The organism is Epilithonimonas caeni DSM 17710 (assembly GCF_000426465.1).
In the GTDB taxonomy this organism is placed as follows: Bacteria; Bacteroidota; Bacteroidia; order Flavobacteriales; family Weeksellaceae; genus Epilithonimonas; species Epilithonimonas caeni.
The window spans coordinates 561,878-606,684 of sequence record NZ_KE384527.1 but is presented as its reverse complement, the minus strand read 5'-3'; the positions used below and the strand labels follow the sequence as shown (position 1 = coordinate 606,684).

Annotated in this window: 39 protein-coding genes and 1 pseudogene; 27 read left to right on the top strand and 13 right to left on the bottom strand. The window is 39.3% G+C overall.

The window, feature by feature from the left end; translation table 11 throughout:
* Nucleotides 1-322 precede the first annotated feature (322 nt).
* From K319_RS20740 to lpdA, 5 genes and pseudogenes are all read left to right on the top strand, one after another.
* Nucleotides 323-3,871 (top strand): annotated as a pseudogene (locus tag K319_RS20740) (CusA/CzcA family heavy metal efflux RND transporter); the annotation flags it as partial.
* 1 nt (nucleotide 3,872) lies between these two features.
* A complete protein-coding gene (locus K319_RS0117785) occupies nucleotides 3,873-5,183 on the top strand; it encodes an efflux RND transporter periplasmic adaptor subunit (RefSeq protein WP_027384837.1) in 1,311 nt (436 codons plus the stop codon).
* Nucleotides 5,184-5,360: 177 nt separating this feature from the next.
* Nucleotides 5,361-7,607, top strand: a complete 2,247-nt coding sequence (locus K319_RS0117780) for a heavy metal translocating P-type ATPase (RefSeq protein ID WP_051230782.1) — start codon at nucleotides 5,361-5,363, stop codon at nucleotides 7,605-7,607.
* Between the two features lie 65 nt (nucleotides 7,608-7,672).
* Entirely contained in the window at nucleotides 7,673-9,571 is a 1,899-nt protein-coding gene (locus K319_RS0117775; RefSeq protein WP_027384835.1) for an Nramp family divalent metal transporter, read from the top strand.
* A 21-nt stretch (nucleotides 9,572-9,592) separates the two neighbouring features.
* The gene (gene lpdA / locus K319_RS0117770; RefSeq protein ID WP_034672041.1) at nucleotides 9,593-11,005 is read left to right on the top strand and encodes a dihydrolipoyl dehydrogenase; all 1,413 of its coding nucleotides are present in this window, start codon (nucleotides 9,593-9,595) and stop codon (nucleotides 11,003-11,005) included.
* 113 nt (nucleotides 11,006-11,118) lie between these two features.
* Here the strand turns inward: lpdA and K319_RS0117765 are convergent, their stop codons facing one another.
* The 3 genes from K319_RS0117765 to hppD all read right to left on the bottom strand — a co-directional run bounded on the left by K319_RS0117765 (nucleotide 11,119) and on the right by hppD (nucleotide 13,696).
* Entirely contained in the window at nucleotides 11,119-11,532 is a 414-nt protein-coding gene (locus K319_RS0117765) for an OsmC family peroxiredoxin (protein ID WP_027384833.1), read from the bottom strand.
* Nucleotides 11,533-11,606: 74 nt separating this feature from the next.
* Nucleotides 11,607-12,464: a helix-turn-helix domain-containing protein gene (locus K319_RS0117760; RefSeq protein ID WP_051230781.1), complete on the bottom strand. Its 858-nt coding sequence runs from the start codon at nucleotides 12,462-12,464 to the stop codon at nucleotides 11,607-11,609.
* 71 nt (nucleotides 12,465-12,535) lie between these two features.
* Nucleotides 12,536-13,696, bottom strand: a complete 1,161-nt coding sequence (gene hppD, locus K319_RS0117755) for a 4-hydroxyphenylpyruvate dioxygenase (RefSeq protein WP_027384831.1) — start codon at nucleotides 13,694-13,696, stop codon at nucleotides 12,536-12,538.
* 369 nt (nucleotides 13,697-14,065) lie between these two features.
* Between hppD and K319_RS0117750 the strand changes: the two genes are divergently transcribed.
* From K319_RS0117750 to K319_RS0117650, 21 genes are all read left to right on the top strand, one after another.
* Nucleotides 14,066-14,287 (top strand): heavy-metal-associated domain-containing protein, encoded by a 222-nt coding sequence (locus K319_RS0117750; RefSeq protein ID WP_027384830.1) that lies wholly within the window; start codon nucleotides 14,066-14,068, stop codon nucleotides 14,285-14,287.
* A 38-nt stretch (nucleotides 14,288-14,325) separates the two neighbouring features.
* Complete coding sequence (locus K319_RS0117745) at nucleotides 14,326-14,769, top strand: DUF3347 domain-containing protein (protein ID WP_034672040.1); 444 nt, start codon at nucleotides 14,326-14,328, stop codon at nucleotides 14,767-14,769.
* 328 nt (nucleotides 14,770-15,097) lie between these two features.
* Nucleotides 15,098-15,286: a hypothetical protein gene (locus K319_RS0117740; protein WP_027384828.1), complete on the top strand. Its 189-nt coding sequence runs from the start codon at nucleotides 15,098-15,100 to the stop codon at nucleotides 15,284-15,286.
* A gap of 260 nt (nucleotides 15,287-15,546) precedes the next feature.
* On the top strand, nucleotides 15,547-16,425 hold the full coding sequence (locus K319_RS0117735) for a DUF3347 domain-containing protein (RefSeq protein WP_027384827.1): 879 nt from the start codon (nucleotides 15,547-15,549) through the stop codon (nucleotides 16,423-16,425).
* Nucleotides 16,426-16,480: 55 nt separating this feature from the next.
* Nucleotides 16,481-17,140: a DUF3347 domain-containing protein gene (locus K319_RS0117730; RefSeq protein WP_027384826.1), complete on the top strand. Its 660-nt coding sequence runs from the start codon at nucleotides 16,481-16,483 to the stop codon at nucleotides 17,138-17,140.
* A 5-nt stretch (nucleotides 17,141-17,145) separates the two neighbouring features.
* Nucleotides 17,146-17,658, top strand: coding sequence for a DUF305 domain-containing protein (locus K319_RS0117725; RefSeq protein ID WP_027384825.1), 513 nt, complete (start codon nucleotides 17,146-17,148; stop codon nucleotides 17,656-17,658).
* A gap of 35 nt (nucleotides 17,659-17,693) precedes the next feature.
* Nucleotides 17,694-18,149 carry a heme-binding domain-containing protein gene (locus K319_RS0117720; RefSeq protein WP_027384824.1) on the top strand — a complete coding sequence of 152 codons (456 nt, stop codon included), beginning with the start codon at nucleotides 17,694-17,696 and terminating at the stop codon, nucleotides 18,147-18,149.
* Between the two features lie 13 nt (nucleotides 18,150-18,162).
* Nucleotides 18,163-20,436, top strand: a complete 2,274-nt coding sequence (locus K319_RS0117715) for a multicopper oxidase family protein (RefSeq protein WP_027384823.1) — start codon at nucleotides 18,163-18,165, stop codon at nucleotides 20,434-20,436.
* 71 nt (nucleotides 20,437-20,507) lie between these two features.
* Nucleotides 20,508-20,987: a hypothetical protein gene (locus K319_RS0117710; protein ID WP_235696129.1), complete on the top strand. Its 480-nt coding sequence runs from the start codon at nucleotides 20,508-20,510 to the stop codon at nucleotides 20,985-20,987.
* 85 nt (nucleotides 20,988-21,072) lie between these two features.
* Nucleotides 21,073-21,306: a hypothetical protein gene (locus tag K319_RS0117705; protein ID WP_027384821.1), complete on the top strand. Its 234-nt coding sequence runs from the start codon at nucleotides 21,073-21,075 to the stop codon at nucleotides 21,304-21,306.
* Between the two features lie 119 nt (nucleotides 21,307-21,425).
* Nucleotides 21,426-22,109 (top strand): HupE/UreJ family protein, encoded by a 684-nt coding sequence (locus tag K319_RS0117700; protein WP_027384820.1) that lies wholly within the window; start codon nucleotides 21,426-21,428, stop codon nucleotides 22,107-22,109.
* An 11-nt stretch (nucleotides 22,110-22,120) separates the two neighbouring features.
* Nucleotides 22,121-22,726, top strand: a complete 606-nt coding sequence (locus tag K319_RS0117695) for a hypothetical protein (protein ID WP_027384819.1) — start codon at nucleotides 22,121-22,123, stop codon at nucleotides 22,724-22,726.
* A 20-nt stretch (nucleotides 22,727-22,746) separates the two neighbouring features.
* Complete coding sequence (locus K319_RS0117690; protein WP_027384818.1) at nucleotides 22,747-27,138, top strand: CusA/CzcA family heavy metal efflux RND transporter; 4,392 nt, start codon at nucleotides 22,747-22,749, stop codon at nucleotides 27,136-27,138.
* A gap of 17 nt (nucleotides 27,139-27,155) precedes the next feature.
* Complete coding sequence (locus K319_RS0117685) at nucleotides 27,156-28,352, top strand: efflux RND transporter periplasmic adaptor subunit (RefSeq protein WP_172795458.1); 1,197 nt, start codon at nucleotides 27,156-27,158, stop codon at nucleotides 28,350-28,352.
* 243 nt (nucleotides 28,353-28,595) lie between these two features.
* Complete coding sequence (locus tag K319_RS0117680; RefSeq protein ID WP_034672039.1) at nucleotides 28,596-29,822, top strand: MFS transporter; 1,227 nt, start codon at nucleotides 28,596-28,598, stop codon at nucleotides 29,820-29,822.
* Nucleotides 29,823-30,136: 314 nt separating this feature from the next.
* Nucleotides 30,137-31,159 (top strand): MFS transporter, encoded by a 1,023-nt coding sequence (locus K319_RS0117675; RefSeq protein WP_394330696.1) that lies wholly within the window; start codon nucleotides 30,137-30,139, stop codon nucleotides 31,157-31,159.
* An 82-nt stretch (nucleotides 31,160-31,241) separates the two neighbouring features.
* Nucleotides 31,242-32,195, top strand: a complete 954-nt coding sequence (locus tag K319_RS0117670; RefSeq protein WP_219729298.1) for a heavy metal-binding domain-containing protein — start codon at nucleotides 31,242-31,244, stop codon at nucleotides 32,193-32,195.
* Between the two features lie 122 nt (nucleotides 32,196-32,317).
* Entirely contained in the window at nucleotides 32,318-32,539 is a 222-nt protein-coding gene (locus tag K319_RS0117665) for a heavy-metal-associated domain-containing protein (RefSeq protein ID WP_027384813.1), read from the top strand.
* Between the two features lie 176 nt (nucleotides 32,540-32,715).
* Nucleotides 32,716-33,522: an RteC domain-containing protein gene (locus tag K319_RS0117660; protein WP_449401662.1), complete on the top strand. Its 807-nt coding sequence runs from the start codon at nucleotides 32,716-32,718 to the stop codon at nucleotides 33,520-33,522.
* 185 nt (nucleotides 33,523-33,707) lie between these two features.
* Complete coding sequence (locus tag K319_RS0117655; protein WP_034672037.1) at nucleotides 33,708-34,547, top strand: alpha/beta hydrolase; 840 nt, start codon at nucleotides 33,708-33,710, stop codon at nucleotides 34,545-34,547.
* Nucleotides 34,544-34,936 carry a DUF1398 domain-containing protein gene (locus K319_RS0117650; protein ID WP_316930948.1) on the top strand — a complete coding sequence of 131 codons (393 nt, stop codon included), beginning with the start codon at nucleotides 34,544-34,546 and terminating at the stop codon, nucleotides 34,934-34,936. Before K319_RS0117655 ends, K319_RS0117650 begins: the two co-directional genes overlap by 4 nt.
* A gap of 62 nt (nucleotides 34,937-34,998) precedes the next feature.
* Here the strand turns inward: K319_RS0117650 and K319_RS0117645 are convergent, their stop codons facing one another.
* Nucleotides 34,999-35,547 (bottom strand): YqgE/AlgH family protein, encoded by a 549-nt coding sequence (locus tag K319_RS0117645; RefSeq protein WP_027384809.1) that lies wholly within the window; start codon nucleotides 35,545-35,547, stop codon nucleotides 34,999-35,001.
* Nucleotides 35,548-35,780: 233 nt separating this feature from the next.
* Between K319_RS0117645 and pdxH the strand changes: the two genes are divergently transcribed.
* A complete protein-coding gene (gene pdxH / locus K319_RS0117640; RefSeq protein WP_027384808.1) occupies nucleotides 35,781-36,431 on the top strand; it encodes a pyridoxamine 5'-phosphate oxidase in 651 nt (216 codons plus the stop codon).
* A gap of 22 nt (nucleotides 36,432-36,453) precedes the next feature.
* Here pdxH and hisIE read toward each other — a convergent pair whose 3' ends face one another.
* The 9 genes from hisIE to K319_RS0117595 all read right to left on the bottom strand — a co-directional run bounded on the left by hisIE (nucleotide 36,454) and on the right by K319_RS0117595 (nucleotide 44,789).
* Nucleotides 36,454-37,041 carry a bifunctional phosphoribosyl-AMP cyclohydrolase/phosphoribosyl-ATP diphosphatase HisIE gene (hisIE, locus tag K319_RS0117635; RefSeq protein ID WP_027384807.1) on the bottom strand — a complete coding sequence of 196 codons (588 nt, stop codon included), beginning with the start codon at nucleotides 37,039-37,041 and terminating at the stop codon, nucleotides 36,454-36,456.
* Nucleotides 37,038-37,790, bottom strand: a complete 753-nt coding sequence (gene hisF / locus K319_RS0117630) for an imidazole glycerol phosphate synthase subunit HisF (protein ID WP_027384806.1) — start codon at nucleotides 37,788-37,790, stop codon at nucleotides 37,038-37,040. The genes hisIE and hisF overlap by 4 nt, the downstream gene beginning before the upstream one ends.
* Complete coding sequence (gene hisA, locus K319_RS0117625; RefSeq protein WP_027384805.1) at nucleotides 37,790-38,506, bottom strand: 1-(5-phosphoribosyl)-5-[(5-phosphoribosylamino)methylideneamino]imidazole-4-carboxamide isomerase; 717 nt, start codon at nucleotides 38,504-38,506, stop codon at nucleotides 37,790-37,792. The genes hisF and hisA overlap by 1 nt, the downstream gene beginning before the upstream one ends.
* A 131-nt stretch (nucleotides 38,507-38,637) precedes the next feature.
* Nucleotides 38,638-39,219, bottom strand: a complete 582-nt coding sequence (gene hisH, locus K319_RS0117620; protein ID WP_027384804.1) for an imidazole glycerol phosphate synthase subunit HisH — start codon at nucleotides 39,217-39,219, stop codon at nucleotides 38,638-38,640.
* Nucleotides 39,220-39,296: 77 nt separating this feature from the next.
* Nucleotides 39,297-40,433 carry a bifunctional histidinol-phosphatase/imidazoleglycerol-phosphate dehydratase HisB gene (gene hisB / locus K319_RS0117615; protein WP_027384803.1) on the bottom strand — a complete coding sequence of 379 codons (1,137 nt, stop codon included), beginning with the start codon at nucleotides 40,431-40,433 and terminating at the stop codon, nucleotides 39,297-39,299.
* Between the two features lie 139 nt (nucleotides 40,434-40,572).
* Nucleotides 40,573-41,607, bottom strand: a complete 1,035-nt coding sequence (gene hisC / locus K319_RS0117610) for a histidinol-phosphate transaminase (protein WP_027384802.1) — start codon at nucleotides 41,605-41,607, stop codon at nucleotides 40,573-40,575.
* Nucleotides 41,597-42,889, bottom strand: a complete 1,293-nt coding sequence (gene hisD / locus K319_RS0117605) for a histidinol dehydrogenase (protein WP_027384801.1) — start codon at nucleotides 42,887-42,889, stop codon at nucleotides 41,597-41,599. The genes hisC and hisD overlap by 11 nt, the downstream gene beginning before the upstream one ends.
* Complete coding sequence (gene hisG, locus K319_RS0117600; protein ID WP_027384800.1) at nucleotides 42,889-43,746, bottom strand: ATP phosphoribosyltransferase; 858 nt, start codon at nucleotides 43,744-43,746, stop codon at nucleotides 42,889-42,891. Before hisG ends, hisD begins: the two co-directional genes overlap by 1 nt.
* A 230-nt stretch (nucleotides 43,747-43,976) precedes the next feature.
* Complete coding sequence (locus K319_RS0117595) at nucleotides 43,977-44,789, bottom strand: aminotransferase class IV (protein ID WP_027384799.1); 813 nt, start codon at nucleotides 44,787-44,789, stop codon at nucleotides 43,977-43,979.
* Nucleotides 44,790-44,807 lie beyond the last annotated feature (18 nt).

The window sequence follows — 44,807 nt, the reverse complement described above, 5'->3', positions numbered from 1 at the left end:
TGGCTCAATCTATCGTTGTCAAAGACGCAGAATAAAAGCAGATAGAACATTTTCCTCCCATGGAGCACTTTACTATAGTGGTCAACATTGGTGGTCGCTGATAGATGGCTTAAAAGCGCCTCGGGAATGAAATCCAGAACCTGACTAAGGGAAACTTTGTGGTCATTGAATACTGACATAAATGTTTGATTATCAGTATAAATATACAAAATTTAAACGACAAAAACAAGTTAATTATTTGATTATCAGGTAATTGTAAAATTATTTTTTGCGCATATAAAAACAAAAAAGTCGGAAGAAAATCTTCCGACCATGACTAGGCCATACCCCTATTTTTATTAAAGACGTAGCAGATGTGCGCTACGGTAGTGCGGTGCGTTATGGCGCACTGACCTACAACGGCGAAGTAGATGCCGTGGGTGGTGTGGTTATGATGCTAAAAGGCGAAAACAGTAACGAGGTCGTAAAACGGATAAAAGAGAAATTACCGACCATTCAGAAATCTTTACCGGAAGATGTAACCATCGAGCCGTATTTAGACCGTACTGAATTAGTAGGCAGGGCAATGGGCACAGTGGAAAAGAACTTGATTGAGGGGGCTTTGATTGTAATTTTTGTGCTTGTTCTGTTCTTGGGCAACCTAAGAGCCGGACTAATCGTAGCATCTGCCATTCCATTAGCGATGCTGTTCGCATTGGGAATGATGAACGTATTTGGCGTTAGTGCCAACCTGATGAGCTTGGGAGCTATTGACTTCGGTTTGATTGTGGACGGAGCCGTTATTGTGGTGGAAGCAACCCTGCACCATTTGGGCTTGCGGAAATCCACCAATAAACTGACCCAAAGCGAAATGGACGAAGAAGTATTTTTGTCCGCTTCCAAAATCAGGACAAGTGCCGCATTCGGCGAAATCATTATCCTTATAGTATATATTCCAATCCTGACTTTAGTAGGTGTTGAGGGCAAAATGTTCACACCGATGGCGCAAACCGTAGGCTTTGCCATTTTCGGCGCATTGATTTTATCCCTGACCTATATCCCGATGATGTGTGCATTATTCCTGCCGAAAAAAGGACACGACAAGCCCAATTTCAGCGACAAGTTTATGGCAAAGCTGCAAGGCTTCTACCAACCTTTGTTGCAGAAAGCAATCAGGGTAAAATATTGGTTGGTGGGCATTACCACTGCTGTATTTGTAGTTACCGTTATCCTGTTCAGCAGAATGGGCGGCGAGTTCATCCCGCAGTTGCAGGAGGGAGATTTTGCCTTTCACTGTATTTTACCGCAGGGAAGTTCGCTCAACCAAAGTATAGAAACGTCGATGCAAGCATCCCGTATCCTTAAAGAATTTGACGAGGTTAAAATGGTGGTCGGAAAGACTGGAGCCGCCGAAGTACCTACCGACCCGATGCCGCCTGAAGCTACGGATATGATGATTATTCTTAAACCACAGGACGAATGGAAAAACAAGAAAAGCTACAACGAGTTAGGCGATGAAATGATGGAAAAGCTGTCCGTTATTCCGGGCGTTTTCTTCGAGAAGAACCAACCGATACAGATGCGTTTCAACGAGCTGATGACAGGTATTCGTCAGGATGTCGCCGTAAAGATTTTCGGGGAAAATATGGATACGTTGAGCGTGTACGCCAATAAGGTTAGCGAAGTGGTACAGCAGGTACAAGGCGCCACACCGCCACAGGTGGAAAAAGTAAATGGTCTGCCACAGATCAACATCGACTACGACCGTACCCGAATGGCTAATTACGGGTTGACGATACAACAGGTAAACGATATTGTAAGCACTGCATTTGCAGGTAAAGCCGCAGGTGTTATTTATGAGAACGAAAGACAGTTTGACCTGGTCGTTCGTTTAGATAGTGTACACCGAAGTAGCATCGAAGACGTAAGGAATTTGATGATACCAACTAATACAGGCTATCAAATACCATTATCACAGGTTGCTGAGATCAACTACAAATTAGATGCTGCGCAAATCAGCCGGGAAGCTGGGAAACGACGCATTGTTATTGGATTTAACGTAGCCGGACGTGATGTACAAAGTGTCGTTTCTGACATTCAGCAGCAACTTTCCGAAAAAGTGAAATTACCCACAGGTTACTATTTTACCTACGGTGGTCAGTTTGAAAACCTAAAAAAAGCCAGTAACCGCCTTATGATTGCCGTACCTGTATCACTGTTATTGATTTTCGCATTGCTTTATTTCACATTCCGTTCATTTAAGCAGGCAAGTCTGATTTTTACTGCTATCCCGATGAGTGCCATCGGTGGCGTCTTTGCTTTAATGCTTCGGGGAATGCCTTTCAGTATCAGTGCAGGTATCGGCTTTATCGCTTTGTTCGGCGTAGCCGTATTGAACGGTATCGTATTGATAGGCACATTCAACCAACTGAAAAAAGACGGTTGGGATGATGTCATTAAACGAACAATCGAGGGTACGAAAATCAGGTTACGTCCAGTATTGATGACGGCAACAGTGGCATCACTGGGGTTCCTACCTATGGCAATCAGCACCAGCGCTGGGGCAGAGGTACAAAAACCATTGGCTACGGTAGTAATTGGAGGATTAGTAACCGCTACATTCCTTACACTATTTGTACTGCCATTGCTCTATATCATATTCAATTCTAAATTTAATTTAAAAAGTAGTAAAAGTGTGAAAACAACCGTAATCGTTCTCTTACTGGGCATCGGTGGTATGACCACTGCAAATGCTCAGGAAAGGATAAACATAGATAATGCTATCAATACCGCATTGCAAAGCAATGGACAGGTTAACGTCAATAAGTCGGAGATTGATGCGGCTAAATACAATGTAAAGACCGCTAACGATATACCAATGACACAGGTATTTGTAGAAAATGAAGATTTAAGACCATCGGACAAAACGGGTATATGGAAAATCGGACTTACGCAAAGTATTGCGTGGCCCGGCTTATATGCTGCCCGCAAGGACTATTTAAAAGCACAGCTTAAATATTCCGAATTGAATACAGAGGTTATGAATGCAAATATTAGGAAAGACGTTAGAACGGCTTATTACCAGTTGTGGTTTTTGCAGGATAAAAACCTATTGCTGAAAAGCCTTGACAGCATTTATACAAACCTCTTCAATACAACGCAGGTTCGGGTTAGAACGGGCGACGTGGCAAAGCTCGACCAGATTGCTGCAGATGCCCAACTCAAACAGCTAAAAGCCTACGTGGAGCAGAACAATAAGGAAATCGTAATACAGCAGCAACAGTTAATGGTATTACTCAACCGTAATGAATGGATGCTCCCGGTAGATGAGCCGTTGCAGAAATTGGAAACAGGCTTGTATGATGAAAATAATGTGCACCCAATATTGCAGTTGCAGCAACAAAATGTAAGCGTTGCAGCGGCAAATATCAAAGTACAGAAGAACAGCAACCTGCCCGAATTTTCAGCAAGGGTATTCAGCCAGAGATTGTACGGCGTTTCAGATCCTTTTACGGGCTTTTCGGTTTCAATAGGTTTCCCGTTATTTGGCGCAGGGGCATATAAAAACAAAGTGAATGTAGCCAACAAGGAAAAGGAAGTACAGGAAAACCTATTGTCTTACCAAACGCAGGTAATGGCAACGGACAAGAAATCTGCCATCGCCGAAATGGAAAAGAATATGGCTTTGTTGAGCTTCTATGAAACATCGGGACTGCAACAGGCAAGGGATATTACCGAAGCGGCATCACAAAGCTACCGTTCGGGAGAAATCAGCTTTGCGGAGCTAAGCCAGTTCTTAACGCAGGCAATCAATATCCGCCAGAATTATCTGGACGTTCTGAACAGCTACAATCAATCATCAATTCAATACAATTACCTTAATAACAAATAAGATGAAAAATATATCGAAAATGTTTTTGGCAGCACTCTTTGCAGTTTCCCTGACCGCCTGCGGAGATAGTCAGAAAAAGGAAAGCGAAGACGGTCATAACCACGATCCCAAAACGGAAGAAAAAGCCGATACAGGGCACGGGGACGAGCACGGAGCCGAAGAGGGTTCCGCAACCGTTGCGGCACTTACGCCCGAGCAGATTGAAGCCGTAGGCATCAAATACGGTGTCGTGGAAATGAAAGAACTAACCGCCACCATTAAGGCGAATGGTATTTTAAGTTTACCCAACAGTAGCAAGGCAAACGCTACCTCTTTATACGGTGGCGTAATAAAGTCTATTAATGTGCAGATTGGGGATTATGTGCGCAAAGGACAGGTTATTGCCACCATTGCCAACCCGCAGTTTATCCAGTTGCAGGAAGAATACCTGACCATCAACAGCAAAATAACTTTTGCCGAACAGGAAATGCAAAGACAAAAGGAATTGAACACGGGCAATGCCGGAGCATTGAAAAACCTGCAAAACGCCACCGCCGAACTCAATGCGTTGAGAACACGGAAATCCTCTTTGCATCAGCAGATACAGCTAATGGGCATCAATCCAAATTCGGTCAGCAACAGCTCCCTTAAATCCTCGTTGGTGGTTACAAGCCCCATTAGCGGAGCTATCAGCAATGTGTACGGCAAAATCGGTAGCTATGTAGATGTTTCTTCGCCCGTGGCTGAAATAGTAGATAATAGTTCCCTGCATTTGCATTTGAACGTATTTGAAAAAGATTTGCCTATGATGAAAGCCGGGCAAACCATACATTTTACGTTGACCAATAACCCGGTAAACGAGTATGATGCGGTTATTTACGGTATCGGTTCCGCATTTGAAAACGATAGCAAGACCATTCCGGTACACGCCCGTGTAAAAGGCAATGTAAAAGGGCTGATTGACGGTATGAACATCACGGCAATCGTTAGCTTGGACAATGTGCTCTCCCCGTCAGTGCCGAATGATGCCATTGTAGATGCGGATGGCAAAAAATACATCTTTGTCATTACCGACAAAAAGCCGCAGGAAGCTGAAGAAGAAGAGGGACATGGCGGGCACGACCACGGCGATGAAAAAACAGCACATAAAGAGGAAGCGGCGAACACGGTAAATTTTGAAAAAATTGAAGTAGTAGCAGGCGTTTCCGAAATGGGATATACTGTTATAACTCCTGTAAATGAAGTTACCAAAGAAGCAAGAATAGTCATAAAAGGTGCATTTTTTATTAATGCTAAATTATCAGGTGGTGGCGGGCATGCCCATGCACATTAATAGATTTTCACTTTACTGATAGGTTGTCCTTCCTAACAACCTATCAGTTAAAATATTGCTTTAAATCAGATGATTACTTAATCTTTTTCATTCATTAAAGTTATTTGCATTTGCAACCAGGTTCCCAAAAGCTAAGGGTAATTTTGTTTTGTAAATAACACTAAACAATTAAAAAATATGTCAAAAATATGTTGTAGTACAGATAATAATCTGAACCTTGTAAAGAAAAAAGAGCACAAGCACAAATACGACAGTCATGGAAATCAGTTGTGTTGCGTCACAGAAGAAAAAGTTCATGAAAAAGCGGGAACAAAAGACCTGTTAAAAGACACAAACCATCAACAAAATGATGGGCATGGACATGGCGGAGCAAATTGTGGTGAGGATGACACTGGTGATTGTAAGGATGACGAAGACCATCACGGACACGACCATAGCGAACACGGTCATAAACACGACCATAAGAAAAAGGATAATCATGATCACGGGCACGACCACGGACACGATCACGGGCATGGACACGACCACGGTGACCACGACCACAGCCACGATATAGAGGGTAAAACGGCTTTTCAGCTATTTACACCCTCCGGTATTTCTTTGATTTTATTGCTGATTGCCATCGGGTTTGACAATTATTTTCCACAAGACTGGTTTACGGGTTGGGTAAGAATTGCCTGGTATGTTATTGCTTATGTACCCGTAGGTTTACCAGTAATCAAGGAAGCAATTGAAAGTATTCGTTTTAAGGATTTTTACTCGGAGTTCTTTTTAATGAGTATTGCTACCGTAGGTGCATTTGCTATAGGGGAATATCCTGAAGCGGTCGCAGTAATGTTATTCTACTCCGTAGGTGAGGTATTCCAGACGCTTGCGGTATCAAGAGCTAAAGGTAATATTAAAGCTCTTTTAGACCAACGCCCTGATGAGGTTACGATTTTGAAAGATGGCAAACCTGTTATCATTAAAGCTGAAGACGCAAACATTGGTGATATTATCCAGTTAAAGCCAGGGGAAAAATTAGGTTTAGATGGTGAACTTGTTTCGGAAAGTGCTTCATTCAACACAGCAGCACTAACAGGTGAAAGTAAACCAGACACAAAGGGCAAAGGTGAAACTGTATTGGCAGGTATGATTAATTTGAATACGGTAAGCCAGATAAGAGTAACAACAGACTATTCGGATAGTAAGTTGAGTAAGATTTTAGAACTTGTGCAGGATGCTACATCACAAAAAGCACCAACGGAATTATTTATCCGTAAATTTTCTAAGGTATATACACCAATAGTGGTATATCTATCTATCGCCATTACATTGCTGCCAATACTTTTTGTAGAAAATTATATCTTCAGCGAATGGCTGTATAGAGCTTTAGTATTCTTGGTTATCTCTTGTCCTTGCGCATTAGTTATTTCTATTCCCTTAGGTTACTTTGGAGGTATCGGGGCAGCGAGCCGTAACGGTATCTTATTCAAAGGTTCTAATTTCCTGGATATCCTTGCAAAAGTTCAGAATGTGGTAATGGATAAAACGGGAACATTAACCGAGGGAGTTTTTAAAGTACAGGAAGTGTTTATCAAACCTGAATATAACAAAGACGAAATACTAAACCTTGTTAACGTACTGGAAAGCCAAAGCACCCACCCTGTAGCAACAGCAATCCACAACTATTGGGGTGAAGTTGATACAAAAGTTAGCTTGGAAAATGTAGAAGAAATTGCGGGTCACGGTCTTAAAGCCACGGTCAATGGCAAAGAGCTATTAGCAGGGAATTTTAAATTGCTTGATAAATTCAATATAAGTCACGATGCTGATACAGCAAACATTGTATATACTGTTATTGCAATCGGCTATGGAGGTAAGTTTGTAGGTTATCTGACGATTTCTGACAGCATTAAAGTAGATGCTAAAATAGCGGTAGACAAACTGCATAAAATGGGCGTCAGAGCCACTATGCTAAGTGGCGATAAAAGTACGGTAGTACAACACGTTGCAGAGCAATTAGGAATTGACAGTGCTTATGGTGACTTATTGCCCGAAGACAAAGTGAACAAAGTAAAGGATATTAAATCCCGTAACGGTAGTGTAGCCTTTGTGGGCGACGGCGTGAACGATGCTCCTGTGATCGCATTGAGTGATGCAGGTATTGCAATGGGCGGTTTGGGAAGTGATGCAGCTATTGAAACTGCTGATGTAGTTATACAAGACGATATGCCGTCAAAAATACCAATGGCTATCAATATAGGCAAGCAAACAAAGAAAATCGTTTATCAAAATATTGTCCTTGCATTCGGAGTTAAGGCAATTGTATTAATTCTTGGTGCAGGAGGACTGGCAACAATGTGGGAAGCAGTATTTGCTGATGTGGGTGTAGCCTTATTAGCTATTCTGAATGCCGTGCGAATACAAAGAATGAAATTTTAATTGTTAGGTTGTTGAACTGCCGCCGGATTAATCTTGCGGCAGTTTTTATAAATACGTTTTTTCTAATGGCTAAAAATCAATCACAGGCTTCGTTAAGTGAAGTACACAGTTCCGTAGATACTACAGTTCCGGGCAAATCACGTTGGCGGAGGGTACTGGCGTTTTTCGGACCCGCTTATCTTGTTAGTGTCGGATATATGGACCCCGGCAACTGGGCAACGGGTTTAGCAGGTGGTAGCCAGTTCGGATATTCCCTACTATGGGTTTTGGTAATGAGCAGCATTATGGGTTTATTACTCCAGAGCTTATCCGCGAGGCTGGGCATTGTCCGAAATCGAGATTTGGCACAGGCAAACAGGGAAACTTACCCAAAGAAAATTAATTTTGTACTTTACATTCTTGCAGAGATTGCCATTGTAGCAACAGATCTTGCAGAAATTTTGGGAATGGCAATCGGTTTGCAACTACTCACCGGAATGCCTTTGATATGGGGCGTTGCCATCACAGCATTAGATACATTTCTACTGATGACCCTGCAAAAATGGGGAATGCGCAAGCTCGAAGCCTTCATTATTGGGTTGATATTCGTAATCGGTATGTCATTTCTGGTGCAGATATTAGTTGCAGATCCCAATACTGGGGAAATCGCTTCAGGGCTCATACCGCACATTCAGAACGACACGGCGCTGTATATTGCTATCGGTATCATAGGAGCAACGGTAATGCCCCACAATTTGTACCTGCATTCTGCATTAGTGCAAACACGAAAATTTAACCGGGACGATGCGAGCATCAAAAAAGCAATTAAACTGAATTTTTGGGATAGTGCCATTGCCTTAAATATGGCATTGCTTGTCAATGCCGCAATATTAATCCTTGCTGCAACAGTGTTTTATAAAACAGGGCGTTCTGATGTAGCGGAGCTAAAGCAGGCTTATGAATTGTTGCCACAGCATTTGGGCAGCGATTTTACCGCCAAACTCTTTGCTGTGGCTCTTATAGCCGCAGGACAAAGTAGCACCATTACGGGAACGCTTGCAGGTCAAATTGTAATGGAGGGTTATTTGCGGTTCCGAATGAACCCCTTATTACGCAGGCTCATCACAAGGTTGCTTGCTATAGTTCCGGCAGCTTTGGTAATCCTCATTAACGGGGAGGGAAAGGTAGATAGCTTGCTTATCTTTAGCCAGGTGGTATTGAGTATGCAGTTGGGTTTTGCGGTTATCCCGCTCATCCATTTTGTAAGTGATAAAAAGACTATGGGCAAGTTTGCCATTAAGCCACTGATAAAAATTTCCGCTTGGTTTATTACTATATTACTGGTTTACCTCAATTCAAAACTGTTGGTAGAGGAAGCGATAAATTTCTTTGACACTTCGGGCAATATCATCTGGAAAGGGTTGATAATTTTAGGAGGGATTGGTTTTGTAATCCTGATGGCTTATACCACGTTATACCCCTTGTTCAGCAGAAAGGCGTTTTGTGAAATTACGCCACACGACAAGCCGGAGCCTTTACAGCTACAACCATTCGTGCCGTACCGGAATATTGCGCTTACGGTGGATTTTAAAACCCTTGACCATAAGGTTATCAACCACGCCATTACGCAGGGCGGTAAAGACAGTAGGTACACGCTCATTCATATCGTGGAGAGTGTGGCATCCGCATCGCACTTTCACGACAGTACCGACGAGGAAACGCTAAAGGACAGGGAATTTTTGGACGAATATGCAAAGCAGTTACAGGACAACGGGTATTTTGCTGAAGCAAAACTGGGCTTTGGAAAAACCGCCGATGCCATTGCCGAAATTGTCAATCAGTCCGATGCTGAACTGGTGGTTATGGGTGCACACGGTCATAAGGGATTGAAAGATTTATTGTACGGCGCAACCATAAATCAGGTACGGCATTTGGTAAAAATTCCGGTACTGATTGTCAAAAACGAGGGAGAACAAAAACATTAACTCAATTAAATAATAGGTATTATGAATTATGATGTAATTTTTTTAGGCAGCGGTCCCGGAGGGTATGTTGCTGCCATTAGAGCCGCACAACTGGGGTTGAAAACAGCCATCGTAGAACGGGAAAGCCTGGGCGGTATTTGCCTTAATTGGGGCTGCATTCCCGCCAAAGCACTGATGAAATCGGCAGAAGTTTTTGAATACCTGATGCACGCACAAAACTACGGCGCAAAAGTTTCAGGTGTAGAAGCCGACTTTGAGGCAATTATAAAGCGAAGCCGTGGTGTGGCAGATAAAATGAGCAAAGGCGTTCAATTCCTCATGAAAAAAAATAAGATTGACGTAATTAAAGGCGTTGGTAGACTGAATGCCAGTAAAGCACTGGAGGTTACGGATGCGGATGGCAAAACCACTACCTACCAATCAAAGAACATCGTACTGGCAACAGGTGCTCGGAGCCGTGAACTGCCGAGCCTGCCCATTGACGGAAAGAAGATTATCGGCTACCGGGAAGCAATGGTATTGCCGGAGCAGCCCAAATCCATTATCATTGTGGGGAGCGGCGCAATCGGCGTTGAGTTTGCTTACTTTTTCAACAGCATTGGAACAAAGGTAACTATCGTTGAGTATCTTCCCCGTATAGTTCCGGTTGAAGATGAAGACATATCTAAAGAACTCGAAAAATCATTTAAGAAAAAAGGGATTGAAGTATTGACGGGTACTTCGGTTGAAAGCGCAGATATTAGTGGTAATGGTGTAAAAGCGATGATAAAAAAAGCCGATGGTAGCGGCGACCAGGTGTTGGAAGCTGACATTTTGTTGAGTGCAGTCGGCATAGTAGCGAACATTGAAAACATCGGGCTTGAAGCGTTGGGCATTAAAACAGAAAAAGGAAAAATCCTTGTTAACTCGTATTACGAAACCAATGTATCGGGTATTTATGCAATTGGAGATGCAGTTCCTGGTCCCGCATTGGCTCACGTTGCAATGAAAGAAGCTGTAATTTGTAGTGAAGTAATTGCCTATAAAGCCGGAAAATTCGACCGTCAACCCAATCCGTTGGATTATGGTAATATACCAAGTTGTACCTATTGCTCACCCGAAATCGCTTCAGCAGGTATGACCGAAAAACAGGCTAAAGAGGCGGGTTATGAAATTAAAGTGGGCAAGTTTCCTTTTTCCGCAAGTGGAAAAGCAAGTGCCGCCGGAGCGACAGACGGCTTTATAAAAGTGATTTTTGATAACCAGTACGGCGAATGGTTAGGTACGCATATGATTGGCTACAATGTTACCGAACTCATAGCCCAGACAACTACAGCCCGAAAACTGGAAACCACCTACCATGAACAGCTTGACACTATATTTCCACACCCGACAATGAGCGAGGCTGTAAAAGATGCTATTGAAGCGGCATTAGGTGAAGCGATACATCTATGATGAATTTTTAAATTAGACATAATGCTAAAAAGGGTGTTTCTCAATTGAAACACCCTCGTTAGTAAATATGGAAACTTAAAATGGATATTGTTTATCCCTTTCTTTACAAGCATTTATTGTTTTAGTTCAGCATTTAAAGAAATTTCTAAATTATATGCTTTTCCAACCGGACACATTTCTTTAGCCTGTTCAGCATATTTTTTGAAATCTACTTCGCTTATATTAGGGATTACTGCAATTACATCTAAATCAGAATTGGTAATGTCAAAACTTGTAGCCGTTATTGTGCAAGAAGTTTGTAAAGTTTCAACTTCTATACCATTACTTGTGAGAATGTAATTTAGTGTCATAGTGTAGCAAGCTGCATGTGCTGCTGCCATAAGCTCTTCAGGATTTGTAGCCGTATTTTCTTCTTCCTTTTTATTGTGTTTAAAGACACTTTTACCAATTGTGGAATGTACAGCATCAAAACTTCCACTTCCGCTTTTAAAATTACCCTGCCATTTAGCTGTGATTTTTGCTTTCATTTTTATTAAACTTTTAAATTACTTTGCAAAATTGCAATTCTAATTAAAAGCAGTCAATGCAGATAATTCGCTGTTTATAGCACATTTTTCCCATTTGCAGAGATTTGAGTTGCATTTCTGAAAGAAAGCGGAGAAACCCCAGTTTGCAATTTGAAAAACCGAACAAAATACGAGTAATCTTCATAACCGAGATACGCAGCAATCTCTTTGATACTGAATTGTGTATTAGCTAACATTCTTTTGGCTTGTAGAATAATCCTATTTTTTATAATTACATTCGGTGCGATTTGTCTTTCAGTTACTATTTTCCGGTTAAGGCTTTTCGGAGTAATATTAAGCATCAAAGCATAGTCTGATACATTATGCGCCGTACGGTAATGTAATTCTATCAATTGGCTAAACCTCCTTGTCAGATCCTTATCGTAAGATATTGCTTGATGAGTATCGTCATTTTTTTTTCCAAGTGTGCGTGTCGCTGAAATCACGATTTGCTTTATATATGTTTTAATCATCTCTTCAGCCCAAAAATCTTTCATTTTGATTTCCTTCTGAATAGAAATCAGAAGTTTTTGAAAATATTTTTCCTGACTTAAAGTAAGATCTATATAAGGAAGTTCGAAAACATTGTCAAAGAGAAGTCCATCGCACGCAAGTTCCTTATCATGGAAAGCAATGCAATAAAAATCTGGGCTAAAGTACACAAGACTTCCTTTAGAATTATCGCAGACTTTGAAATATTGCCCAATACTGAAAAAAAGCAAAGTGCTTTCCTCAAAATCATAATCTATAAAATCGACATTAATACGCCCACCCTTATTTATAAATACAATTTTATAGTACTTGTTAAACCAGCTTATGTCACTCTTGATTTCATTGGGCATTCCAAGAAGATCAAAATATCCAATCATTTTATCTCTATTAATATCGACCATTTTTTTGTACAACGATTAAAATAAAAAAAGTCCTAAACTAATTTTAGGACTTTGATAAAAATAAAAAAAATCTACAAGGTTCCTCTTCTTTCCTGCTCTCTTTCAATAGACTGGAACAATGCTTTAAAGTTTCCTGCTCCGAAACCTCTTGCACCCATTCTTTGGATGACCTCAAAGAAGAATGTTGGGCGGTCTTCAACCGGGCGGGTAAAGATTTGTAATAAATAGCCCTCTTCGTCCGCATCAATCAGAATACCCAACTCCTGCAATTCCTTAATATCTTCTTTAAAGCGGTGCATATGTGCTTTTAAACGTTCAGGAATGGCATCATAATATGCCTGTGGCGGTCTTGACAAAAATTCAACCCCTCTTGATTTAAGATTGTTTACGGTCTTTACAATATCGTCCGTAGTTACAGCAATATGCTGAACGCCCTCGCCCTCGTAAAATTCAAGGTATTCTTCAATCTGTGATTTCTTTTTGCCCTCTGCGGGTTCGTTTATCGGGAATTTTATTCTGCCGTTACCGTTTGCCATTACCTTAGACATCAGGGCAGAATATTCGGTAGAAACCTGCTTATCATCGAATGAAAGGAAGTTTTCAAATCCCATTACTTCCTCAAACCATTTTACCCAGGTGTCCATTTGGTTCCAGTCCACATTGCCCACCATATGGTCAATGTATTTCAGTCCCGCAGGCGCAGGGTTATATTCAGTTTCCCATTTTTCATAGCCCGGCATAAATACGCCGTTGTAGTTTTTGCGTTCGGTAAACATAAAAATCGTTTCTCCATACGCATAGATGCCCGATTGTACAACTTCTCCGTTTTCGTCGGTGGTTACGGTTGGTTCCATAAAGGCTTTTGCACCTCTTTTCGTGGTTTCTTCAAAGGCTTTGCGGGCATCTTCTACCCAAAGCCCCACTACTTTGATGCCGTCGCCGTGCTTCTTTACGTGTTCGTTGATTTCTGAATTAGAGCGCATCCCAGTCGTTAATACCAGTCTTACTTTATCCTGCTTTACCACATAGGAAGCCCTGTCCTGTAAGCCCGTTTCCAGTCCGGCATACGCCAAAGACTGGAACCCGAAAGCGGATTTGTAATAGTGGGCAGCTTGTTTGGCATTGCCTACATAAAATTCCACGTAGTCCGTTCCTAAAATCGGTAAAAAGTCCTGTGCACCCTCGAATATCTTATCCAAGCCGTATTCGACGTTCTTTAAATCGTTTGTCATTATAAAGATTTTTAAAAATTATATTATGTGTGATTTTGCAATAAAGGTTGTTGCACAAAGAGGATTTGTGCAATCGTGTTGGGGTTGAGAACCCGGAGCTACAACATAGCCCGATGCAAAACCGAGAGAAAGGTTTTGATAGCCATTTTATAATCAGTTAGCGTTATACTCCAGTAAAAGTATTCCGCTTATTCCAAACGGGCACTATAATCAGTAAAAGTCACAAAACAAAGCCGAAATATTACAAGCGGAACCATTTTTTGAAGTGCAATCAGTAAATATCATAAATCAAACAAGGAATTTCACAAACAGCGTAGCGCATTATCTCTCGAATTTTGTACTAACAAAAACAATTAAAAGTTCAAGACAATGGAAAGCAAAAATCTTCAATTCAAGACAAACCTTAATTGCAGCAACTGTGTATCAAAAGTGCAGGCAGATTTAGATAATGCAGGAGGTATCTGCGAATGGAACGTTGATACTACCAACGCCGATAAAATCCTGACTGTAAAAGCAGAGGGCATTACCGAAGACGAGGTTGTCGCCATCATTAAGAAAAAAGGGTTTAAAGCTGAACCTATTTCGGAATAATGCAATCAGCCATTCACTCATCATTAAAAGGATAAAAAATGAAAAATCTAATAGTAGCCATTACCGTAATGTTGTTTGGATTTTCTGCCTTTGCGCAAAATACAGGCAACCTGCTGAACAACTACATCAGCGTAAAAAATGCTTTGGTTAGCAGCGATAGCAAAGCAGCAAGCACCGCCATTACAGCACTGAACGAAGCTGTAAAGAGCGAGGGCGATTTTGCACAGAAAGCAGAATTGCAGAAAGCCACCGAGAAATTAAATAAGGCGGGCGACAACCTTGAAAAGCAAAGAGCCGCTTTCAACGATGTATCTACCGTGCTGTGGAAAGTGGTAAAATCATCCGACAAAGTAAGTCAACCCGTTTACTACCAATATTGCCCGATGAAAAAAGCATACTGGTTGAGCAAGGAAAAGGAAATTAAAAATCCTTACTATGGTTCCTCTATGCTTACCTGTGGTAAAGTTGCCGAAACTAAATAATAATCCGGTAAGGCATTGCTCATTGGGCAATGCCTTTAGACATTTATACCAGATGCGATTTCTAAAATGGATAATCAGGAAGTTCTTTACAAAAAGCTGTTGCCGCTAACGCTATTAGGGTGCCTGTAAAGGGTATTTTGACAATATTTGAAAGGAGGCTGTAAGCACCTTATACATGATGATTATTGCCTATGTAGCAAAAAAAATGTAAAACGACATCATTAAGCAAATCTAATTTGTAACTTTGTTGTGTTGAAAAATTTTAAGATATATACAGGCATTTTTACACTTATGTGTTTTGGCTTCTTTCTGATGCCTAACCAAAGCTATGGCTGTTCTAAAAATTCAACAAAAACAGAACAATCTTCCTGCTCAAAGAAGCAATCCGAAAAATCAGCACATAAAGCGCATAAAACCAGTTGCAAGGATAAATCCTGTAAAAAATGTAAAAATGGAGGCTGTGAGGATAATTGTAAACATAGTTCTTGCAGGTGCGGTGCTTCAACAACTTCTCTAAGTGTACTTACCGCAATCGAATTAAAAGCAAAAAACCCATTTGCGGCAGCAAAAAAGCAAAAATTCGGTTTCAAACAAGGCTACTATTCTTCAGGCTTTTTCTCCATTTGGCTACCGCCTAAAATAAGCTAAAACTATGGCTTAGCAGCCATAGGTGTGCCTTGTCAAAAGCAGGAATAGCTTCCCCTATTTTTTAGTATTAGTCAAATTTTCAAACAGGAACGGGTTTGCTCAAACCCACATTTCTTAAATACAATTATTATGAAATCATTATCAAAAATATTGATGGTAATCGCCGTATTGCTGTCATCAATAAACGGTTTCGCACAAATCAAGAATGCGAAAACTGAAACCGTAAAGATTTACGGTAATTGCGGTATGTGTAAAACGACCATAGAGAAAGCAGGTAATTTAAAAAAGGTAGCCAACGTCGAATGGAATAAAGACACTAAAATGGCTACGCTTACTTATGACAGTGACAAAACAAATCAGGATGAAATTCTGAAACGTATTGCTTTAGCAGGTTATGATAGTGAGAAATTTTTAGCCCCGGATGACGTATATGCAAAGTTGCCGGGCTGCTGCCAGTATGATAGGGCGTTAAAGCCAACTGCCAAAACCAAAGAGGCAGGAATGGATATGAGCAAGGAACATAGCAATCATAACCAAACCGAAATGGCTGCATCTGGAAATAAGGCATCCCAAAACCAATCACAGCTAAAACCTTTATTTGATAATTATTTCTCTGTAAAGGATGCTATGATTAAATCCGATGCTGCAAACGTATCTGCAAAGGCTACTGAATTGGCTGCATCTATCAAAGCGGTAGATATGAATAAATTATCAGCAGAGGAACATACAGTTTGGATGAAAGTAATGCAAGACCTGGCATCCAATGTGGAAAGCATTTCAAAATCGAAAGATATTGCAAAACAAAGAGAAGCCTTTGCTACCCTTTCGGGCAGCATCTACAAACTGGCTAAAGTGTCCAAGCAAGATGTGCCGGTTTATTATCAGCATTGCCCAATGTATAACGGAGGTAAAGGAGCAAATTGGCTAAGCAAGGAAAATGCAATTAAAAATCCATACTACGGTTCACAGATGCTTTCTTGTGGAAGTACCGTTGAAACTATTAAGTGAACAGTAACGTAATGTCTATCAAAACCAGTGTTTAAAAATCAAAAATTAAATAAAGATGAAAAATATAACATTATCAATATTTGCTGTCATCATAGCATTTATAACAGTATCGTGCAACCAGTCAGCCAACAAAAGCGAGCAGTCTTCAAATGATACTACGGCTGTTGTTTCAGAAGAACAGCCATCAGCACAATCAACAGAAAATGACACAGCAGCTACTGTTACCAATAATGACACATCGAAAAGCCAGGATATAAATGCTGCCGAGAGTTTCTCAATTGCCCCAATAATTACGGATTACCTATCATTGAAGAACGCCCTTGTTTCGGACGATGACAAATCTGCTGCCAATGCAGGGAAAAAGCTGTTAGCAACCTTGAATAAGGTCGATATGAAAGCCATTCCTGCGGATAAGCACAAAAAATATATGGATATAGCAGAAGATGCAAAAGAACACGCAGAGCATATCGGCGACAATGCGGGCAAAATAGAACATCAACGAGAACATTTAGCCACGCTTAGCGAAGATTTGGAAGACCTGATTGATTTGTTCGGTACGTCCCAAAAATTGTATAAAGACCATTGCCCGATGTTCAATGACAATAAAGGGGCAAATTGGTTAAGCGAAAACAAGGAAATCAAAAATCCTTACTATGGTTCAAAAATGATTAGCTGTGGTAAGGTACAGGAAACTATTAATCCCAAATTAAATTAAGCGTTATGGAAAATATGCAGAACAATCACAATGCAGCGCATAGTGAGCAAAATTCAAAGCATTCTTTAGCTATGTACAAACGCTTTGCAGTTATGGCTATCGTAATGTTCGGTGCGATGTACTTAATTATGTATTCAATGATAGACGGGTTGCAGAACCTTATACCCAATATCAACAATTTGTATATGACCCTGCTGATGACCTCGGCAATGTTGCTAATCGAATTAGTGATAATGAAAGGAATGTATGCCAATAAAAAAATAAATTGGTTGATAGCGATTGTATCAGTTGTTATTGGCTTGTTTTCTTGGTTTGGTATCAGGGAGCAAATCAATGTGGGAGATAAGCAGTTTGCAAAGGGTATGATACCGCATCACGCAGCAGCAATATTGATGGCAGAAAAGGCAAACCTGACCGACCCGGAACTGATACAGTTGCAAAAAAACATACTCGAAACCCAGGCACAAGAAATTGAGTTAATGAAGCGAAAACTTAAAGAGCTTGAAAATGGTAAGTAGTGGTTTAATCGCTGAAACTATTTCAAAGAACTGATATGTCGTTAAAAAAGAAAATCATATTGGGATTGGCTGTTATCATAATCGGCATACAGTTTTTTCAGCCGTTTCGGAACCAATCTGAAGAAGTAACAGCCACCCATATTGAAAGTTTGTACACAGTACCTCCAAAAGCAAAGGCTATCCTTGTACAATCCTGCTACGATTGCCATAGTAACAATACCCGTTATCCGTGGTATAGCCGCATCCAACCGGGGGCGTGGTTTATGGCACAGCATATCGAAAAAGGTAAAAAGGAACTCAATTTTAGCAGCTTTGGGGAGTATTCTATCCGCAAGCAACGAAGTAAGTTCAGAGCAATGGCGGGGCAGGTCAAGGATGGGGAAATGCCATTGGCTTCATATACACTAATTCATCGCAATGCAGTATTATCACAGGAGGATAAGCAGGTTTTGATTGAGTGGTTTAGCACAATGGAAGATAGCATTAAATAAAATTTTTCAAATAATGAATAAATATAAAAACTTATCAATAAGAATACTGCAAACAGTGTTGATACTGCTTTGCACACAAACCTTGTTTGCGCAGAAAGTAGTACATTACGATTTGTATGTAAAAGATACGCTCGTCAACTATGCAGGGAAACAAAAAAGAGCTATTGCTGTAAACGGGCAAATACCAATGCCTACGCTTACTTTTACAGAGGGTGATACTGCTGAAATTGTGGTACACAACCAATTGAAAGAAAGTACATCGCTGCATTGGCACGGCGTATTTTTACCCAATAAAGAAGATGGCGTACCACACCTTACACAACAGCCAATTGAGCCTGGCACTACCTATACTTACCGTTTCCCTATTATTCAGCACGGTACACACTGGTATCATTCCCATTCAGGATTGCAGGAGCAAATAGGAATGTATGGCAATTTTGTAATGAAGAAACGTGAAAACGATAAGACCTTCAGAAAAGGAATTGACGATTTACCAACCGTGCCTATTATTCTAAGCGAGTGGACAAATTATAACCCGGATAACATTAACCGAATGTTGCACAATGCTAATGATTGGGCTGCCATTAAGAAAGGTGCTACACAATCATACGTTGAGGCTATTAGAGAGGGTAAATTAGGTGTAAAAGTGAAGAATGAGTGGAAGCGGATGTTAGCGATGGACGTAAGCGATGTATATTATGACAAAATCCTTATCAATGGCAGCAATTCACCCGAATTAAAAACAGTTGACGGTAAAACTTTAAAAGCAGGAGATAAAGTAAGGCTTCGCATATCCAATGGTGGTGCATCATCCTATTTCTGGCTTCGGTACGCAGGCGGTAAAATTACCGTAGTTGCGAGTGATGGTAACGATGTAGAACCCGTCGAAGTGGACAGGCTCATCATTGCCGTGTCGGAAACCTATGATATTGTCGTCACTATCCCGCAAGAGGGTATTTCTTATGAATTTTTAGCGACAACCGAGGACAGAACACAATCTGCAAGCTACTTTATTGGTAACGGTATCAAACAGCTTATTTCTCCGCTTCCTCGCTTAAAATATTTCGAGGGGATGAAGATGATGAACGATATGATGAAGATGAACGGTGACCTTGATGATATGGGAATGAATATGAGCCTGAACCAAATGGATATGAACGTGGTGATGTACCCCGAAATCACAGGAGAAACAGGAAAGAAAGCAGACCATAGCAAGCACGAGGGTATGAATATGGATAACGACCCTAATCGTTATAATGCAAATGCTTTGGGTGATATTGTTACCTTAAATTATTCAATGCTAAAATCTCCACATAACACCACGCTTAATAAAGATGCTCCTGTAAAGGAAATGAAATTTACCCTTACCGGAAATATGAACCGTTATGTTTGGAGTATGGATAACAAGATTTTGTCTGAAACTGATAAGATACCTGTTAAGAAAGGCGAAATATTGCGTATAACAATTTATAACAACTCAATGATGCGCCATCCGATGCACTTGCACGGATTTGATTTCCGGGTGCTGAATGGGAAAGGTGAAAATGCACCGATGAAAAACATCATCGACATTATGCCGATGGAAACAGACACCATCGAGTTTGCAGCAAACGAAGAGGGCGATTGGTTCTTTCATTGTCATATATTGTATCATATGATGTCGGGTATGAACAGGGTGTTTGCCGTAGGCGATTATCAAAACCCGTACTTGCCGGATAAAGCTAAATCCTACAAAGCATTACAAAGGGAAAGCAATATGCCCCATTTTATGGCCCAGAATGATTTTGCAACTAATGGCAATGATGGTGAAGCAATGTTTCAAAATGCTAGATGGTCATTGGGTACGGAATGGCGTTTAGGATATAACGATATGCATGGATATGAAGTAGAAACTCATTTAGGTCGTTACATTGGCAAAATGCAATGGTTGATGCCTTTTATAGGCTTTGATTGGCGATATCGTAAAATGGGAAAAGATGAACACGAAACAAATTTATTTGGACAAAAGAATGAAAAAGATACTCGTAGGGCCGTTAGTTTAGGGGTAATGTATACATTACCAATGCTCGTTAATTTTCAGGCAGAAGTATATCACGATGGCATTGTTCGATTATCATTGATGCGCGAGGATATCCCTATTTCTAAGAGATTAAGAGGTGGTTTTATGGTCAATACTGACTATGAGTATATGGCAGAACTTAAATATATCTTTACTAAAAATATTGGTATCCGTACCCACTATGATAGTGATATGGGGTTTGGTGTAGGGCTTTCGCTCAATTACTAAATGAATTCTCAAATAGAATAGACAAAGGTTGTAGCGGTTATGCTATGACCTTTTTGCATTTTCAAGACTAAATGAAAGACTTTTTTTGGCACTTCAGAAGTGTTATATGGATATTAATTTATACTTTTGTAGCGATGTTGCGTAAAAAGTTGACCATATTATTTTTACTTATTGCCCAGGTAGTTATACTTGGACACGGTTTAGTACCGCATCATCATCACGCAGACTTAGCCAGTCAGCAACACAACCACCACCACGGCAAAGATGCCAAAAAGCAGCATCCCGAAGAAAGTTCGTTACAGCTCGCATTTTCAGGATTAATCCACTCAGGCGAACAGGTAACATTTACCCAGTCTGATGCTTCAAAAATAATAGTTAGCAAACAGGCTTTGCAGGCAATCAACGCTTTGCCCTGCGATTTCAAAATGCCTTTTGCGTATATTGTAAGTTTCCAAAAACATACATTTCCACCTGACAGTAAGGTTAGGTATCAATCTCCGCATTACGGCGCACATTCCTTACGTGGTCCGCCCGCTTTCATCGTTGCATAACTTTCAATCTCCGAAAGTTAGGATTTGACTTATGCCCCATCTTTAGGGCAGATTAATTCTTTATTACAATCAAATTTTTAAAACGATGAGAAAATCATTCTTTATAGCGGCTTTTGCTGCCCTTACACTTTTAGCTTGCAATAACAACGAAAAGTCTTCCTCTGATAACAATTCCAATTCAGAACAATCTTCAACCGCCCCAGTGGTTAATCAGGATAGTATTGATAAGGCTCATGGACATTCCCACGACCCCGCAGGTAATCATACACCTACGGTAAATCAGGACAGTATTGACAAAGCTCACGGGCACAAGCATTAATTAATCTCCGGTACATTCTTCTAACAGATTTATCATAGCGTTCCATCGCTATAATACACCTGCGCTTACTCCTGTAAGCAGTTTATAGAAGTATGTACCGATTAAATTCACTTTATTAAATGAGATATATAAAAATAGTCCTGTCAATAACCTTATTATTATTGATAGCAGGCTCGGCGTATGCCCACGGAGTTGATGAGGATACCCAGACATTCTTGAGTGGTAATTCAGGAGTAGCCTTTGTACCGTTTCTTTATATTGGGGCAAAGCACATGCTTACAGGTTATGACCATCTACTGTTTCTTGTAGGTGTCATCTTTTTCCTGTACAGACCAAAGGAAGTATTGCTTTATGTAAGTTTCTTCACCATTGGACACAGTGTAACCCTGTTATTGGGAGTGTTGGCAGATATGGCAATCAACGCTTATCTGATTGATGCAATCATTGCATTGTCCATTGTATATAAAGGCTTTGATAATTTGGGAGGTTTCCAACGTTTTTTGGGCTATCAGCCCAACACTAAAGCAGCCGTTCTAATTTTCGGTCTTTTTCATGGTTTTGGATTAGCCAGTAAATTACAGGAATTGAGTTTTGACAGGACAGGGCTTCTGACAAACCTCATTGGCTTCAATATCGGCGTGGAAATAGGTCAGTTTATAGCCTTAGCACTTGTGCTTTTTATCATTTCCAACTGGAGGCGGTCCCCAAGTTTCTTGAAGTTTTCAACCCTAACGAATACCCTGCTAATGGCAGCAGGTTTTCTATTGTTCGGCTATCAGTTAGTCGGTTATTTTAACTCTTAAAAAAAATAAAAATGGCAGAAATAGCACATCAAATATTAGATAAAAAATCCATAGTCAAGCAGGTGGTAATTGCTTTGATTGTTGGAGCGGTACTCTTGGTAAGTGCCGTACTCCCGGCAGAGTATGGGATAGACCCTTTGGGAATTGGAAAGGCAACAGGATTTAGTAAATTATATGTAGGGGAAAGTGCCACTACTTCCACTTCACAACCACATAAAGTGTTACAACTGGAAAACGTTGGTTCAGGACCGGATGTAGCCAAACCTGCTGCGGCGGACAACCCCGCTCCTGTCACACAACTTGCGGAACGTACCGATGAAGTCACAGTGGTAATACCCGCAGGAAAGGGCTTGGAGTACAAAGTGGAGATGCTAAAGTATGGAAGTTTCCGGTATGAGTGGATTACAGACAAAGGAGAACTGTATTTTGATTTTCATGGTGAGGTTAAGGGAAACAGCAATTATTTTGAAAGCTACACCATTGCCTACTCCAATAATATGGTCGGCTCTTTTATTGCTCCATTCGAGGGACCACAAGGGTGGTATTTTAAGAATAATTCCAATGAGGATATAACTGTCAAGATAAAATTGAAAGGACAGTATCGCCTTAAACAATAAAATTATAATACCATCATGATATGTTAAATAAAATCATTCATTTTTCAATTAAGAATAAGTTGGTAATAGGTTTATTTACCCTGGCATTGATATGCTGGGGTACATATTCACTTACCAAACTTCCCATAGATGCCACACCTGACATCACAGATAATCAGGTTATGGTCATCACTGTGTCGCCTACACTGGCAGCACAGGAAGTGGAGCAACTGGTAACCTTTCCCGTGGAGCAGACTATGGTCAGTATCCCGGGAATTAAGGATATGCGTTCCTTTTCACGTTTCGGTCTATCTATTGTCACCATCGTATTCAATGAAAACGTAGATATTTACTGGGGCAGACAACAGGTACAGGAACGTCTGACAATAGCGTCGAAGAATATTCCAGAGGGGGTTGGAACCCCTGAAATGGCTCCTGTCACAACAGGTTTGGGCGAAATCTTTCAGTATGTAATCCATCCAAAAAAAGGTTATGAGGATAAGTACGATGCCACCGAATTGAGAACCATTCAGGACTGGATTATTAAACGTCAATTACTGGGGACACCGGGTGTTGCCGAGGTGAGTGGTTTTGGTGGTTTTGTAAAGCAATATCAAATTGCGGTTGACCCTGACAAACTGGCAAGTCAAGATATTACCATATCCGATATATTCACCGCACTCGAAAAAAACAATCAGAATACAGGTGGAGCTTATATTGACAAAGGTCCGAACGCCTATTTTATACGCAGTGAGGGTTTAGTAAAGAACGTAGAAGAAATTAAAAATATCGTTGTTAAAAAAGAGGACGGTGCGCCTGTGTTTATCCGTGATGTTGCCGAGGTAGGTTTTGGAAATGGTCCACGCTACGGTGCAGCCACCAGAAACGGACAAGGTGAAACGGTTACGGGTATAGTAATGATGCTGAAAGGAGCCAATTCATCCGAAGTTATTTCTAACGTAAAGGAGAAAATTGAAGAAATACAGAAAGGTCTTCCAGAGGGGGTTGAAATTGAACCTTTCCTTGACCGTAAAAAATTAGTGGACGGAGCCATTTCAACAGTTTCTACCAATCTTATCGAGGGGGCTTTGATTGTAGTTTTTGTACTTATTTTATTTCTTGGAAATCTTCGTGGCGGGCTTGTTGTGGCATCGGTTATTCCTCTTGCAATGCTGTTTGCTATCTGTATGATGAACCTGTTTGGTGTTTCCGGTAACCTGATGAGCCTCGGTGCAATTGACTTTGGGATTATTGTTGATGGTACAGTTATCATAGTTGAAGCTGTAATGCACCGCATTACAGGAAGTAAGGCACGATATGGCGGAGTGGAAAAACTTACACAAGACCAAATGGACGAAGAAGTATATGAAAGTTCTCGAAAAATTCGTACAGCCGCCGCTTTTGGTGAAATCATTATCCTCATTGTTTATCTCCCATTGTTGGCACTGGTAGGCGTTGAGGGAAAAATGTTTACTCCTATGGCGCAGACGGTATCGTTCGCAATTTTAGGAGCATTTATCCTTTCTTTTACTTATGTGCCGATGATGTCGGCTTTGGTATTGAGCAAGAAGACATCGCATAAGGATAATTTCTCTGATAGGATGATGAACGCTATACAGAAAGTGTATTCCCCTATTATCAATGGTGCGATGAAACGTAAACTTATGGTGGTAACAGTAGCAGTGGTATTATTCATCATCACGCTTATCACATTCAATAAAATGGGCGGAGAATTTATACCACAGTTAGACGAGGGCGATTTTGCCGTGGAAACAAGGGTTCCCGTTGGAAGTTCAATAAACCAAATGATTGACGTTTCCCAAAAGGCACAAACTATTTTATTGAAGAACTACCCCGAGGTAAAACAAGTGGTTAACAAAATCGGTTCGGGTGAAATTCCTACCGACCCGATGCCTATTGAAGCGGGTGATATGGTAGTGGTATTGAAGCCAAAAAAAGAATGGACAAGCGCAGAAACAAGGGAAGAACTAATTGAAAAGATGCAGCAATCACTATCTGTTATTCCAAATGCTACATTCAGCTTTCAACAGCCTATCCAAATGCGATTTAATGAACTCCTTACCGGAGCAAAGCAGGATGTTGTATTAAAAATTTATGGTGAGGATTTGGATATACTATCAGATTTAGCGTCTGATGTTGGTAGGAAAATTAAGTCTATTGATGGCGTTGAAGACTTGTATGTGGAAGAAATAACTGGCTTGCCACAAATCAATATCCAATTTAACCGGGACAAAATCGGTCAGTACGGAATGAACATAGAGGATGTGAACAGTGCTATCGCAGCAGGGTTTGCAGGCGAAGTTGCAGGTCAGGTCTATGAGGGTGAACGTCGGTTTGACTTGGTTGTAAGGCTCGACAGCGCATCCCGAGTAGATATAACAGATGTACAGAACTTGTTTGTGAGCACCCCCGAGGGGCAACAAATTCCTTTGAGCGAGGTTGCTGAAATCAGCTATAAGCCAGGTCCTGTGCAGATACAACGGGATAATGCTAAAAGACGGATTACCGTAGGCTTTAATGTCCGTAACCGTGACGTTAAAAGTATCGTTAGCGATATTCAAGATGTTATCGCTGCCAAAGTGAAAATGCCTGCGGGTTATTATGTCACCTATGGCGGGCAGTTCAAAAACCTCGAAGAAGCCAATGCCCGACTTGCAGTAGCGTTACCCGTAGCACTACTACTTATCTTGGTGCTTTTATATTTCACGTTCCATTCCTTAAAACAGGGATTGTTAATATTCAGTGCCATCCCTTTGTCGGCTATCGGGGGAGTATTCGCATTACTTATCCGGGATATGCCTTTTAGTATATCTGCCGGAGTTGGATTTATCGCACTTTTTGGAGTTGCTGTATTGAATGGTATTGTATTAATTGCAGAGTTCAACCGATTGGAGAAAGAGGGTATCACGGATATTTATGAACGGGTGCGTATCGGTACACGAGTAAGACTAAGACCTGTATTGATGACTGCAACGGTAGCCTCCTTAGGCTTCCTGCCAATGGCTTTATCATCTTCATCCGGTGCGGAAGTACAACGCCCCCTGGCAACGGTCGTTATAGGAGGATTGATTACTGCTACGGCTTTAACTTTGGTCGTATTACCTGTACTTTATATCTATTTTACCCAACCATCAAAGAAAAGAAAAATTAAAAATCTGCCTGCCGCTATATTGATTTTAGGCTTGTTTCTACTTCCGTCATTGGTTAACGCCCAAAATATAGACGGTCAACCTACCAGGATACTTACTTTGCAGCAATCCATTGATGAAGCCTTAAAGAATAATGCACAGGTTAAAATTGCCAATTACGACATCAACTTACAACAAGCACTCAAAAAGGGAAGTGTTACCATACCTAAAACAGAATTTTCTTACACGCAGGGCGTAGTCAGCAATCCTACGATAACGGATAATCTGCTCAATGTTGGGCAAAGAATAGATTTCCCAACCGTGTACAGTAACAACTCAAAACTGGCACAAGAGAAAATTAGGAGTAGCCAAGCATATAAAGCTGTGACAGAAAATGACCTTGTGCGGAACGTAAAACTGGCTTATGTTCAGTACCAATACGCATTGGAACGAAGAACACTTTTGTTGGAACTCGACAGCATATATGTGAAATTAAGCAAGGCAAGCAATACAAGGTATAAAACAGGAGAAGCAACCAGTTTAGAAAACATCACTTCATCAGTTCAGTCAAAGCAGATACAAAACGAACTTGAAAAGACTAATGGAGATATAAAAATAGCTAAACAGCTTCTTCAGACACTTTTAAATACAACGGACGATATTGCCATTGCAGATACATTACTGGTCGCAAGAGAGTTGTTGCTGCCACAACAAATTGTTTCGCCTGCGGTCAATCCATTATTAAGCTATCTACAACAGGAAATTGCGGTCAACCGTCAGACTACGGCTTTGGAGAGAAGCAAGATGTTGCCCGATATTATTCTCGGATATAGCAGTCAAACCTATAAAGGATTACAAACCATAAATGGGATTGACCGCACTTATACTGGTAAAGACAGGTTTAACTTTTTTCAAATTGGGGTAGCTATTCCTTTATTTCCCGGAGGGTATAGGTCAAGAGTTAACGCTTCCAAAATCAGTGAACAAAAGGCGCAGGCAGAGGTGGAACTTGCCACCACGAACCTGAATGGCAGGTTAAAAGAGCTTGTCCAGGAATATATCAAATTCCAGAAGTCGCTTACTTATTATCAGGAAGAGGCTTTGCCACAGGCAGATTTGATTATTAAAAATTCCGATAAGAGTTTCAGGAGTGGTGACATATCTTATACCCAGTATTTGCAGAACCTCACCCTATCAAGCAATATCCATTCGGAATATTTGGATAACCTGTACAACTATAACCAGATAGTAATTTCAATAGAAGCGATTTTAGGAAACAAATAATCAAAATTTTTAAAGCAATGACAAAATTATCATTAAAATATTTACCGCTACTGCTCTTTGCATTGATAACAGTATCTTCTTGTAAAGACAAAAAAGACGGTAATACGGAAAGTAAAGAAGTTCCCGAACAGACAACTACCGACACCGCAGCAAACGGTGTCAAAACCATTACGTTTACAGACGACCAATTTAAGTTATCCGACATTCAAACAGGGGCAATCGAAAGTCGTAACCTAAGTAGTGTAATAAAGATGACAGGTATTATAGATGCTGAACCGGGAAGTGTTGCTTCTGTATCAGCACCTTTGGGCGGATACATCAAAACGTCTGGCTTATTGCCAGGGCAACAAGTAAAAAAAGGGCAGCTATTAGCCACACTGGAAAATCCTGAATTTATTTCTATCCAACAACAGTATTTGGAGAGCATCGGTCGGCTTGAATATTTGGAAGAGGAATATAAAAGACAGCAACAGTTAAGAGCGGAAGATGTCAACGCTACTAAAACTTTTCAGCAGGTCAGTTCCGACCTGAAAGTAATGAAAGCTAAAATTTCAGGATTAGAACAACAGATGGCTCTTATAGGGATTAGCAGTTCAGCTTTGAAGAAAAGCAATAGTATTTCGAGAACAGCAAATCTTTATGCTCCAATAGCCGGATATATTAAAGTAAGCAATGTGAATATTGGGAAATACGTTGCCGCCACTGATGTGCTTTTTGAGATTACGGGCACAAGCGACCTGCATCTTGCATTGAATGCCTTTGAAAAAGATTTAGGTAAAATTCGACCGGGGCAATCAGTTAAGTTCTCATTATCGAATGAAAACAAGTATGAAAGAACAGCTAAAGTATATCTTGTTGGGCAGGCTACGGACAACAACAAAATGATACCCGTACACTGTCATTTTAAACAAGAACCCGGCTTGCTTCCAGGTATGTATGTAAAGGCATTACTTGAAACCGGAGCGGAGCAGCAGAATGCCGTTCCAACAGATGCTCTTGTACAATTAGAGGGAACGGACTATATTATTATCCAGACCAATCAAGCAAAAAACAGCCATACATTCCAATTAATTCCAGTTTCAAAAGGAGTTGAGCAGGCAGGCTACACAGCTATTGAATTACCATCAACGGTTAATGCAGCAGAGCTTACAGTAGTTATCAAAAACGCTTATACCATTCTTTCAGCTATTAAAAACGCCGAAGAGGAAGAATAAGACAACTGTAATCGGTGGTATGAAATCTGGAAGAAATAAAACAAGAAAAGAATGGAGGTACAAATAACAAACCCCTATCTAAGAAAATGAAGTATGGTTTGATTGCTCTTGGAATAATACTGTTTATTGCATTGCTCATATTAGCATTTGTTCTTTCACACTTGGATATATCCAAAGGACAAGCCCAATAATATCATATTGGTTATTTATAGAGAATATGTATAGAAATATAAAATAAAGAATATGTCAATAATAGAAACAATCATAGAGCCATTTAAAGCATTGCGGAACTCCACTTTCGCAAGGCTTTATTTTGCTCAAATTGCAAGCCTCTTCGGGGATGCCTTTACGTGGCTTGGCTTAGCTTTACTTACCTACGAGATAAGCCCCGGTAATGCCGCAGCTATATTGGCATCGGCACTTACATTACGGGTAACCGCTTATATTATCTTTTCCCCCTTTGCAGGAGTGGTATCAGAAAAATTCAAACGGAAGAATATATTGCTAATTACTCAACTGGCAAGAATGGCTATTGTAAGTTTGCTGCCTTTTGTAACCGCAGAATGGCAGCTATACGGGTTGATATTTTCGCTGAATGTATTTGCGGCATTCTTTACACCAACATATCGTGCTATCATCCCGCAGATAGTCGAAAAAGAGCGATACAGGGAAGCGAACGGCTTGTCGATGGCAACCTTTCAGTTGCTAAGTGTATTTGGTCCTGCTTTGGCAGGAATTGTAGCTGTATGGTTGGGAGCCAAACAGATTTTCTTTGTAAACGGGGCAACGCTGTTCATTGCCATATTACTGATATTGACCATCCCGTTTAATGCACTACAAAAGGGAGTGAATGCAGATAACGCACAAACAGGGAATACTTGGAAAGAAGTCATTAAAGGTGTACGCCTGCTATTCGGTAATAAGATTTTGCGGTTTTCATTGAGCATTGAATTTATCTCCGCTGTCGCCGGGGCAATGGTGTTGGTTAATACCGTTGGTTTGGTAAAAACCTCTTTGCAACTGGACGACAAGCATTACGGTTGGATAATGTCGGTGTTTGGAGTAGGTGCGGCTATTACCGCTTTTCTCTTAGGTAGTTTGGATAAAACCAAAACACGGAGCATATCGCTGATAAGCGGGGCATTCCTTATCGGTATTGCCATCAGCTTTGCAAACTTTGTTCCCTATACCGGATTGATGTTCCTATGGATTTTGGCAGGTATAGGACAAACCCTTGCCGATATGCCATCTGAAACCCTTATTGGCGAAAATATAGAGCCGAACGACCAGGGTAAGGTTTACGGTTCCCACTTTGCTTTTTCGCATTTATGGTGGGCAATAGCTTATCCTGTTGCCGGGTTCTTAGGCACTCAATTCCCCAACAAAGATTTTATGATAGGTGGAGTGCTTACGCTTGTCTTGTCTGTCTTGGCTATTGTACTTATGAAAACAAACCTGATGAAAAAATAGGTTTTTGGGAAAGGCGATGCAAGATGCGAAGCAGGCAAGTTCAGTAGTGGTAAATCAGTAAACCTCACAAATCAAACAAGAAATATCACAATAGGCAGACGAAAGCAAATTGGCAATTTTGTATCATAAATTTTAAGATTATGACAGCAAAAATAAAATGGAACAACGTGTATCTCCTGTTTACCTCACAGGCGTTGTTCCAGACTGCATCTATATTGGTCATTACGCTTTCGGGTGTGGTAGGCTTACAAATGGCTCCGGATAAAAATCTGGCAACGCTGCCTTTGGCAATGATTACCGTTGGTACGGCAGGTATGATGATACCCGCATCCCTCATTATTAAAAAATTAGGTCAGCGTAATGCCTTTATGATTGGTACGCTGATAGGTGTTTTATCGGGTTTGGTTTCGTGGTACGGTATTGTCCAAAATTCCTTTTGGCTGTTTTCAGTAGGTAATATGCTCATTGGTGCATACCAGGGCTTTTCCCAATACTACCGTTTTGCTGCGGCTGATGCCGTTCCCGACAATGCGAAAAGCAAGGCAATTTCTTTCGTTATTGCAGGCGGCGTTGTTGCGGCTTTCGCCGGACCCAACTTAGCGAGATTTACACAGCATTTAGGGGCGGTTCCTTATGCTTATTCCTACTTTTCGATTATCCTGTTAAGTGTGGTGGCTTTGGGCGTTGTTTCCTTTTTAAAATTGCAAAAAGCATCGGCTATACAAACCAACGAGGTGGTAACAAAAGGTCGCCCCATAAAAGAGATCATTAAGAATAAAGATACTATCCTTGCAATACTGGCATCAGCCACCGCATTTGCAGTAATGGGAATGTCTATGACTGTTACGCCGATAGCAATGCACAGTGTAGGACATTCCTCAGACAGTTCAGCAACAGTGATACAATGGCACGTATTGGGTATGTTCCTGCCCTCATTCTTTACAGGTATGCTCATTCAGAAATTCGGCGTTTACCGTATCATTATTTCCGGCTTGGCAATTTTGTTCCTGTACATCATCATTGCCCTGATGGGAACAGGCTTTGCACATTTCGTTTCCGCTTTATTTGTAGTGGGCTTAGGTTGGAACTTCCTGTTTATCGGCGGTTCATCATTGCTGACCAAAGTGTACAGACCTGAAGAGAAAGAAAAAACGCAGGCTTTCCACGATTTCACGGTTTTTGCAGTAATCAGTATTGCGAGCTTCTTTGCGGGCAGCCTGTTCAATTATTGGGGTTGGAACGGTGTAAACATTGTAATGATACCGATGTTAATCATCACACTGATAGTGGTTATCAGGATTGTAATGAGCCAAAAGAACGTCGTTGGCAAACAGTAAAAATCGTAAATGAAAAAAGAAAAATCACAATAGCTACAACCCATTTAATGCGGAAATTTGTATTGTAATAAGAGATTAATAGATGAATAATTTAAAAACCATATTGCTAAGCACGGTTGTTTCACTGGCAGTATTATCTGCCTGTAACAATTCAGAAAGTAATAATAAAAAATCAGAGGATATGAATGCACATCAGCACCCAAATCACGACAGCGCATACGCTTGTCCGATGCACCCGGAAGTAAAAGGAAATAAAGGCGATAAATGCCCTAAATGTGGTATGACTTTGACACCTGTTAATAAACAGAAAAGCCAGTATGAAGTAAAAGTGGCTGCCGACCCGCAAAATGTGGAAGCAGGTAAACCGACAAACTTATCCATTGCCATTAAAGAGCACGGGAAAAATATACCGTTGGAAGAAGTACACGAAATGAAAATGCACCTTTTGGTGGTGAATGAGGAATTGACCTGGTTTGACCATATCCACCCCGAGGAACAGGCAGACGGTTCATATAAGGTTTCAGAAACATTCCCGGCAGCAGGTAAATACCTGTTATTTACCGATTACAAACCAAACGGAGCCGATGGAGAGGTCAATAAGCAAACCATTGAAGTAAAAGGTACGGCAGCAGACCAAACCACCGAGTTAAACACAAAGTTGGTTTCAACCGTAGATGGTTTTACGGTAACGCTGCTTAATGGTGAGGATTTCAAAACAAACAGAAATCAAGGCTTGCAATTTTCGGTTGAAAAGGACGGCAAGAAATTAGCGGAAAAGGATATGCAGATTTATCTCGGAGCGACTGCTCATATCGTAATGATAAGCAAAGCCGATAAGGATTTTCTACATATTCACCCTGTGTCAAAAGAGAATTTCCCAATCTATGCCGAAACGCTTATCAAAAAAACAGGGCTTTACAGAATGTGGGTACAGTTCAAAATAGACAACGTGGTACATACTGCGGATTTCACGATTACCGTATCAGAGGGTGAAAAATCGGGAGAAGACCACAGCCACCACGCCCACAAACATTAATAGTCTGCAACAGGAAAACAGTAAATGTCACAAATCAAACAAGAAATATCACAATAGAAGAGTTTGGGAATATGTAGAATTTTGTGGCAGTTCAAAACAATATTAAATAAAGTTTAAAAAATATGGAAAATAAAGAATTTCAGTTCAAGACCAATCTTAATTGTGGCGGTTGCGTATCAAAAGTAAAAGCGGATTTTGACAATGCGGACGGTATCTGCGAATGGAATGTTGATACAGCCAACAATGACAAAATTCTAACCGTAAAAGCAGACGGAATTACAGAAGATGAAATAATTGCAATCGTTAAGAAAAAAGGCTTTAAAGCAGAACCATTAGCGGTTTAATTCCTTAGCCCTATCCAGTTTCTATTAAAGGATAGGGCTTTATTATACCCCCATTCAACACATTTAAAATGAGGCGATTTATTGTAGGGAAACCTGCAATTGCTGCCTCATTAATATTTTTTAATTGTTTTCATATTCAAAAAAATCCGCTTTCAATGATAAATTATTGCCATACTATGATAAACGAATTGGACAATAGAATAAATGATTTGACCTATGAGCCGAATAATTCATTAATATCGTATGAAAATGCAATTATACTGGTATTGCAGAAACTCGAAGAGATAAAGAAATACATTAAGAAAACTGGTTTTAAAAATGAAGAAGATGAAATTATGTTCTTTAAACAACTAAAACCACAATTAGTTTCCAAGCTCATCTACTTTAATTCGATTTATAAAATAGAAACAAAAAGACCACGTGGAGGAGATAAGACAATCAAAAAATATCTGAATGTTGAGCTTTCTAAAATCAAGCGGTTTTTCGATGCCAATTTAGAATTTTATAAGTATTACAGAACAAATAGTACCCACCTCGACCATAAATTCTTTTTACGTGGCAAGCACGATATTAAGTTGAGTTTAGACACGTACTACTTTGAAGCTGACCACAATTTTACAACCTCACATGATTACAAAGTCGCAAAGATTATTGCCAATGATTTAATTCAGGTTTATCTCGAAGACCAGTTAAATAATAACAATCAGAGAAAGATATTTGAGAACCCACCTTTGAATTGGACGGGCAGTAAGACATCATTGATTGAGTTGATTTATTCACTACAGTCGCAGGGTTCAATCGACAATGGAAATGCAGATATTAAAATTATAGCTAAGACCTTTGAAAATATGTTTAATGTTAATTTGGGAGATTTCTATCATTCGTATTTAGAATTAAAAGCAAGAAAGATGAACAGAACAAAATTCCTTGATAGTCTTCGGGACGCACTTATAAAAAGAATGGACGAACAAGACGAAAAATAAAGGTAAAGTTTCACTGCTTTACCTTTATTTTTATAAATTTGCAGTAATGATTTACAAGGTAATTGAATGAAAGCAAGTGTAGTAAGCACCATTACTAAATCGTTACCGATAACTCTTTCGGTTCTTGTAAACTACTCTTTATTAGTCGGTTTTGACTAAATTAATCTTTTTTGATAAAAATAATTATGTTCAGGAAAACAATCAGTCTTATTTTAATTTTGGTTTTTGCATTCGGTTTTGCCCAGGCAGAATATACAACCGAAAACAACATCGCTTATTATCCAGAGAAAATCAGTAAAGCAGATGCTTACATCAGCTCCCAATGCAAACTGAATTTCTATTATCCGGCCAATGTCAAGAATTTTCCGACAGTCATTTGGTTTCATGGTGGCGGTTTGACTGGCGGAACTAATGAATTGCCAAAAGAATTATTAAACGAAAATATTGCTGTAGTCAGTGTGGAATATCGTTTGGCACCAAAAGTAAAAGCGCCGGCATATATAGAAGATGCCGCGGCTGCAACCGCTTGGGTCTTCGAAAACATTGAGAAATATGGAGGAAATAAGAACTTGATTTTCCAATCGGGACATTCGGCGGGAGGCTATCTGGCCATGATGATCACACTGGACAAAAAATATCTTCAGAAATATCAAATCGATGCAGACCAAATTGCCGGACTGATTCCGTTCAGCGGACAGGCGATCACACATTTTCAGATCCGGAAAGAACAAGGGATCGCGGAATTACAGCCAACAATTGATCAGTATGCGCCGTTGTTCCATGTCAGAAAAGATGCACCGCCGATTGTTTTGATTACAGGTGATAGAGAGCTGGAACTTCTAGGCCGATATGAGGAAAACGCTTATTTGGCAAGGATGTTGAAATTAGTCAATCATCCATCTGTAAAACTATTAGAAGAAGACGGATTCGACCATGTCGCAATGGCAAAACCAGGTTTTCCTTTGTTGTTAAAGGAAGTCAGAGAATTAACTAAGAAAATAAAAACACAGAAAAACTTACAATGATGTTTACACTACAACAAATTCAAGATGCACATTCCAACGTTGAGAGCGGAAAAGGATTCCCACAATTTGCAAAAACCATCAGAGAATTAGGCGTTAAAAGCTTGGAAACTTTCGTAGAAGACGGTTCTACTAATTATTTAGGAAACGATGATTACAAAGTTTCCGCACCACAACAATATGCCCCATTATTGATTTACGGAATACCAAATCCTGAAAAATTCTTAGCCGATTTAAGAAATCATCAGCAAGGCGGAACAGACTTTTTCCAATTCTGTAAAGATTGTGCAGACAGCGGAATTTACAAATGGATTGTCGATATCGATGCAAAAACCTGTACCTATTATACAGAAGACGGAACAATCATTTTTGAAGAACGAATCCCTATCTAATAGAGGTTATATTTTAAACTTAATAAAGAAAGTCTTTCATCTTTTTTCTATTATCTCTTGGTCTAATTAAGAGAAACATCCTCCGGCGCATTCGCCCAAAGAAGAAATTCGCCACCGAGATTCTGCATGATGTTTTTCCAGAGATTCTGGTCGTTCGGAAGCGTGTAATCCAAATTGTAAACATCTACAACCGTCCACATTTTCCGTTGTAGTTCGCCTTCCAATTGAAAAGCGCCCCATCCGGAATATCCGGAAAAAACCTTGATATCAGAAATGCTGATTTCACTATTAACGATTGCAGAAACCACAGAATCAATATCTTCGGTCAGATAAAATTCCTGATTGATCTCAATGAAATTTTCCGTCACTTTCTGACCTTTCAGGATAAAATAAACCCTGTCATTTTCCACAGGACCACCTTCGTAAAGTTCCACGGGAAAACCGAAAATATTCAGAAGCCTTGAACTCATATTCTGATTCTTCTTGTTCAGGATAAGACCAAAAGCCCCATTTTCGTTATGGTCCACAATCAGAACGACCGAGCGCGAAAATATGTCGCCCGAAACATCAGGCGTTGATATTAAAATTTTACCTTTGTAAGAGTAATTCATCTATCAAATCTATAAAAAAATATTTTTTTTGAAAAAGAATTGAACAAAAATTTAAGTTAAAATTACCGGAATTTAAATAATTTGGGCAGCTTAATCCGCCTTCCGCTCCCAATCTTTTTTTGCAAAAAAGGATTTCCGCTCAAGTCGGGCTGCGTGCGATTCAACGTTCCAATAAAAAACATTGAATTGTAATCTAATATCTAAAATCTGTTATCTAAATATCTATTTAATAAATGAACAACGAAAACCTCCACGATAAAAGAAAAGTTTACGAAAAATCCCAACTCATCGAAAGTGAGGTCAGACAAAACCCCATCGAACAATTCCGCAACTGGTTTCTGGATGCCGAAGAAAACCCACAAGTTTCCGAAGCCAACGCAATGGCCATTTCCACAGTCGAAGAAGACGGATGTCCAAGAACCAGAATGGTTTTATTGAAGTCTTACAATTGGGAAGGTTTTATTTTTTATACCAATTACGACAGCCGAAAAGGAAGGTCGCTGGAGAAAACTCACAAAGCCTGTCTACATTTTTTCTGGCCAAGCCTGGAACGTCAAATCATCATCAAGGCCAATGTTGAAAAAATTGCTGAAAATCTGAGCGACGGATATTTCCATTCTCGTCCAAAAGGAAGCCAACTGGGCGCAGTTGTTTCTCCTCAAAGTCAGGAAATTCCTGATAGAAATTTCCTCGAAAACAAATTAAAAGATTTAGAAACCGAATTCGAAAACAAAGAAATTCCAAGACCGGAAAATTGGGGTGGTTACATCGCAAAACCTTACGAAATCGAATTCTGGCAAGGCCGTCCGAATCGTCTTCACGACAGAATTCTTTATTCTTTGACAGAAGATTTTGATTGGAAGATTTCCAGATTGGCTCCATAAAAATCCAGCATTTGCTGTCTTTTTATTGACTTCTCGATTTTAAAACTTTCTCAACATCTTCAATCGTAAAACCTTTAGCTTTCAACAAAATTAAATAATGATAAAGTAAATCTGCAGATTCATTTAAAAATAATTCATCGTTGTTATCTTTCGCTTCAATGACCAATTCTACAGCTTCTTCACCTACTTTTTGAGCAACTTTGTTGATACCCTTTTTATAGATTTTATTGGTGTAGGAATTCTCATCATTATTGTCGATTTTCTCAGAAATCGTTTGCTGCAATTCGTACAAAAATCCTTTGTCAGATTCTTCGGCAAAGCAAGTTGTTGTTCCATTGTGACAAGTTGGTCCGAGAGGTTTTGCTTTGATGAGAATCGTGTCGTTATCGCAATCTAATTTCCAGTCAATCATTTCAAGAAAGTTGCCAGAAGTTTCGCCTTTTGTCCAAAGCCTGTTCTTAGAGCGTGAGAAGAAAGTCACTCGTTTTTCCAGCAGAGTTTTATCAAGAGCTTCCTGATTCATATAACCCAGCATCAGGACTTTCAGGTTTAGATAATCCTGAATGATGACGGGAACTAGGCCTGTACCATTATCAAATTTTATATTCATCGTATCGGTAAGTTTTTAGATTTTAAATAATTTTTAAGTTCCGGAATCTCGATTTCATTAAAATGAAAAATACTCGCAGCCAATGCTCCGGTTGCTTTGGTTTCTTTAAAAACGTCTTCGAAATGTTGCATTGTTCCGGCACCACCTGAAGCAATTACAGGAATATTGACTGATTCCGAAAGTTGTTTTGTGATTCCAATAGCAAATCCCACTTTTGTTCCGTCTGTATTCATCGAGGTTAACAGGATTTCGCCTGCGCCAAGATTCTCGACTTCTTTTGCCCAGGAAAACAATTCTTTATCGGTTTCGATTTTTCCGCCGTTGCTGAAAACTTTATGTTGATTTTCAACAAATTTTGTATCAATCGCAACAACCATACATTGCGAACCAAATCTTTTGGCAACTTCGGTTATCAGATTCGGATTGGATATAGCAGCGGAATTGATCGTGATTTTATCAGCTCCGTTTTTCAAGAGCTCTTCCACATTTTCAAGCGCATTAATTCCTCCACCAACCGTAAACGGAATATTGATATTTTTAGCAATTTCTTTCACAAGCGGAATCAAGGTTTTTCTTCGTTCGTCAGTTGCAGAGATATCCAGAAAAATCAGTTCGTCTGCGCCTTGCTGAGAATATTTGATGGCCATTTCTACGGGATCTCCGACTTCTTTCAAATCCAGAAAATTGACACCTTTTACGGTTTCCCCATTTTTGATATCGAGACAAGGGATGATTCTTTTTGCTAACATTATAGAAATGGTTTTAAATCGTTAAACGTAATTCTGTTCTCATACAGAGCTTTTCCGATAATTACACCTTCGCAACCGATTGATTTTACTTTTTCCAAATCTTCAATAGAAGTAATTCCACCGGAAGCAATCAGTTTTATATCTGGATTTTCGCTAATTATTTTTTGATATAAATCGAAAGAAGGACCTTCCAACATTCCGTCTTTATCGATGTCTGTCGAGATAACATATTGGATTCCTGCTTCTGTTTTTTCTTTTATGAAATCATAAACATTCATTTCACTTTCTTCAAGCCATCCGGAAACTGCGATTTTTTCATTTTTAGCATCAGCTCCTAAGATGATTTTTTTTGAGCCATATTTTTCTAAAGTTTCAAGAAATAATTCCGGATTTTTAATAGCAACACTTCCGAGCGTTACCTGGTTTGCACCACTTTCAAAAGCGATTTGAATGTCTTTCTCGGATTTCAAACCGCCACCAAAATCAATGATTAGATTGGTTTCTTTGGAAATCTGTTCTAAGATTTTATAATTGATGATCTCGTTTTGTTTTGCGCCGTCCAAATCGACCAAATGGAGAAATTGGATCCCATTGTTTTCAAAGTTTTTGGCAACGTCTAAAACGTTTTTGCTGTAAATAGTTTTCTGATTGTAATCGCCTTTGGAAAGCCGGACGCATTCGCCATTAATGATGTCTATTGCTGGTATGATTCTCATTTTATATTAATATTTTACAGATATAACTTTATTTTATTTTTAAACTCTCGCAGATTTAATAGATTGGGCAGATTAATTTTAAAATCTGCTTAATTCGCAAAATCAGCGAGAAATTTTTAAACTAATACCTATTATAATTTTAAAAAATTCTCTAATATTTTACTTCCCAGGATTCCGCTTTTCTCGGGATGAAACTGGACGCCGAAAAAATTATCTTTTTGCAGAGCCGTACTGTAAGATTCGGAATAATCTGTTGTTGCAATTGTGTTTTTATTTTTAGTGACATAATAACTATGAACCAGATACATATAACTTTGCTCAGGAATATTTTTGAACAAATCCGACTTCAAATCATAAATCTGATTCCACCCAATCTGCGGAACAAGAACCGAAGCCGGAAATCGCTTCACCGAAACATCAAAAATCCCCAAAGCTTTTGTATCACTTTCTTCCGAATTTTTACAGAGTAATTGCATCCCGAGACAGATTCCCAGAAGTGGTTGTTTGAGTTTCGGAACCAGCAGATCCAGTTGATTTTCCCGCAAAGAATTCATTGCGAAAGAAGCTTCGCCAACGCCTGGAAAAATAACTTTGTTGGCTTCTAAAATCTCATCCGGATTGCTCGTGATCTTTGCCGAAAAACCCAACCTTTCTATTGCAAAAAGCAGACTTTGGATGTTTCCGGCTTTGTAATCTATGATAACTATTTTCATTATTTTAAAATTTAAACACTTCGACAGGCTCAGTGTGACATCTGAGTCAGGCTGAGGCTCTCGAAGCCTTTCATGGTTTACAACATTCCTTTAGTCGATGGGAGAAGCATTTTGTCCGGGTCGCGTTTTACGGCGGATTTCAAACATTTTGCGAAGGCTTTGAAAATCGATTCTATTTTGTGATGTTCGTTTTCGCCTTCCGCTTTGATATTGAGGTTTGCTTTTGCGGCATCTGAAAATGATTTGAAGAAATGAAAGAACATTTCAGTTGGCATTTTTCCAATCATTTCACGTTTGAAATCGGTTTCCCAAACAATCCAGTTTCGTCCTCCAAAATCCAACGCAACTTGTGCCAGACAATCATCCATTGGTAAAACGAAAGCGTAACGTTCGATTCCCAATTTGTTTCCTAACGCTTGATAAAATGCTTCTCCGAGAGCAATTCCCGTATCTTCAATCGTATGATGTTCGTCCACTTCCAAATCGCCATCAACTTTGATTTGCAAATCCATTTGACCATGTTTCGAAATCTGGTCCAGCATATGGTCGAAAAAGGCAATTCCTGTATCGATATTGGATTTTCCTGTTCCATCGAGGTTTAGATTGATTTTGATTTTGGTTTCATTGGTGTTTCTGATGATTTCTGCAGTTCTGTTTTCTAGCTTTAGGAATTCATAGATTTCTTTCCAGGAAGTCGTTTTTAAGGCAATGATGTTTTCGAAATCATCATTTTCTAAAATCTCTTCTGCACCAAGATCTTCATCGGTATTAATGAAAATCGCTTTTGAATTGAGGTTTTTTGCCAGTTTGAGGTCGGTGATTCTGTCGCCAATGACATAGGAATTTTCTAAGTCGTAATTATCTTTATCAAAATATTTGGTCAAAAGTCCTGTGTTCGGTTTTCGGGTTGGCGCATTGTCTTTGGCGAAGGTTTTATCAATAAAAATATCCTTGAATTTAATGTCTTGATTTTCAAAAGTTTCAATAATTAAATTTTGTATCGGCCAAAAATTTTCTTCCGGATGAGAAGCTGTTCCCAAACCGTCCTGGTTCGTTATCATAACCAATTCATAATCCAATTCATTCGCTATTTTTGAGAGATAAATGAAAACCTGAGGATAGAATTTCAATTTTTGAAAGGAGTCGACTTGGTAATCTTCCGGTTCTAAAACCAAAGTTCCGTCGCGGTCTATAAATAATATTTTTTTACTCATTACTAATTTATGTTGTTTTGGAATTCGTGAATTTTCAATTTCATTTTTTTATTGATTTGTTATTTTATGTGGCTTCGAGAGCCTCAGCCTGACAGTGTTTAATAAGCGATGTTACACGGAGCTTGTCGAAGTGTCTAATTTAATTATCAATATTTTGAAGCGTTTCTTCCAATTTTTTATTTTCCTCAGGAGAACCAACCGTGATTCTCAAGCAATTTTTGATAACGGAATTTCGGTTTCTCACAATTACATTTTTATCGACTAATCTCTGGTAAATTTGGTCTGCATTTTCTACTTCTATCAGAATAAAATTGGCATCAGAAGGAAAAATTTTCTTGACTAAACGCAGTTGTGCTAAATTTTGAATAAGCATTTTTCTCTCATTCAAGATCATTTTGATATTCTCTGAAACGAGTTTAATATTTTCTTCATTCAAAGCATCAAGAATTGAATTTTGATTAAGCTGACTGATATTATAAGGTGGTTTTGTCTTATTATAAAATTTAATAATTTCTTCGGAAGCATAAGCAATTCCAACCCTAGCAGAAGCCATTCCCCAGGCTTTGCTAAACGTCTGGCTTACAATTAGATTCGGATAATTTTTGATTTTATTCCTGAAACTTTCTTCCGGGCTGAAATCGATGTAAGCTTCATCAATAAAGATAATTCCGTTGAAGTTCTCAAGAATGTATTTTATATTTTTGGTTGAATTTCCTGTAGGATTATTTGGTGAACAAATGAAAATGATTTTAAGATTCTCATCGCTCAAATAAGGTTTTAAAGTCTCAGGGTCGATTTGAAAATCTTCATTTAAATCAAGATTAATTAGTTCTACATTATTAATATTAGCGGAAACTTCATACATTCCATAAGTCGGCGAGAATGTCAAAACTTTATCTTTTCCAGGCTCGCAAAAGATTCTAAAAGTCAAGTCGATCACTTCATCGCTTCCATTTCCCAAGAAAATATTTTTGAAAGGAATCTGATTGATTACGCTCAGTTTTTGCTTAATTTTCCTTTGATAAGGGTCTGGATAACGATTCAATTCTCCGAAAGGATTTTCGTTGGCATCCAGAAAAATGCCGTTTTCTCCTTCAAACTCTTGTCTCGCAGATGAATAAGGTTTTAGATTAAGGATATTTTTTCTAACCAATTTTTGAATATCAATTTTCATTTTCTAAATATTTTAATCTGACAGAAACGGCGTTTTTGTGAGCAATTAATTCTTCGGTTTCTGCCATTGATATGATTGTTTTTCCGATGTTTTTAATTCCGTTCTTTGTAATATTTTGAAAGGTGATTTTCTTCACAAAACTATCCAGAGAAACACCGCTGTAATTTTTCGCAAAACCGTTTGTTGGCAACGTGTGATTGGTTCCGGAAGCATAATCACCGGCACTTTCCGGACTGAAATTTCCCAAAAAAACCGAACCTGCATTTGTGATTTTATTCGTGAATTTTTCAGAATTTTCTATTGACAGGATCAAATGTTCCGGTGCATAAAAATTAGAAAATTCAATGGCATCATCGATTGAGTTAAGCAATATTGATTTGCTGTTTAGCAGTGCGATTTCAGCGATTTCTTTTCGAGGTAATCCAGCTAATTGTTTTTCGATTTCGAAATTAATTTTATTAATAATATTTTCAGAATTACTCAATAAGATCACTTGAGAATCTGTTCCGTGCTCCGCTTGAGAAAGAAGATCTGACGCAACAAATGCTGGAATCGAAGTTTCATCCGCAATCACCAAAACTTCACTTGGACCAGCCGGAATATCGATGGCTACATTATAATTAAGTGCAAATTGTTTCGCAAAAGTCACATATTGATTTCCAGGACCGAAAATTTTATCCACTTTCGGAATGGTTTCTGTTCCAAACGTCAAACCTGCAATTGCCTGGCATCCACCGACTTTGAAAATATTTTTAATCCCGGCCAAATCTGCGGTGAACAAAATCGCAGGATTTATTTTTCCATTTTTATCTGGAGGTGAGCAAAGCGCAATATTTTTGCAACCCGCTATGTTTGCGGGAATTCCCAACATTAAAACTGTCGAAAATAAAGGTGCAGTTCCTCCAGGAATATAAATCCCGATATTTTCAATCGCCCGGCTTTCTCGCCAGCAAAAAACGCCTTCCGTAGTTTCAATGATTTCTTTCTCTTCTTGTTGAGATTCGTGAAATTTTCTGATGTTTTCAGAAGCCGTTTTTATGGCTGATTTTAACTCGGCGGAAACTAAACTTTTAGCTTCATTGATTTCAGATTCTGAAACTTTCAAGTCATTTAAAATAGCACCATCAAATTTTTCTGTGAAGAAGTTTAAAGCTTTATCGCCATTAATTTTAACTTCATCAAAAACAGATTTAACTTGCTCAGAAAGATTTTCCTGATTTTGTGAAGGCCTCTCGCAAAGTGCTTTCCACTCAGAAACATGAGGATATTTATACAGCTTCATCATAATATCATTTTTTCGATTTCTAAAACCAATATTCCCTGTGCACCTTCATTTTTCAACTTTTCGATGACTTCCCAAAATTGGTCTTCTTTGATTACTGAATGGATTGATGACCACCCACTTTCTGCCAATGGAAGAACGGTAGGGGATTTCATTCCGGGCAAAAGATTGATGATTTTTTCAAGACTCTGATTGGGAGCATTCAGAAGAATGTATTTGCTTTCGGAAGCCTCTTTTACAGCGTTGATCCTGAATAAAAGCATCTTTAAAATTTCTTGATTTTTATTAGACAAATTTTCACCAGAAATCAAAACGGCTTCACTTTCGACAACGGTCTCCACTTCCTTCAAACCATTTGTGAGTAGAGTAGAACCTGTACTGATGATGTCGAAAATAGCATCTGAAAGTCCAATTCCAGGCGCAATTTCTACACTTCCGCCAATTTTTTCAATTTGGGCATCGATGTTTTTTTGTTTAAAATAGTTCGAAAGAATCTCGGGATAAGACGTCGCGATCTTTTTACCTTGGAAATATTCAATTCCGTTATAACTCTCTTCTTTCGGAATTGCCAAAGACAATCTGCATTGCGCAAATCCTAATTTTTGAATGGTTTCAATTTGTTTTTGTTGCTCCAAAACTTCATTCAGTCCAAGGATTCCGACGTCGGCAACGCCTTGCTCCACATATTGAGGAATATCATCGTCGCGGAGGAAAAGGATTTCCAAAGGAAAATTGGAAGAAACAGCTTTCAGTTTTCTGGTGCCATTGGAAATTTTGATTCCACATTCCTCGAGGAGTTTGAGAGACTTTTCGCTCAGTCGTCCGCTTTTTTGTAAGGCTAATTTCAGTTTACTCATTTTGGATTTTGACATTAGTCCGAGTAAACGACAGGAAGATTTTTGGAATAAAAAAACCGACTGATTACTCAGACGGTTTATATTTTTAGAAGTTATGACATATCACGACCTTCCCGTCTGTGCGAGGAAATGGTGATGATGATGCATAAATTGTGTAGTCATTTTCATATTTTGATCAAGCAAATGTATAGAACTTATTTTAATTAAATCTAACTTTTTAGGAAAATTAACTAAATAAAATTCTCTGTCCACTTCTGAACCATCTCAGAAAACCTAGTGTTTTCAAAGGTTTTGTTCCTGATTTTGGAAACAGAATGCACGCCCTTTTCGTCAGAAATTCTTAAAATCTCTTCCGCTTTTTGAGATTCAAAAGCAATGATTTCTGCTTCTTCTATTTCAGCCAGTTTATTTTTATGAATGAAAGTAACGAAGTTTTCCATCAAAGGCGAAATGTACGCCCCTTCCGTTTGTTTCGGAATTTTGATCACATTATCCTGCAAAAACAGAAGATTCCCGAAAATGCTTCTTGCTATTTTTTTATTTGGATTAAGGAGAATGACATCGTCCAACTCATTTTCCTTCGCATAGATTTGGGCATAAATATTCTCCGGAGAATGAACCCTGATATTACTCAGAAGATTAGCATTCACATTGATTTCCTTAATTAGGTCCAATTCGATATTTCCTTTGACAATAAGTATGTCTTCTGATTCTTCAATTTCAAAGTAGAAAGCCGTTTCAGATTTTGGAAGTGTTTTATCTTCCTGTTTTCTGTAAGCCATCATTTGGATAATCCCGTTCTGGATCCCTTTATCAAGGACTTCTCGTTGGAACAGCTCCTGGAAAAACTCTAAGGTATAAGTCAATGGGATATTCAGTCTCATTTTTCTCATAGATGCCATTAGGAAAAAGTATGATTCCTCTGCCATTATGAGTTGCCCTTTTCTTACAAAAAAAGAGACCCAAACTGCATCACCGAAAAGAAAAGAACGGTTGATAAGCTGCAGGTTTTCTTCTGTATAAATTAATTTTTGTAACTGCATTCTAGGTAATAGTAAAAA

Excerpts from the sequence above, each read along its gene's own strand:
- hisG (WP_027384800.1), bottom strand. The coding sequence starts at position 43,746 with ATGAGTAAACTGAAATTAGCCTTACAAAAAAGCGGACGACTGAGCGAA.
- K319_RS0117645 (WP_027384809.1), bottom strand. The coding sequence starts at position 35,547 with ATGAATTACTCTTACAAAGGTAAAATTTTAATATCAACGCCTGATGTT.
- K319_RS0117660 (WP_449401662.1), top strand. The coding sequence starts at position 32,716 with ATGATAAACGAATTGGACAATAGAATAAATGATTTGACCTATGAGCCG.
- K319_RS0117655 (WP_034672037.1), top strand. The coding sequence starts at position 33,708 with ATGTTCAGGAAAACAATCAGTCTTATTTTAATTTTGGTTTTTGCATTC.
- K319_RS0117785 (WP_027384837.1), top strand. The coding sequence starts at position 3,873 with ATGAAAAATATATCGAAAATGTTTTTGGCAGCACTCTTTGCAGTTTCC.
- K319_RS0117710 (WP_235696129.1), top strand. The coding sequence starts at position 20,508 with ATGAAAGACTTTTTTTGGCACTTCAGAAGTGTTATATGGATATTAATT.
- K319_RS0117700 (WP_027384820.1), top strand. The coding sequence starts at position 21,426 with ATGAGATATATAAAAATAGTCCTGTCAATAACCTTATTATTATTGATA.
- hisB (WP_027384803.1), bottom strand. The coding sequence starts at position 40,433 with ATGAGTAAAAAAATATTATTTATAGACCGCGACGGAACTTTGGTTTTA.
- K319_RS0117690 (WP_027384818.1), top strand. The coding sequence starts at position 22,747 with ATGTTAAATAAAATCATTCATTTTTCAATTAAGAATAAGTTGGTAATA.
- hisD (WP_027384801.1), bottom strand. The coding sequence starts at position 42,889 with ATGAAGCTGTATAAATATCCTCATGTTTCTGAGTGGAAAGCACTTTGC.
- K319_RS0117595 (WP_027384799.1), bottom strand. The coding sequence starts at position 44,789 with ATGCAGTTACAAAAATTAATTTATACAGAAGAAAACCTGCAGCTTATC.
- K319_RS0117675 (WP_394330696.1), top strand. The coding sequence starts at position 30,137 with ATGATGATACCCGCATCCCTCATTATTAAAAAATTAGGTCAGCGTAAT.
- K319_RS0117760 (WP_051230781.1), bottom strand. The coding sequence starts at position 12,464 with ATGGTCGATATTAATAGAGATAAAATGATTGGATATTTTGATCTTCTT.
- K319_RS0117775 (WP_027384835.1), top strand. The coding sequence starts at position 7,673 with ATGGCTAAAAATCAATCACAGGCTTCGTTAAGTGAAGTACACAGTTCC.
- hisH (WP_027384804.1), bottom strand. The coding sequence starts at position 39,219 with ATGAAAATAGTTATCATAGATTACAAAGCCGGAAACATCCAAAGTCTG.
- K319_RS0117695 (WP_027384819.1), top strand. The coding sequence starts at position 22,121 with ATGGCAGAAATAGCACATCAAATATTAGATAAAAAATCCATAGTCAAG.
- K319_RS0117740 (WP_027384828.1), top strand. The coding sequence starts at position 15,098 with ATGGCTGTTCTAAAAATTCAACAAAAACAGAACAATCTTCCTGCTCAA.
- pdxH (WP_027384808.1), top strand. The coding sequence starts at position 35,781 with ATGAACAACGAAAACCTCCACGATAAAAGAAAAGTTTACGAAAAATCC.
- K319_RS0117780 (WP_051230782.1), top strand. The coding sequence starts at position 5,361 with ATGTCAAAAATATGTTGTAGTACAGATAATAATCTGAACCTTGTAAAG.
- hisC (WP_027384802.1), bottom strand. The coding sequence starts at position 41,607 with ATGAAAATTGATATTCAAAAATTGGTTAGAAAAAATATCCTTAATCTA.
- lpdA (WP_034672041.1), top strand. The coding sequence starts at position 9,593 with ATGAATTATGATGTAATTTTTTTAGGCAGCGGTCCCGGAGGGTATGTT.
- hisF (WP_027384806.1), bottom strand. The coding sequence starts at position 37,790 with ATGTTAGCAAAAAGAATCATCCCTTGTCTCGATATCAAAAATGGGGAA.
- K319_RS0117650 (WP_316930948.1), top strand. The coding sequence starts at position 34,544 with ATGATGTTTACACTACAACAAATTCAAGATGCACATTCCAACGTTGAG.
- hisIE (WP_027384807.1), bottom strand. The coding sequence starts at position 37,041 with ATGAATATAAAATTTGATAATGGTACAGGCCTAGTTCCCGTCATCATT.
- K319_RS0117735 (WP_027384827.1), top strand. The coding sequence starts at position 15,547 with ATGAAATCATTATCAAAAATATTGATGGTAATCGCCGTATTGCTGTCA.
- K319_RS0117725 (WP_027384825.1), top strand. The coding sequence starts at position 17,146 with ATGGAAAATATGCAGAACAATCACAATGCAGCGCATAGTGAGCAAAAT.
- K319_RS0117670 (WP_219729298.1), top strand. The coding sequence starts at position 31,242 with ATGAATAATTTAAAAACCATATTGCTAAGCACGGTTGTTTCACTGGCA.
- K319_RS0117685 (WP_172795458.1), top strand. The coding sequence starts at position 27,156 with ATGACAAAATTATCATTAAAATATTTACCGCTACTGCTCTTTGCATTG.
- K319_RS0117720 (WP_027384824.1), top strand. The coding sequence starts at position 17,694 with ATGTCGTTAAAAAAGAAAATCATATTGGGATTGGCTGTTATCATAATC.
- K319_RS0117750 (WP_027384830.1), top strand. The coding sequence starts at position 14,066 with ATGGAAAGCAAAAATCTTCAATTCAAGACAAACCTTAATTGCAGCAAC.
- K319_RS0117715 (WP_027384823.1), top strand. The coding sequence starts at position 18,163 with ATGAATAAATATAAAAACTTATCAATAAGAATACTGCAAACAGTGTTG.
- K319_RS0117745 (WP_034672040.1), top strand. The coding sequence starts at position 14,326 with ATGAAAAATCTAATAGTAGCCATTACCGTAATGTTGTTTGGATTTTCT.
- K319_RS0117705 (WP_027384821.1), top strand. The coding sequence starts at position 21,073 with ATGAGAAAATCATTCTTTATAGCGGCTTTTGCTGCCCTTACACTTTTA.
- K319_RS0117765 (WP_027384833.1), bottom strand. The coding sequence starts at position 11,532 with ATGAAAGCAAAAATCACAGCTAAATGGCAGGGTAATTTTAAAAGCGGA.
- K319_RS0117730 (WP_027384826.1), top strand. The coding sequence starts at position 16,481 with ATGAAAAATATAACATTATCAATATTTGCTGTCATCATAGCATTTATA.
- hisA (WP_027384805.1), bottom strand. The coding sequence starts at position 38,506 with ATGAGAATCATACCAGCAATAGACATCATTAATGGCGAATGCGTCCGG.
- hppD (WP_027384831.1), bottom strand. The coding sequence starts at position 13,696 with ATGACAAACGATTTAAAGAACGTCGAATACGGCTTGGATAAGATATTC.
- K319_RS0117665 (WP_027384813.1), top strand. The coding sequence starts at position 32,318 with ATGGAAAATAAAGAATTTCAGTTCAAGACCAATCTTAATTGTGGCGGT.
- K319_RS0117680 (WP_034672039.1), top strand. The coding sequence starts at position 28,596 with ATGTCAATAATAGAAACAATCATAGAGCCATTTAAAGCATTGCGGAAC.